General features: G+C 42.1%; 58 protein-coding genes, 1 tRNA gene and 1 pseudogene (1 of these 60 running past the window's edge). 16 read left to right on the plus strand and 44 right to left on the minus strand.

Going from position 1 to position 57,671, the window contains the following annotated elements; translation table 11 throughout:
* Positions 1-109: 109 nt before the first annotated feature.
* From WC788_04625 to rpsB, 5 genes are all read right to left on the minus strand, one after another.
* Positions 110-184 (minus strand) — tRNA-Thr (locus tag WC788_04625).
* Positions 175-1,146 (minus strand): tetratricopeptide repeat protein, encoded by a 972-nt coding sequence (locus WC788_04630; GenBank protein MFA6096882.1) that lies wholly within the window; start codon positions 1,144-1,146, stop codon positions 175-177. Before WC788_04630 ends, WC788_04625 begins: the two co-directional genes overlap by 10 nt.
* Positions 1,147-1,168: 22 nt before the next feature.
* Positions 1,169-1,954, minus strand: coding sequence for a regulatory iron-sulfur-containing complex subunit RicT (gene ricT, locus WC788_04635; GenBank protein MFA6096883.1), 786 nt, complete (start codon positions 1,952-1,954; stop codon positions 1,169-1,171).
* 33 nt (positions 1,955-1,987) lie between these two features.
* Positions 1,988-2,572 (minus strand): translation elongation factor Ts, encoded by a 585-nt coding sequence (tsf, locus tag WC788_04640; GenBank protein MFA6096884.1) that lies wholly within the window; start codon positions 2,570-2,572, stop codon positions 1,988-1,990.
* A gap of 25 nt (positions 2,573-2,597) precedes the next feature.
* Positions 2,598-3,308 carry a 30S ribosomal protein S2 gene (gene rpsB, locus WC788_04645; GenBank protein ID MFA6096885.1) on the minus strand — a complete coding sequence of 237 codons (711 nt, stop codon included), beginning with the start codon at positions 3,306-3,308 and terminating at the stop codon, positions 2,598-2,600.
* A 318-nt stretch (positions 3,309-3,626) separates the two neighbouring features.
* Here rpsB and rpmE point away from each other — a divergent pair, with 318 nt between their 5' ends.
* Entirely contained in the window at positions 3,627-3,926 is a 300-nt protein-coding gene (rpmE, locus tag WC788_04650) for a 50S ribosomal protein L31 (protein MFA6096886.1), read from the plus strand.
* Between the two features lie 75 nt (positions 3,927-4,001).
* On the plus strand, positions 4,002-5,063 hold the full coding sequence (gene prfA, locus WC788_04655) for a peptide chain release factor 1 (GenBank protein ID MFA6096887.1): 1,062 nt from the start codon (positions 4,002-4,004) through the stop codon (positions 5,061-5,063).
* 603 nt (positions 5,064-5,666) lie between these two features.
* On the opposite strand, the gene WC788_04660 is transcribed toward prfA, so the two are convergent.
* From WC788_04660 to WC788_04690, 7 genes and pseudogenes are all read right to left on the minus strand, one after another.
* Positions 5,667-6,026 carry a hypothetical protein gene (locus WC788_04660; GenBank protein ID MFA6096888.1) on the minus strand — a complete coding sequence of 120 codons (360 nt, stop codon included), beginning with the start codon at positions 6,024-6,026 and terminating at the stop codon, positions 5,667-5,669.
* 109 nt (positions 6,027-6,135) lie between these two features.
* Positions 6,136-6,696 carry a GNAT family N-acetyltransferase gene (locus tag WC788_04665; GenBank protein ID MFA6096889.1) on the minus strand — a complete coding sequence of 187 codons (561 nt, stop codon included), beginning with the start codon at positions 6,694-6,696 and terminating at the stop codon, positions 6,136-6,138.
* 50 nt (positions 6,697-6,746) lie between these two features.
* Positions 6,747-6,941: pseudogene (locus WC788_04670) on the minus strand (hypothetical protein).
* Between the two features lie 53 nt (positions 6,942-6,994).
* A complete protein-coding gene (locus WC788_04675; protein ID MFA6096890.1) occupies positions 6,995-10,558 on the minus strand; it encodes a GNAT family N-acetyltransferase in 3,564 nt (1,187 codons plus the stop codon).
* Positions 10,559-10,640: 82 nt separating this feature from the next.
* On the minus strand, positions 10,641-13,454 hold the full coding sequence (uvrA, locus tag WC788_04680; protein MFA6096891.1) for an excinuclease ABC subunit UvrA: 2,814 nt from the start codon (positions 13,452-13,454) through the stop codon (positions 10,641-10,643).
* A 163-nt stretch (positions 13,455-13,617) separates the two neighbouring features.
* On the minus strand, positions 13,618-13,899 hold the full coding sequence (locus WC788_04685; GenBank protein MFA6096892.1) for a hypothetical protein: 282 nt from the start codon (positions 13,897-13,899) through the stop codon (positions 13,618-13,620).
* Positions 13,900-13,926: 27 nt separating this feature from the next.
* Complete coding sequence (locus tag WC788_04690) at positions 13,927-14,058, minus strand: hypothetical protein (GenBank protein MFA6096893.1); 132 nt, start codon at positions 14,056-14,058, stop codon at positions 13,927-13,929.
* Between WC788_04690 and WC788_04695 the strand changes: the two genes are divergently transcribed.
* Positions 14,057-14,407, plus strand: a complete 351-nt coding sequence (locus tag WC788_04695) for a hypothetical protein (protein ID MFA6096894.1) — start codon at positions 14,057-14,059, stop codon at positions 14,405-14,407. The two genes, WC788_04690 and WC788_04695, sit on opposite strands and share 2 nt — an antisense overlap.
* A 27-nt stretch (positions 14,408-14,434) precedes the next feature.
* Entirely contained in the window at positions 14,435-15,019 is a 585-nt protein-coding gene (locus WC788_04700; protein MFA6096895.1) for a hypothetical protein, read from the plus strand.
* A gap of 255 nt (positions 15,020-15,274) precedes the next feature.
* Here WC788_04700 and WC788_04705 read toward each other — a convergent pair whose 3' ends face one another.
* The 8 genes from WC788_04705 to WC788_04740 form a co-directional block, all read right to left on the minus strand.
* Positions 15,275-17,677 carry a hypothetical protein gene (locus WC788_04705; GenBank protein ID MFA6096896.1) on the minus strand — a complete coding sequence of 801 codons (2,403 nt, stop codon included), beginning with the start codon at positions 17,675-17,677 and terminating at the stop codon, positions 15,275-15,277.
* A gap of 303 nt (positions 17,678-17,980) precedes the next feature.
* Positions 17,981-18,184, minus strand: a complete 204-nt coding sequence (locus tag WC788_04710; GenBank protein MFA6096897.1) for a hypothetical protein — start codon at positions 18,182-18,184, stop codon at positions 17,981-17,983.
* Between the two features lie 31 nt (positions 18,185-18,215).
* Entirely contained in the window at positions 18,216-18,650 is a 435-nt protein-coding gene (locus WC788_04715; protein MFA6096898.1) for a hypothetical protein, read from the minus strand.
* 15 nt (positions 18,651-18,665) lie between these two features.
* Positions 18,666-19,577, minus strand: coding sequence for a presenilin family intramembrane aspartyl protease (locus WC788_04720; protein MFA6096899.1), 912 nt, complete (start codon positions 19,575-19,577; stop codon positions 18,666-18,668).
* A gap of 397 nt (positions 19,578-19,974) precedes the next feature.
* Positions 19,975-20,946 carry a CvpA family protein gene (locus tag WC788_04725; GenBank protein ID MFA6096900.1) on the minus strand — a complete coding sequence of 324 codons (972 nt, stop codon included), beginning with the start codon at positions 20,944-20,946 and terminating at the stop codon, positions 19,975-19,977.
* Between the two features lie 87 nt (positions 20,947-21,033).
* Entirely contained in the window at positions 21,034-22,653 is a 1,620-nt protein-coding gene (locus WC788_04730) for a Na/Pi cotransporter family protein (GenBank protein MFA6096901.1), read from the minus strand.
* 81 nt (positions 22,654-22,734) lie between these two features.
* Positions 22,735-23,889, minus strand: a complete 1,155-nt coding sequence (tgt, locus tag WC788_04735) for a tRNA guanosine(34) transglycosylase Tgt (GenBank protein MFA6096902.1) — start codon at positions 23,887-23,889, stop codon at positions 22,735-22,737.
* A 15-nt stretch (positions 23,890-23,904) separates the two neighbouring features.
* Positions 23,905-26,196 carry a hypothetical protein gene (locus WC788_04740; GenBank protein MFA6096903.1) on the minus strand — a complete coding sequence of 764 codons (2,292 nt, stop codon included), beginning with the start codon at positions 26,194-26,196 and terminating at the stop codon, positions 23,905-23,907.
* A 301-nt stretch (positions 26,197-26,497) separates the two neighbouring features.
* On the opposite strand from WC788_04740, the gene atpB reads away from it, so the two are divergent.
* The 7 genes from atpB (at position 26,498) to atpD (ending at position 32,828) form a co-directional block, all read left to right on the plus strand.
* Positions 26,498-27,214: a F0F1 ATP synthase subunit A gene (gene atpB / locus WC788_04745; protein MFA6096904.1), complete on the plus strand. Its 717-nt coding sequence runs from the start codon at positions 26,498-26,500 to the stop codon at positions 27,212-27,214.
* Positions 27,215-27,254: 40 nt separating this feature from the next.
* On the plus strand, positions 27,255-27,482 hold the full coding sequence (gene atpE / locus WC788_04750; protein MFA6096905.1) for an ATP synthase F0 subunit C: 228 nt from the start codon (positions 27,255-27,257) through the stop codon (positions 27,480-27,482).
* A 320-nt stretch (positions 27,483-27,802) separates the two neighbouring features.
* The gene (gene atpF, locus WC788_04755; protein MFA6096906.1) at positions 27,803-28,300 is read left to right on the plus strand and encodes a F0F1 ATP synthase subunit B; all 498 of its coding nucleotides are present in this window, start codon (positions 27,803-27,805) and stop codon (positions 28,298-28,300) included.
* A gap of 18 nt (positions 28,301-28,318) precedes the next feature.
* Positions 28,319-28,705, plus strand: coding sequence for an ATP synthase F1 subunit delta (gene atpH, locus WC788_04760; protein MFA6096907.1), 387 nt, complete (start codon positions 28,319-28,321; stop codon positions 28,703-28,705).
* 33 nt (positions 28,706-28,738) lie between these two features.
* Entirely contained in the window at positions 28,739-30,235 is a 1,497-nt protein-coding gene (gene atpA, locus WC788_04765; GenBank protein ID MFA6096908.1) for a F0F1 ATP synthase subunit alpha, read from the plus strand.
* Between the two features lie 49 nt (positions 30,236-30,284).
* The gene (atpG, locus tag WC788_04770; protein MFA6096909.1) at positions 30,285-31,193 is read left to right on the plus strand and encodes an ATP synthase F1 subunit gamma; all 909 of its coding nucleotides are present in this window, start codon (positions 30,285-30,287) and stop codon (positions 31,191-31,193) included.
* A gap of 261 nt (positions 31,194-31,454) precedes the next feature.
* Positions 31,455-32,828, plus strand: a complete 1,374-nt coding sequence (gene atpD / locus WC788_04775; GenBank protein MFA6096910.1) for a F0F1 ATP synthase subunit beta — start codon at positions 31,455-31,457, stop codon at positions 32,826-32,828.
* 16 nt (positions 32,829-32,844) lie between these two features.
* Here the strand turns inward: atpD and WC788_04780 are convergent, their stop codons facing one another.
* Positions 32,845-33,264 (minus strand): hypothetical protein, encoded by a 420-nt coding sequence (locus tag WC788_04780; GenBank protein MFA6096911.1) that lies wholly within the window; start codon positions 33,262-33,264, stop codon positions 32,845-32,847.
* Between the two features lie 90 nt (positions 33,265-33,354).
* On the opposite strand from WC788_04780, the gene atpC reads away from it, so the two are divergent.
* Together atpC and prmC are read left to right on the plus strand one after the other, a co-directional pair.
* Positions 33,355-33,765 carry an ATP synthase F1 subunit epsilon gene (gene atpC, locus WC788_04785; protein MFA6096912.1) on the plus strand — a complete coding sequence of 137 codons (411 nt, stop codon included), beginning with the start codon at positions 33,355-33,357 and terminating at the stop codon, positions 33,763-33,765.
* A gap of 19 nt (positions 33,766-33,784) precedes the next feature.
* Complete coding sequence (prmC, locus tag WC788_04790) at positions 33,785-34,723, plus strand: peptide chain release factor N(5)-glutamine methyltransferase (protein MFA6096913.1); 939 nt, start codon at positions 33,785-33,787, stop codon at positions 34,721-34,723.
* A 56-nt stretch (positions 34,724-34,779) separates the two neighbouring features.
* Here prmC and WC788_04795 read toward each other — a convergent pair whose 3' ends face one another.
* Positions 34,780-34,920 carry a hypothetical protein gene (locus WC788_04795; protein MFA6096914.1) on the minus strand — a complete coding sequence of 47 codons (141 nt, stop codon included), beginning with the start codon at positions 34,918-34,920 and terminating at the stop codon, positions 34,780-34,782.
* A 359-nt stretch (positions 34,921-35,279) separates the two neighbouring features.
* Here WC788_04795 and WC788_04800 point away from each other — a divergent pair, with 359 nt between their 5' ends.
* Complete coding sequence (locus WC788_04800) at positions 35,280-35,954, plus strand: hypothetical protein (protein ID MFA6096915.1); 675 nt, start codon at positions 35,280-35,282, stop codon at positions 35,952-35,954.
* A gap of 126 nt (positions 35,955-36,080) precedes the next feature.
* Here the strand turns inward: WC788_04800 and WC788_04805 are convergent, their stop codons facing one another.
* The 6 genes from WC788_04805 to WC788_04830 all read right to left on the minus strand — a co-directional run bounded on the left by WC788_04805 (position 36,081) and on the right by WC788_04830 (position 43,781).
* Positions 36,081-37,658 (minus strand): lytic murein transglycosylase, encoded by a 1,578-nt coding sequence (locus WC788_04805; GenBank protein MFA6096916.1) that lies wholly within the window; start codon positions 37,656-37,658, stop codon positions 36,081-36,083.
* On the minus strand, positions 37,552-38,256 hold the full coding sequence (locus tag WC788_04810) for a 50S ribosomal protein L25 (protein ID MFA6096917.1): 705 nt from the start codon (positions 38,254-38,256) through the stop codon (positions 37,552-37,554). Before WC788_04810 ends, WC788_04805 begins: the two co-directional genes overlap by 107 nt.
* 32 nt (positions 38,257-38,288) lie before the next feature.
* Positions 38,289-38,591, minus strand: a complete 303-nt coding sequence (locus WC788_04815) for a hypothetical protein (protein ID MFA6096918.1) — start codon at positions 38,589-38,591, stop codon at positions 38,289-38,291.
* Between the two features lie 374 nt (positions 38,592-38,965).
* Positions 38,966-39,751 carry a hypothetical protein gene (locus WC788_04820; GenBank protein MFA6096919.1) on the minus strand — a complete coding sequence of 262 codons (786 nt, stop codon included), beginning with the start codon at positions 39,749-39,751 and terminating at the stop codon, positions 38,966-38,968.
* A gap of 20 nt (positions 39,752-39,771) precedes the next feature.
* Entirely contained in the window at positions 39,772-41,070 is a 1,299-nt protein-coding gene (locus WC788_04825) for a UDP-N-acetylmuramoyl-L-alanyl-D-glutamate--2,6-diaminopimelate ligase (GenBank protein MFA6096920.1), read from the minus strand.
* A complete protein-coding gene (locus tag WC788_04830) occupies positions 41,070-43,781 on the minus strand; it encodes an HAD-IC family P-type ATPase (protein ID MFA6096921.1) in 2,712 nt (903 codons plus the stop codon). The genes WC788_04825 and WC788_04830 overlap by 1 nt, the downstream gene beginning before the upstream one ends.
* 173 nt (positions 43,782-43,954) lie before the next feature.
* On the opposite strand from WC788_04830, the gene WC788_04835 reads away from it, so the two are divergent.
* A complete protein-coding gene (locus tag WC788_04835) occupies positions 43,955-44,746 on the plus strand; it encodes a class I SAM-dependent methyltransferase (protein MFA6096922.1) in 792 nt (263 codons plus the stop codon).
* A 42-nt stretch (positions 44,747-44,788) separates the two neighbouring features.
* On the opposite strand, the gene WC788_04840 is transcribed toward WC788_04835, so the two are convergent.
* The 8 genes from WC788_04840 to WC788_04875 form a co-directional block, all read right to left on the minus strand.
* The gene (locus WC788_04840) at positions 44,789-45,409 is read right to left on the minus strand and encodes a hypothetical protein (GenBank protein MFA6096923.1); all 621 of its coding nucleotides are present in this window, start codon (positions 45,407-45,409) and stop codon (positions 44,789-44,791) included.
* A 138-nt stretch (positions 45,410-45,547) separates the two neighbouring features.
* Positions 45,548-46,339, minus strand: coding sequence for a class I SAM-dependent methyltransferase (locus WC788_04845; protein MFA6096924.1), 792 nt, complete (start codon positions 46,337-46,339; stop codon positions 45,548-45,550).
* 17 nt (positions 46,340-46,356) lie between these two features.
* Positions 46,357-47,088, minus strand: a complete 732-nt coding sequence (locus WC788_04850; protein MFA6096925.1) for a glycosyltransferase — start codon at positions 47,086-47,088, stop codon at positions 46,357-46,359.
* A 16-nt stretch (positions 47,089-47,104) separates the two neighbouring features.
* On the minus strand, positions 47,105-48,256 hold the full coding sequence (locus WC788_04855) for a glycosyltransferase (protein MFA6096926.1): 1,152 nt from the start codon (positions 48,254-48,256) through the stop codon (positions 47,105-47,107).
* 9 nt (positions 48,257-48,265) lie between these two features.
* Positions 48,266-48,625 (minus strand): hypothetical protein, encoded by a 360-nt coding sequence (locus WC788_04860; protein MFA6096927.1) that lies wholly within the window; start codon positions 48,623-48,625, stop codon positions 48,266-48,268.
* Positions 48,626-48,779: 154 nt separating this feature from the next.
* Positions 48,780-49,703, minus strand: coding sequence for a toast rack family protein (locus WC788_04865; protein ID MFA6096928.1), 924 nt, complete (start codon positions 49,701-49,703; stop codon positions 48,780-48,782).
* 91 nt (positions 49,704-49,794) lie between these two features.
* A complete protein-coding gene (locus WC788_04870) occupies positions 49,795-50,439 on the minus strand; it encodes a thioredoxin domain-containing protein (GenBank protein ID MFA6096929.1) in 645 nt (214 codons plus the stop codon).
* Entirely contained in the window at positions 50,436-51,197 is a 762-nt protein-coding gene (locus WC788_04875) for a prolipoprotein diacylglyceryl transferase family protein (protein ID MFA6096930.1), read from the minus strand. Before WC788_04875 ends, WC788_04870 begins: the two co-directional genes overlap by 4 nt.
* Positions 51,198-51,339: 142 nt before the next feature.
* On the opposite strand from WC788_04875, the gene WC788_04880 reads away from it, so the two are divergent.
* Positions 51,340-51,558 (plus strand): hypothetical protein, encoded by a 219-nt coding sequence (locus tag WC788_04880; protein ID MFA6096931.1) that lies wholly within the window; start codon positions 51,340-51,342, stop codon positions 51,556-51,558.
* 18 nt (positions 51,559-51,576) lie between these two features.
* Here the strand turns inward: WC788_04880 and WC788_04885 are convergent, their stop codons facing one another.
* The 8 genes from WC788_04885 to WC788_04920 form a co-directional block, all read right to left on the minus strand.
* Positions 51,577-52,821: a UvrB/UvrC motif-containing protein gene (locus tag WC788_04885; GenBank protein MFA6096932.1), complete on the minus strand. Its 1,245-nt coding sequence runs from the start codon at positions 52,819-52,821 to the stop codon at positions 51,577-51,579.
* Between the two features lie 205 nt (positions 52,822-53,026).
* Positions 53,027-53,332, minus strand: coding sequence for a 4Fe-4S binding protein (locus WC788_04890; protein MFA6096933.1), 306 nt, complete (start codon positions 53,330-53,332; stop codon positions 53,027-53,029).
* A gap of 64 nt (positions 53,333-53,396) precedes the next feature.
* A complete protein-coding gene (locus WC788_04895; protein MFA6096934.1) occupies positions 53,397-53,975 on the minus strand; it encodes a 2-oxoacid:acceptor oxidoreductase family protein in 579 nt (192 codons plus the stop codon).
* A 67-nt stretch (positions 53,976-54,042) separates the two neighbouring features.
* A complete protein-coding gene (locus WC788_04900) occupies positions 54,043-54,390 on the minus strand; it encodes a hypothetical protein (GenBank protein MFA6096935.1) in 348 nt (115 codons plus the stop codon).
* Positions 54,391-54,413: 23 nt separating this feature from the next.
* A complete protein-coding gene (locus WC788_04905) occupies positions 54,414-55,502 on the minus strand; it encodes an acetate/propionate family kinase (protein ID MFA6096936.1) in 1,089 nt (362 codons plus the stop codon).
* Positions 55,503-55,568: 66 nt separating this feature from the next.
* Positions 55,569-56,450 (minus strand): hypothetical protein, encoded by an 882-nt coding sequence (locus tag WC788_04910; protein ID MFA6096937.1) that lies wholly within the window; start codon positions 56,448-56,450, stop codon positions 55,569-55,571.
* Positions 56,451-56,588: 138 nt separating this feature from the next.
* Positions 56,589-57,164, minus strand: coding sequence for a phosphate propanoyltransferase (gene pduL, locus WC788_04915; GenBank protein MFA6096938.1), 576 nt, complete (start codon positions 57,162-57,164; stop codon positions 56,589-56,591).
* Between the two features lie 96 nt (positions 57,165-57,260).
* Positions 57,261-57,671, minus strand: the end of a protein-coding gene (locus WC788_04920) for a glycosyltransferase family 4 protein (GenBank protein ID MFA6096939.1). It continues 669 nt past the right edge of the window; 411 of the gene's 1,080 nt are visible here — the last part of the coding sequence; the start codon falls outside the window, past its right edge; the stop codon is at positions 57,261-57,263.

Consider the following 57,671-nt stretch of genomic DNA (forward strand, 5'->3'; position numbering starts at 1 on the left):
ACTGAGCTACAACGGCATAGTTAACTAACAACTCATGACTGATAACTATTATAACTATAATGTGTCTTCCTTTTCGTTATAAGTTATGGGTCATGAGTTATTGGTTATTTGGAGCCGACTGTCAGAGTCGAACTGACAACCTACTGTTTACAAAACAGTTGCTCTGCCATTGAGCTAAGTCGGCATGCTTGGGTCGATCCCTTTTTCTTCATCCTGATCCTCGCTATCTTCTTTTCCCCTTCTTACGCCTTTTTTCATTTTTCCCAATATTTCAGTGAGTTTGTGCTTCGCCTTCTCATACGTCGGATCGATCTTGGTTATCTGGCGGAAGCACTCAATGGCGTCCTTGTAGTTCCTTCTCCGCGCATAGATTGTTCCAAGATGCCAATAGGCCTTCACATCGATCGGATTCTTCATGATCATCTTTATATATTCTTTTTCCTTGTTCGTCTTCCGCTCATCTCCCAAATTCTCAACAATATCTTCCGCATCCGCGTTTTTTTCATTGATCTCATTCACAGCCTCTGCAGTTTCAGGAACGATAGCAGTTCCGGGAACAATATCGGAAATTTTTTCAGAAACAATATTTGCCGATCCTTCCCGGATCTCCGGCTCTGCGCTGAAGACAGGCTCCTCCGGCTCGACCGCTTTCTTTTCCGGAACCTGCATGTCTGCATGCTTGTTTATATTCTTCCAATCGAATTTTCTCACTTTTCCAAAAGCCTTGTTCACACCGGCGGAAACGGCATTGCTTCCGGTTTTCACGTCATGCTCATCTTTCTCTTCATTATCATTGAACAGTTTTTCGATCTTCTCGACATTTTTCTCCCGAAGCTTATTAATGAGTGCAACGATCGTGTTGTCGAATTTCAAAAAATTAATTCTGGCCTTCCTTAACAGTTTTTCGAACCAGATCCAGAAAAGATCCATTTTTTTCTTGTATTCTTCCTTGCTGATCTTTTTCACCAGTCTTTCATAAAGATATTGGAACTTTTCCCTTTCCCTTTTTTCGACTTCATTATAATTCCCTGACCAAAAACCATCGCTTGCATCGTCTTTCAGCTTGGGAATATTCCTTCCCAGTATAACGATGATCACTCCGGACGCTATCATTATAATGACCTGTGGAATCAAGTCAAATTCCATATTTTTGTATTAGGTGATAGAACTATTTTTTTTGCTTTATTTTGCCGAGAGGAACTCTTTTTGCGCTTTTATCATCAAACATCGCCGTAACCTCTTCCTCGAGGATATGCCTGTCTTTCACGATCGCCTTCTTGCCTTCAACAATGATCTCCGTTCCGAGATCAGGCATCTTTGCCAGCGCTTTCCTGTATACATCGGATTCAAAACCGAGGCAGCATTTCAGCCTTCCACAAAGACCGGAAAGCCTTTCGCTTCCCCTCTGTCCCATCTGCTGGACCCTTGCGTCGTCGGTTGTCACGCTTTTCAGGCTTCCCGAAAATTTTATACAGCAAAGCTCTCTTCCGCATGCGCCGAATCCGCCCTTTCCCCTGGCTTCATCCCTGGATCCGATCTGCTGCAATCTGATCGATCTCTGGAAATTCTTTGAAAGTATCTTCACAAGATCGCGAAAATCCACTCTTTTTTCGGCTATGAAAGAAAAAACGATCTTTCCTCCGTCAAAACTGAAATGAGCATCCACGATCTTCATCGGAAGCGCTTTCTCTTTGACGAGATTCTTGCAGACGTTGATCGCTTCCTTGGCCTTTTCCCTGTTCCTGTTCAATGTTTCAACATCGACCGATGTCGCCTTTCTCACGATCTTCGGGATCTCAGGGGAATCGTCTTTAACATTCACCTCTTCGACCCTGCCCGCTTCGGAGCCCGATTCAAGGTTCAGGACAACGCTGTCGCCGACATCCAAACCCCAATTCCCGGAATCGCATACCATAGGACTTTCCCACGGAAATATTTTAACTTTTATCTTCATATTGAAAAAATCAGTTTTTGCTAATAATGGCTACTAGATCTCGAATTTTGTAAATCTTTTCACCTGGATATTCTCTCCGAACTTTGCGATCTTTTCGGTCACAAGCTCGCCCACCTTCTTCTCGGGATCCTTTACGAACGGCTGGGAAAGAAGGCACACCTCCTCGAGATATTTCTGCATCTTTCCTTCGATTATCCTTTCGATAACCTCTTTCGGCTTCTTCTCGTTCTTGGTCGCTTCTGCAAATTCCTCTCTCTTCTCCTTTACGAATGCGGGATCGACTTCTGCAGCGCTCACGTATTTCGGGCTTGCCGCAGCAATGTGCATAGCCAGGTCATGGACCAGGCTCCTGAACTCTTCGCCTCGCGCCACAAAATCACTCTCGCAATTGACTTCGATCAAAACGCCAAGTTTTCCGTTGCTGTGAATATATGACCCCACATACCCCTCGGCAGTTCCCCTTCCGACCTTCTTGTCGGCGATCTTGGAACCTCTTTTCCTGAGAACTTTTATGGCCGCGTCAAAATCGCCAGAGCTTTCCTCAAGGGCTTTTTTGCAATCAACCATGCCGGCGCCCGTGAAATCTCTCAGCTTTTTTACATCTTGTGCATTTATCATATATATTGATCTTAGGTTATTAGAACTATTTTTTTATCTTTGCTTTCCCTTCGATCACTGCCTCAGAGATGGCATTCACCACAAGTTCGATCGATCTCATGGCATCGTCATTCGAAGGAATGGGCTTTGCAATGAAAGTCGGATCGGTGTTCGTGTCGACAATTGCGACGATGGGAACCTTTCTCGCCTTCGCTTCGGCGACTGCCGTTTCTTCTTCTATGATATCCACAATGAAGATCGCCTCGGGGATCTTTTTCATATCCTTGATCCCGCCGTATTTGATGTCCATCCTTTTAATGTCTCTATTGATCTCAACGATCTCTTTTTTGGTGTATTTTTTCTCCAATTCTCCGGCCTGCTTCTGCTTGACAATGTCTTTATATCTTTCGACTCCCGGATAGATCTTGTCAAAGTTCGTGAATGTTCCGCCAAGCCATCTCTCATTTACATATGGCATGCCGCACTTTTCAGCAGCTTCTTTGACGATCTTCTTGGCCTGTCTCTTTGTACCCACAAACAAAATCACGCCTCCTTTTGCAGTAAGCTCTTTGACATATTCGACGCTCTCATCCAATTTCTGCTTCGTCTGCGCGAGGTCGATTATGTTTATCCCATTCCTTACGGTGTAGATGTATTCCGACATCTTCGGATGCCTCTTTGACTTTTTGTGGCCAAAGTGAACACCCGCTTTCAGCATATCCATCATGCTGATCTCTTCGTTCTTTTTAACGCTCATTGTGATTCCTTTCTTTTAGGCGGCGTATGATCCGGCTTTTTTTATTCCGGACAAAGCTATTCGCTTTTTCATCGTTCCGCCAGGTTTCGCCCTTCCGGGCATATTAGCTAATTAACAAACTATTCAAAGATTACACTTCGCTTTACGCTAGAAAACAGTATAACACAAAAATAAAATATGGCAATAGTTTGAAGAAAAAACAGCAGATCCGGGCCGCTCCCGGGAAAGGCCGCGAAAACTTGCCAAATATAAATTTCTCTGCTAGAATGTAAAAGCTTTAAAATATATTTAATTAAACATAAGAAGATCCAGAAAAATATGAAGAAAGATATTCATCCAAAATATGGCAAATGCATCGTGAAATGCGTATGCGGAAACACGTTCGAAACGAGATCATCTACGTCCGAGATCAATGTTGAAGTATGCGGCGCCTGCCATCCGACATATACGGGACAGAAAAAGATAGTCGATTCAACAGGGCGCGTCGACAGATTCAACAAGCTGCTCGGCCAGAAGAAAGGCAAGCTCCGATCGAAAAAGGAAAAGAGATCGGCAAAATCCATCAAAAAGATCGAAAAGAAAAGTATTGTGACCGATACCGCCACTGACAATAATTAGCGATTCATATCCAGACCTCATTTTTTTCTTCCGGCCCGGCCGGAGACGAAATGGGGTTTTTAGATAAAAACATTTATGATTGCAAAACTCGACGAACTGAAAAAAGAATATGAGGATATCACCGTGAAACTCAGCCAGAATGAGATCATTTCGGATACGCAAAAATTCAGAACCTTGAGCAAAAGACAGAACAAGCTTCGGACTGTCGTTGAGAAATACGACTACTATCTTATTCTGGAAAAGAATATCAAGGACAACAAGGGATTGATCGAAAGCGATGAAGACGAAGAAATGAGAGCAATGGCGCAGGAAGAGAATGAAAAGCTTGAAAAAGAGGCCGAAAAGCTGAAAAACGAACTTGAAGAAATGATCATTCCCAAAGATCCCAGGGATGAAAAAGATGTGATCGTCGAGATCCGCGCCGGAGCAGGCGGAGACGAAGCCGGGCTTTTTGCGGCGGAACTTTTCAAGATGTACGGAAAATTCGCGGAAAAGAACAAGTGGAAAACATATATCCTGAACTCGAATGTCTCATCCATCGGCGGATTCAAAGAGGTCATATTCGAAATAGACGGAGACGACGTTTTTGCGAAGATGAAGTATGAAAGCGGGGTCCATCGCGTACAGAGAGTTCCCGAAACCGAAAAGCAGGGACGCGTCCACACTTCGACCGCCACAGTGGCCGTGCTTCCGATCGCCGAAGAGGCCGACATCAAGATCAGGAATGAGGATCTGCGGATTGACACCTATTGTTCTTCCGGGCCGGGAGGACAAAGCGTGAATACGACCTATTCAGCCATCAGGATAACCCACGTTCCCACCGGACTTGTTGTCTGCTGCCAGGATGAAAAATCCCAGCTGAAAAACAGGGCGAAAGCGATGCAGATCCTGAGATCCAGGCTCCTGGCCGCAGAAGAAGAAAAACGGATGAAAGAAGAAAAAGATGCGAGAAAGAGCCAGATCGGCACCGGAGACCGGAGTGAAAAGATCAGGACCTATAATTATCCCCAAGACAGGATCACCGACCACAGGATCAAACAAAGCTGGCACGAGATCGGACATGTGCTCGAAGGAAATGTTGACGATATCATTGAAGCGCTGAAACAGGCCGATCTTGCCAAAAAAAGAGGAAAATGAGCCTTTTGAGATACACGCAGAAATGGCGCTAATTAGCGCTTTTTTGTTATACGGACCGAAATATACCGGCAGGTATTGACAAGTCTTACGTTTTGTGCTACAATGGCAAGTCAAAGCTGAAAAGCCGAGACCATAGACGTCAGCGATCAAAGCAGAATTTGGACATTGGTGTTCAAGATAAGCGCCGAAATTTAAGGCACTACGAGCTTAGCTCAGTGCAATGACAATAATTGTCACACCAGGCAAACTTTGTGAATGCCATCGCGAAAAAGGAAACTTTGATCATAGCTCACCACCTAAAAAAATAAAATCGTTTGTTCGAGAATTTGACATAGTTTGAGTTGAGAGAGAGAATAAAAAATCGTCCGATAGGGTCGGACGTCCGCCAAAAGGAGGAAAGATTTTAATGGAATTAAACAATTGAACACAAGGATAGGCTTCAGTCCCTGCTAAATAGCGGAGACAATCCGGGATAAGAACCTGGAGCAAAGAACCCTATCCTTTTCTCGTATCTAAAATTTTTTATCGATTTAAACAACAAGACATTTCAGTCTGTTTTTTTGTGCTTAATTTCTGGAACCATAAATAAAAAAAGCGATTCAATTAAACCGCAATTATTTTATTATATTTTGCGACAACAACGTCATCCCTCATTATAAATATATGAATGGCTTTTATTATATGAGGATCGAGATAATCCAGATCTTCTGCTGTCTCATATTTCAGACATAACTCATGGATTTCTGATATATTATTTATTAACCAGTTTATTTTTGTTTGTTTTAACCCATCTGACCATTTTGTTATTGAGATTACTCTTGCCGGACCTGCAGAATATTCGAGTCCAAAGCCCATAGAAATTTCTTTGACCAGTTTGACCAGTTCTTTTTTCATCCTAACAACTTCAGACTCTTTTCCTGCGTTTATTGATTTTATTTCCGCTATTCTTTCGTCTATATCCAATTTTTATGCCTCCATTTTTATATGGTAATGCAAGCGCGGTATTGCGTCAACTGATATTATGCCGCCCCATCGTCTCCCCCGGCGCAATACTGGAAATATCGTTTCGTTTTCAGCTCTGCAGAGGAGTGTTCCATCTCCTGATCGTTTCATAGATGCGATATAGAGCATTCTCATTTTTACTGTAATATCCCGGCACAAGCACTTCATCGATCCGCCTCAGGCCCAATGCCTCCAGGTCTTCTTTGTGTTTATCCAAAAGCCTTTTGGAACTTTCTCTCAAATGCATGCTGAGCAGCAACGACTCTCCGTCTTCCTTCAGCTTGACTTTTATTTTTCCGATCATTTCTTTCATTATCACCCAGCCCAGCCCCCGGCCCCGGACTTTTTGAGAGACGGCAATGTCCTCAAGATAGATGCACGGTTCGCCTTTATCCGTTTTATCTTCGACTCCGATCGCATATCCCAGCAATTCTTTCTCTCCGCCGTCCCCTTTTCCGACAAGAACAACAGAGTAATCAAAACCGTTCCCGCTCTCGATGTCATCTATCAGTCTTTTCCCCTGGATGAGTTCATCCTTCGCATATATCTCTTCTTCGAGCCTGATGATTTCGCCGAGATCTCCCCTGTCCAAAGACCTGGTCTCATGATCACTGAAATTATTATCTTTCATACTGAATCTGTAAAATTAATATTTAATTCCCGGCCATACGACCTTCATGGTCAGAGCACATCCTTCAACGCCACTCCCGTATATGATTCTTTGTATTTTGCGATTTGCTCGGGAGTTCCGGTCGCAACAACCCTTCCTCCCTCGTCGCCTCCCTCAGGCCCGAGATCGATGACATAGTCAGCGGATTTTATTACATCAAGATTGTGCTCTATGACAATGACCGTGTTTCCGCCGTTCACCAGGCGGTTCAGGTGCTTATTCAACATTCAATCAAATCTGCCATCAGAATCTAGAAATGCTATTGCTTATCGGTTATCTCATATATTTGATACAAAGCATCTTCACCTTCATTATAATAATCCGGAACCAGCGCTTCATCAACGAGCCTCAAACCCAATGTTTTTAAGTCTTCCTTATGCTTCTCAATCAATCGTTGGGAGCTTTCCCTCAAATGCATATCGAACAGTAATGGTTTTCCGCTTTTAGCAGCTTTATCTTTCAATTTTTCAATCATGTTTTTCATTATCTCCCAGCCAAAACCCTGACCTTGGGCCTTTGGAGAGACAACAATATCTTCAAGATAAACACAAGACTTCCCCTCATCGGTTTCATCTTCCACTCCGACTATATAACCCAGTACTTCTTTCTTGCCGCTACTTTCTTCGCCAGTGAGAATTAAAGAATAATCAAAACCATTACCATTTTCTATATCTACAATCAATTCCTCTCCCTGATTAAGATCTTCATTTCCATAAACTTCTTCTTCAAGTTTTAAAACATTATCTAGATCTTCCCTGGATAGAGACCTTGTTTTACAATTATTGAATCCAATCTTTGATTTGCTATTCCGTTTCTTTTTTTGCTCTTTCTCGTTTTGATTTTCCCAAATAATTTTTACTCCCGCCTCTTCAGCTTCAAGATAATAGCCACCCGGACGATTGTACTCACCAGTTTTTTTATAAGTCTTATCATCGGAGTCCATTTTTACAATCCCACTGGCAGAGGGAAGGTCATTATTCGCCTTGCCCATGACCAGCTTCTTGACACCTATGGATCTGGCATAATTCATCAAATATTCAAATAGTTTATCCGACAACTGCTCCGAATAATTCGTACTATAAAGAGTGTTTGATTCTATATTATCCACGACCAGAGCTGAATTGCCATCTTCGTCTGTGCCTATCCAGCACCATGCGGCCGTAACCGGTTCATTCTTAGCCTCATCCCAGATATTTACTATCTGTATACCCAGATCAGTCCCATAATCAGAAATAGTAGATTCTTTGGAATCGCCATAAAAGCCAGATTCAATCGAGATACAGCATGGAGAATAGTTTCCCTGATATAGGTCAACATCGGGATTTCTGGCCCAAGCAAATATGCTCATCGGACGACTTTCGAGCTTCTCCCTTTCCCTATCAGACCTCTCGGAAAAAAGATTGGCCAATGTGGAACTATCCGAATCGTAATGGTTGAATTGTTCGCCCAAACCTTCTTTTATTTCCTGCACCAGAGAAGAAGATCTCGCTTCCCCAAGGGCCACAGAAAGAATAGATCCGATATTTTCCCGAAAATCTTCTATCCTTTTTTCCAACAAACCGAATTTTTCCTTGAGATCATTTTTCGCCCTGGATAAAATTCGCTTTGCCTCCAGAAGGTCTCTGGCCGCAACAGTTTTATCCGAGGAGTATTCTTTGAATTTTTCTTCGGCTTTGATCACATTATCATGACTTTTGAATACGTCATTTTTTAATCTATCGAATGCATTAATATCCCCCATGATCTTGTCCCAAAGAGGAATTTCTTTTCGTTTTTTCATTTTTTCCTTGAGATTAGCAATCCCGGTTTCCATGCCTTTGGCCTTAACCTCATTGCCTTCTTTTATCGCTCTTGAAAGTTCGTTCTCCATTTTTTCCATAACTTCATTCATTTCATCATTGCCGCTATCCTGAAGTTTATGACCCATGAGATCCTCTTGATATTCCTTTATCACTTCCTTGACCCTATATGTATAGGTTGATATCGTTTCTTTTATTCTGTTAATGGGAGTGGCAACGGTCTCTGAAAAAGACAATTTACTGTTTCCTGAGTCCAGAGAAAAATATTCCGTTTCGGAATAGTTAAGCCACTTTTCAACATCGATACCGTTACTGGCTATTTTTTCCACTATTTTTCCATTGTTTTTGTAAGTCTTGAGGTTTTTTTGCATTGCGATCCTGAATTCGTTTGATTCAGGATCCATTTCGGGATTCTCAGACAATATTTCTTTTTTTGCCTCAAACATGAATTTGATATTGTCCTTTGAATCTTCGTCAAATTCAGGATATTTTACTAAAAGCTTAGAACCAAACCTAGGGTTTTCCGACACCGCTTCAATCAAAAAGGGATTATTTTTGATAGCATCGAGAGCCTGCTCGGGATTTTTTGCCAGAGAAAAAAGAGAAAAAGCGATATCCATTGACTTTAAAGCCTGCTCATAAAAAACGGGCGTGGTATCTTTAATTCTGTTAAGCATTTTTTTCACAACGGGATCTCTGTCGACCAGTTCACTGGGAGTAATATTGATTTTAAATTTATCCATCGCAAGATAGGCATTGTCAGTCTCTCCGTTATACAAATACTCCACCAATGCCTCCTTCAACACATTCTGGATATTGGGCTTAGAAAATAATTCCGCCGACAAATGGAACCGTTCGACAATATCGACAGCGCTTTCAATGAAACAGAAATAATCCCGTCCGTTATTATTTTCATCTGACCGATATTCAAGCAATTCGTTCAGCGCGAACTCCGCAGCGCGCTTTTGAATTTCCGGATCATTGATAGTATCTTCCAAAACTGGATAATTATCAATTAAGTTTATGATTCGGGATGTATCTCTGTCATCTATAAATGAATCAATAACTTTCTTAAACATATCCTGCATCGCTTTCGGCGGTATCGGAAATTTGTCATCAATTTCTTTGGCAAATTGTTCATGGTCACGATCCAACAGACAATCGCCTAAAGCTTTTCTGACAGAGTATTGGATCTCGTCCGGCGCAAGAGAGAAAGTGTGTTTAACTTTTTCAGCATCATCGAACCTGCCATCGCACAAACACATACACAAGGCTTCTTTGGCAGACGATTTCACTTCCGAACTGTAAATTGTCTCTGGCTTTACTGAAAATTTTTCTATGATTTGTGAAATGTGACTAACACATCCGTATTCCAGGTCGCTTGTTATCACATTTTTAACCTGGTTTTGTAACTTGGCGTTTGAAATCATCTCGTTTGAGATGTTGAACCTTTCTATTATTTCATCCGCATAGTTTAAATATTCCTCATCTTTCTGCGGATTATAATAGGAAGATAAACAGGCAATTATCGCTTTCATGCCAACCTCCTGAACGGTTTGTGCGGATAATGAAAAATCCTCCTGTATTTTTAGAGCATATTCGATGTAGTGGCCATATTCTCCGGAATCGTAATAACTAAGAAGACATTCTGTAAATGCGTCTTTTGCAGATTTGGCAACTTGCTCAGCGGTCAAAATAAATTTGTTTTGGAATTCTAAAGCATTTTTAAATAACCCTCTCGACAACTCCAAAGACATCCCTTCACAGGCAGCTTCTCGTTCTTCAAGGCCTGATAATATTTCATCGGGCAAAGAAAATTCTTCCTTTATGGCCAATGCATCCTGCAAATCTCCAGACCGAAGACTTTGGATTATCTTTTGCTGCGCGTCCCGCTGCTCCGGAGTGAAATTAAGCTCTTCTTTCAACATTTTAACATCGATAGGATTTCCGGCCTTTTCTTGTTCCGTCCTCTTGTCTGTCACTGCAATCCTCCCAATTTGACTTTCAAAATTTTGTTCTTTCATATTACTTTGAATAATTAGAACTTGTCCCTGGCTACTGCCTTATTTTATCAAAAAAAACGGTTATTTGCTATTACTATGCCGATTATGCGTCTAGAATCCCTTTCAACGCCACTCCCGTATATGATTCTTTGTATTTTGCGATTTGCTCGGGAGTTCCGGTCGCAACAACCCTTCCTCCCTCGTCGCCTCCCTCAGGCCCGAGATCGATGACATAGTCAGCGGATTTTATTACATCAAGATTGTGCTCTATGACAATGACCGTGTTTCCGCCGTTCACCAGGCGGTTCAGGACGTCGAGCAATTTTTTTATGTCGTCAAAATGCAGTCCCGTCGTCGGTTCATCCAAAATATACAGAGTTTTTCCCGTTGCGCGCCTCGCGAGTTCGGTGGCAAGCTTTATCCTTTGCGCTTCACCGCCGGATAGGGTTGTCGCCGCCTGTCCGAGATGGATATATCCGAGACCCACGTCTTTCAGAACTTCGAGCGCGTCGGAGATCTGCGGAATATCCTTGAAAAAAACTGAAGCGTCGGCGACCGTCATATCCAGAACTTCAGCGATGTTCTTGCCTTTATATTTCACTTTCAGGGTTTCCTGATTGTATCTGGTTCCGTCGCAAACCTCGCACGGAAGATATACATCCGGCAGAAATTGCATTTCAACCTGGATCAGCCCCTCGCCCTTGCAAACCTCGCAACGCCCTCCCGGCACATTGAAGCTGAACCTTCCCGGCTGATAGCCGCGGGCCCTGGCATCCTGAGTAAGCGTGAATATCTCCCTGATGGGCGTGAAAAGTCCCGTATATGTCGCAGGGTTGCTCCTGGGCGTACGCCCGATCGGAGACTGGTCGATCTGGATGATCTTGTCTATATTGTCGATGCCCTCGATCTTCCCGTGCTTTCCGGGCTTCTGCATAAGGTGATGCAGCTTCCTTGCAACGGATTTATAAAGAACCTCATTGACCAGGCTCGACTTTCCCGACCCGGAAACTCCGGTCACGCAAGTGAGGACCTTCATTGGAAAGCTGACATCAATGTTCTTGAGATTGTTTTCCGTCGCCTTGTATACCGTAATGAAATTCTTTCCGATCTTCCTTCTTGATGTTGGAGCCTCGATCTTCTTCCTGCCCGAAAGATAGTCTCCGGTTATCGACTCCTTGTTCTTCAGGATCCCTTCATATGATCCCGAATAAACGATCCTCCCGCCGTTCTTTCCTGCGCCGGGCCCGATATCCACAAGATGATCCGCCTCCCTCATCGTTTCCTCGTCGTGCTCGATGACGATCAGAGTGTTCCCGAGATCGCGAAGATGCTTCAGTGTTGCCAGAAGTTTTTTGTTGTCCCTCGCATGAAGGCCGATCGACGGTTCATCAAGAACATAAAGGACTCCTACAAGAGCGGACCCTATCTGGGAAGCAAGCCTTATCCTTTGCGCCTCTCCGCCGGCAAGGGTCATTCCGCTCCGGTCCAGCGTGAGATAGTTCAAACCGACATCAACCAAAAAACCAAGCCTGTTCTTTATTTCCGTGACCACTTTCCCGACCGTCATCTGCTCCCGCTTTGAAAGATCGAGATTGCCGAAATATGAAAGAGATTCAGTGATGGACATCGCCGAAACTTGCGCAATGTTCTTTCCTTTGACCTTCACCGAAAGAGCTTCTTTTTTCAGCCTGGCCCCGCCGCATTTTTTGCACGGGCTGGTGTTCATATATTTTTCTATTTCCTTCCGCCACGATTGGGATTCCGTCTTAAAATATCTTCTTTCCAGGTCTTTTATAAGACCCCCAAAGCGCAGATTAAAGGCACGGGTTCCCTGTTTCGTATAATACATGACTTCGATCGTTTCTTCTTCCTTGCCGCCGAAAAGTATCGTATCCAACTTCTCTTTCGGAAGATCTTTCAGCCTCGTGTTCTGCGATATCCTCAATTTCTGCGCCACTGAATTCAAAAGAGATCCATAGAAATTATTCTCTTTGTAGCTCCACGGCAGGATCCCTCCTTCGCTTATTGTTTTTTCAAGATCAGGCATGACGAGCTTGGGATCGATCTCCATCTTGCTTCCGATCCCGTTGCATTCTTCGCAGGCGCCATATGGGCTGTTGAACGAAAAAAGACGCGGCGCGATCTCGCAAAAAGCGATCCCGCAATCAACACAAGAAAGATCCTTGTTCATCGTCAGCTCCTCTTTGTCATATGCAACCCTGACCAGGCCCTCTGAAAGGCCCACGGCCTGCTCTGTGGCTTCGAATATCCTGCTTATATTCTTCTCGCTTATCTTCAATTCATCCACAAGAACTTCAATATCATGCATCTTATATCTTTCCAGATTCGTTTTTTCATCCAGCTTTACGAGCTTCCCGTCGATCCTGGCCTTTGAATATCCCCTTTTATACATCTCATTCAAAAGCTGGAGATATTCCCCTTTCTTCCCGCGCACGATCGGCGAAAATATTCTGATATTTTTTCCTTCTCCTATCTCCAGGATCCTGTCCGCCATCTGCTCGATTGAAAGCGCCGTTATCGGCTTGCCGCAATTGATACAATGAGGAACGCCGATCTTCGCAAAGAAAAGGCGCATATAATCATATATTTCGGTTATGGTCCCGACAGTGGACCTCGGGTTGTGGGATGCGGCCTTCTGGCTTATAGAGATCGTCGGAGAAAGCCCTTCAATATAATCAACATCGGGTTTTTCCATCTGCCCCAGAAATTGCCGCGCATAGCTGGAAAGGCTCTCGAGATACCTCCTCTGTCCTTCCGCAAAGATCGTATCAAAAGCCAGCGTGGATTTTCCGGATCCCGATATGCCTGTAAAAACTATGAATTTGTCCCGCGGAAGTTCAAGGTCTATGTTCTTGAGATTATGTTCCCGGGCGCCTTTTATGATTATCTTTTTCATATATGGATTATAGCAGATTTTTTTGATAGCTCCACCATCTTACTCCGGATGAAGGCCTATGTCCAGGCATAGAGCCGGTCCGCCCGATGAAAAACGGATAAATGGTTCTGGCTTTCCGAGGTTTTCCTCAAGAAAAAAACCCACTTATATTGAAATGGGCTTATCAGTAGGACTTATATACACTCAGAAGCTCTGAACCGGCAAGCGAATCCATAATGCCTTTTACTTCCGGAATATTATGCGATTCGGGCAATATGTCCAAGGACCCCACTTCAAATTCAGGGCCGAGATATTCAGGAACATTTTCCTTGCTTATCACCAGTATCCTGTCGCCCGAAAATTCGCATGTTATGGTTTCCTGGTTCATGAGAGCTCTTATTTCGTGCAATCTCGCTACCAGTTGTTTGAATGTCTTTTTTTCTTCTGTCTTTTGTTCATTTTCCATTTACAGAAAACCTCCATACGCTAAATATTATCCATATCCGGCAAAAAAGTCAAACGACATCCGGAGTTCTTTGCTTTTTCCCCCGGATGTAATATAGTTACTGTATGTCACGATAACAAATTCACCCAAAACCATGGCTTTCAGTCCTGAAATCAACATGAGTGCAAATCCCGCAGAAAACAAGCCGCCTACCGACCCCTTGGCTGCATATAAAAAAGATTTTGAAAATAGAGCGAAAGAAACAGAAAAAAAGAAATCTGATTTTCTCGCATCCAAAGGATACGAACTTATGAATACGGATCTTACAAAGATCGAGATCCCGGATCTTGGAAAACGGCTGCTTGATGAGATCGAAAATGTAAAGAAAAGATTCCAGGAAAGAGAAACTAGCCGTGGAAATTACGGAAAGCTCAAGGAGATAAGCATGCATGATTCCAGATGGCTCAGCAATATGGTCGATTTTATCAAGGAAAATAGCGATAAATCCGAGATCATAAAAAAATTCTGATGCGAATACGAAATAAAATTCAAAGGAATGCCCGACGAAAAGGGGCATAATTATGGCAATGAATGCAGAAATTCTATAATAGGAACCGTTGCAACAGAAAAAGTCCTAGAAAAAGAGTTTGGGTTCAAGATCGACCCCGGAGATCCCGAAAAAGATATCAACTATAAGATCGATGCGGTAACCGAGACGAAAGACAAGAATGGCAGGAAAGTTTTTATCGCCATACAATATTTTTCAAAAAACTGGGAAAACCTGCTTCCGATAGACAAGGTTTTCCTTTCCGAAAACGGCATGGTGCAGCTGTTCAGCGAGGAAGACCTGAATAAAGAATGGCGGGGCTATGCGCAAACCGAATTTGCAAAAGATATGGAAGAAAAAATACAAAAAACAAAGAACGGATGCATTAATTTCATCAGAGATCACGAGAAAAAACTTGGTGATGCAAAATTCATGCTAATGCTCGCAACTATGCCGGTCGGCTCTGAGCACAAACGGCCCATTGTGGACGAAACCGGCGAGCTCGTCAACAAGAATAAAAAAGAGCATTTTTGCAGGCAGTTCAAAGACGAATTCGACGGAAAGGTAAACGGAAAGAAATTTCTGGACAATTGATATGAAATTTTATACGCGTTTTGAATGAACATACACCAGGATTTGCAGGAATGACACAAATATATCAAAACAAGAAAACGGCTATTTGTCACATTTCTATCACACAAAAACCATCGCTATCTACCCGCCCGACTATCCGCCTCCGGCGAAACTTGCAGACAGGCGCACACACCGGCTGACGCCGGTGGTTTTTTGTTATAAAAAAATCCTTACAGCGATATTGTTGATAGTAATATCACCGTAAGGAGCAAATAGTTAAGGCATTGTCTTAACTATTTCAGTAAATTCACTGAGTTGTTTATCGATTTGGATAAGATATGGCCTGGCAGAATCCTCCCCAAACGTGTTTTCTAACTGTGCATATTGTAAATATGTAGTTTTGAACTCACTTGATAATCTCTTTCCATCTTCTTTGGATTTTATTCCACTTTTAAGATATTCATCGATTTTAGCCATATGCCCCCTTAATTCAAATTCATTTTGGGACATCGGAATGCCGCTTTTCAGATTATTTATATGCTCTCCCTCGTGAGCAATGGTGCCTCGGATCGTATCGGGATATTCCATGGCTTTGGAGCTTATTCTCATCCCATCAAGCGAACCGGCTCTCCAATCAATAAAATACCATTTTAACCATTTTGGAATAGGCAGGGAGATTTTTAATTTAGACTCGGTCTTACCAAAAACCACATTACCATACTCGTCTGCTCCAAGATCTTGCGCATATTTGACGAAACCGTTCTCATAACCATACTCTTTTCCTATAGTATTCAAAAGGTTTTGTCCTGATTCGTCTGTTTGTTTCTCCTTCCATATCTTGAAGAGATTTTCAACCTCAGTATCATGCGCTCCGCCCAGTATTTTTCTTTCAATTCCAGGCATGGGCAGCTTGCCGACAGCCATGCCGGTGGCCAATTTACTCATAAGACGAGCTGCGGCCTTACGCAAGTCTTTTATGGAAATTTTCCTAGAAGACTTTGCGGCAACCGCTTCTAAAACTTTTTCTCCGGCCTTCTCAAATGATATTACATTGACATCCGGCATAGTGTATATCATTCCCTCCAAAACGGTTATTCCCAATCCGGGAATAGTTTTGGACAGGAAAGTCTCATTTGCAACCATAACTTCTATGCTCTCCAGATCGAGAATTGCTTCTTTTCCCGTTTCCGGACTGAATCCTTTGGCGTAGTTATACTTTGTCCATGATTCTCCAATTTCAAATTTGGACAAATGCCACTGGATAACCTTGCCATCTTGCATCAATCTGGAGTCGGAATTCTCTCCGAAATAATACACATCAGGGTAGGCTTCGAATAATGTCCAGGTACCGTCTTTATATTCCTTTGACACTTTCCAGGAGCCTTCTGCCAAATCTCTGGTTATTTCCAGTTTAACCTTAACCTCTCCAAAGCATTCTTTGGTGTGCCATCCTGAATTATCGCGGGCAATAATACAACTTATCCCCGGAAGTATTAAATTATAATCACTCCCGTTAGAGTAAATCCGATAAGCCGGAGGAGTTTTGAATAACTCGCTTTCATCCATCATTGGTTCTGGTGTTGATTCCGGCGTTGGTGTCGGTGTTAATATGGAAACCAACCTTACATTCGTTGGTATGTTATTGTACTCCCATCTGCCGGTATAAAAATTGTTATGGCCGTATGGAGTATCCTTGGTCGGACCATCGCACGTATTCACTCCGGTATTATAGTCATTCCAGCATTTTGTTCCTGCAAGATTGTCACCGACTAAAATCGGAGTTGGTGTTAATGTTGGTTTTGGTGTTAATACGGAAACCAACCTTACATTCGTTGGTATGTTATTATACTCCCATCTGCCGTTATAGAAGTTGTTGTGGCCGTATGGAGTATCCTTGGTCGGACCATCGCACGTATTCACTCCGGTATTATAGTCATTCCAGCATTTTGTTCTTGCAAGATTGTCGTTAACTGAGATCGGAGTTGATGTTGATGTTGGTGTTTGTGATAATTCCGGCATTGGTGTTGATACAGGAACTATTATTACCATGGAAGTTGGTTCTGGTACTGGTATTTGCGTCACTGTCGGCGTTGGTGTCAGTTCCGGAGTTGGTGTTATCGCTTGTATTGGTTCTGGTGTAGGCACTGCCTTCAACCACACTATCGCTGGAGACAATGTGTCATAATCTATTGTCCGTGATTCTGAAATATACCCAGGTTTATCAAAAAACAAAGTTCTGCTTTCACCTGGATTTAATGTTATTTCATTACACGGCGCCAAACACATACTACCTTCGGAATAACTAACTATTGCATCCGTCGGATATATTTTTAGCTTTATAATTCCCGATGACCCCGATGATGGAGTATCGGCTGCCACTGGAGTGACAAAAATATCTGCGCTGTGCTCAGTTATACTTCCAACTCCAACATAAGCATTTATCGGCTCAGCAAATTTCGTATCTCCTTCTGAAATGACATAAGAAACAGTATAAGCTTCTCCAATCACTTCCAGTATTACGCTATGCGGCATATTCACAAAATCAACACTTGTTAATTTTATATTATATCCGTCTGGATATCCGTCTCCAATATTTACAAAAGTTGCTTCTGCGCTTGGCACGAACACCAAGGCTAACACGAATATGGCTAAAAATGCCATTCCTAATTTTTTATTCATACTTACTACCTCACTGTATTTTCTTCTCCTATGATTGCAAAAGAATGCCTTCAAAACATGCTTCTGCATTTTCTTCATCATCGATTCCGGCACACGCCTGTATGCATACCATTTTATTTCTATTTTTTATCTATAAATATTTTCACTCTTCCCACCTATTTTAAGGTACATTCCATCTCCATTGACCTGGTGTCAGGCCAACGAAACATATTAGCACAAGTTTCAATTCCGTCAATAACTCCGGATTTATAAAAAAAACACCTGGCTTAACACCGGGAGTATATGTTTGGCAGGATGCGCCCGCTACTCCAGAAGAGATGGCTGATTAGAATCAGTCCCGGGCGCTTCTTGGTTTCCGATGTGATTCCTGACCTGTTCTTTGTTTGTGTCTATGGGACTGCGTGTTTGTTTGTCATTCCGAACTTGCTTGCCTCGCCGAAGCTTTAGCGAAGGACGGGCTTGCCTCTGCCGGCAGTCGCTCAAGGAGAGATCCGGAATCTTCGACATTTATCGTTCTTGCTTAACTATATCGCTCGCTTTATGAGTTGACCTTGATTATCAGATATCCCGCAAAAAAAAGAAACACCTGTATTATCAGAGCATTGAATTGCAGAAAATACGAAGCTAATTTTTCTCTTGAATATGCATAATAACCCAGCGATGTATTGAAAATAAATACGATCATCCCGACCGTCGGCAGGAGAAAGATCTTCGAGTAATTTCCCATGTAATCGGGCCCGAACAAGAGATCGTAGTGCAGCGTGATGGGATAATCACCCTTGATCCTGCTGTTCAGAAGAAATATCCATATGGCGAGATTGGAAATAGCGCTGAAGAAAATGATCGTCGTGATAACGCCGTCTTTCCAATATGGTTTCAGAAGCAATAATTTTATGCCGCTAAAAACGAGCTTACTGAATATAAGCGCTCTTCTTTGATATATTTTCAAAAAACTTTCCTTTGGTTCCTGCATTTTTTTTATTAATATTTAACCCTGGACCGCATTCAATGAAACAAAAGCCAGAAGATATCCGATTATGGAAAATAACGCGATAAACGGAAGAGCCGGAATGGGCTTTCTTTCTTTCTGCATAGTGAAATAAAGATGATCCGCCAAAAAACCCGCCGAGGCTCCCAAAATTATCGAAAAAAAGAAAATATCTCCAAGCTTCATAGATGAAACAGCAAAGAAGACCGGAAGCGCCAGATCTCCCGTTCCGAGAAATATGAAATCATTATGATTCTCGCGCTTTATCGCGCTGAATTTTTCAAGCCAGACATTGAGGCCCCTTGGAATGACCAAGGCAAGTATCGCTCCCCTTTCAGCCATGCCCTTGAAAAGCTTTACCATGTGGCGAGTCTTATAGACAGCGATTATATCATATGCGGAGAGAATTACCAGCAACACCGCCGCCATAAGCGGTTCTATGCTCATGCCGAGGCTCGCCGATATTCCGGAAATTCCGAGTATTATGGCGAAATTCTGCGTCCATATCCGGGGATATTTGAATCTTAAAATGACAATTCCCACGGCAATGGCAAATGCCTCCAGCTTCCCGAACAGGATCCCAAGCGGACCCTGCGCGCCAAAAATTATCGCCGCAGAAAAAAACACCTCGAAAAGAAGCCTGCCCTTGAAAAACTCAAGAAAAGCAAGCATCATAGCCGTTGCGATCAAAAATGAGACCAGGAACTGGAATATGTCGATCTCGGCAGCCTTATAGGGCGGCACTTCATTCTCTGCAGGCGGCATATATACGGACTGGACCGGATCCGGCGTGTAGGCCACTCTTCCGGTCGTCATGCTCGTTGCCGTCGAGAAAGAAAGCAGCGCTATGATCCAGAAAGAAACTACGGCCTGAAAAAAATAGTTCAGTTTTAAGTTTTTTATATTTGCCATTCGGTTTTTTATTTTTTTATTTCGATATCTTGAATTTGGACCTAAAACCGCGATTTCGCATTGCAGCAAGAGCCCGAAAACTGCTCGAGGTCCTGAATCCGGTCTTTCCCCTTGAACATCTTTTTGATGAATGATTCTTCATAAAAGTTCCTGCATTTATCTTCTCCAGACCGATCTTTCCAGAGAGCGGCAAGTAGAAAAACAAATGTGTTTTGAATTAAAAAATTAAAATTAAAAATGCAAAATGACAATGTAAAATGCAAAATATCCCATTCATTTTAAATTTTGATCTGTCATTTTTATTTTTGATATTTTCATTTTGCATTAATTTCGATGTTGCTCATCCGGCTGAATTCCGCGAAATCCTATTGCGATAAAAATACCATATTTTTCAGATTCAGTCCGCAAAGTTCTGCACAAAAATCATCCCGCGCGAACCCGCATCCAGAACTCCGATCCCTATGCGATGGAACAACGGATGCAATATGTTTTTTCTGTGACCCTCGCTGTTCATCAGACCCTGATGCGCGGAAAGAAGGTCTTTGGAATAAGCAAGATTCTCGCCGGAAAAATTGAACTGAACCCCTCCTTCTTTCATTCTGTCAGCCGGCTTTTCACCCGAAAGGTTCGTGTGCGAAAAGTATCCGTTCTCAAACATATCCCCGGCATGGTCTCTTGCGACATCGCTCAGCTTTTCGTCGACCACATATTCATCCAGGCCATTGGCCTTCCTTTCATTGTTGACGAGATTGAACATGCCGCTTTCGTCCGTTTTGCTTATTTTATAATCCGAGGTGGAAAATCCCAGATCCACTTTTTTGTCAGTCTCGTTCTCCTCGATCGTCAGAAAGCTCAGAACATCCATCGTAGAGCTCAGAACCCCTCCGAATATCCTCTTAACACTTTCATTTACGCCGAGAGGATTCATGCTCACGATCTTTCCCGTGTCTGAATTACGAAATTCCTTGTCGATAAAATACGGTAAAGAAAAAGAAAAAGCTATTGAAAACATGAGTATGACCACGACAATTCCATATGCCAGCGACGTGATGCCTCCGGCGGCCTTATTCAGCGAAGAATCTCCCGCCTTGATGATCCTTCCCGACATCAACATCTTTATGATCAATATCAGCAATATCTTGAAAATAAACATATTCGAAAAAAAGCCGGAGACATTCGCGTATGTTTCATCGATCCCGAAATTGCTCACAAGATAATTTGCGCTATATTCATAGGTATAAAAAGCAAGCGCCAAAGAAAGCAGGAAACAAATCAAATTGACGAGGATCAGAAACAATCCTTTTCTCACTCCCCTTACAAAATGCATTACAAGATAGACAAGCACTATGTAATCTATCCAAACCATCATCTGTATCCGGTTATGGTTAATCTTCAGTATTATTTTAGCACAAAAAAACGACCTTATGAAGCCCGCTTTTATTATATTCGCATAATTTTATTTGTATCTGAACCTGTCTATGACGGAATAGGCCACATTATCCGAATGGTCGCCTATCCTTTCCAAATTTCCAAGGATCTCCGCGAAATAATTCCCGCCTTCCACGGAACAGATCCCGTTCTTTACTCTTTCAATGTGATTGCTCAAGGACCTCTTAACGATCTCATCGACCTTATTCTCATGTTTCATGATCTCATTCGCAAGCTCAAGATTATTTTCTTCCAGAGATTTTATGATCAAGTTCTGCATCATTTTCAATTTTCCGAAGATGGCCATCAGTTCGTTCATCGCTTTTTCAGAAAAAACCATATTCCTCTCCTTGAGCCTGGCGATAGTTTCACAAAGCACGAGTATGTGATCAGACATGTGCTCTATGTCCGTCAGGATGTGCATTAAACTATAAAGCTTCAGAGAGTCTATCTTTGTAAGATTCTGTTCCGACACCCTCATGGTATATTCCGATATATTTCCGGTCAGTTCATCTATTTCATCCTCTTCGGTCCGGACCTTATTCAAAAGCTCGATTCTTTCTTCAAAAAGCATCGATTTTGCGCTTTCCAGCATTTCGTAGGTTATTTTTGCCATATTTACCACGGCCTTATTGACTTGCTCCAGAGCTATGGACGGAGTATATATCAGCCTCTTGTCCAGGATCGAAACCCCGGTCTTGGCCGCCGTGTCGTGTGGCATATATTTTTCCGCTATCTTCACGGCTAATGGAACGAGCGGCATGAACAGCAACGTGCTAATGATATTATAGATAGTATGCGCATTGGCGATCTCCATTCCGACATTCTGCGACGTCATTGTCACCAAGAGATAATAATATTTGAAGAACAGGATAAAAATAGTAAGTCCGAAAAAATTAAATATGAGATGGATGAAGGAAAGCGTCGGCGAGAACCTTTTTCCCTTCAGGGCAAGAAAAACTATCTTCAAGCTCGCTCCAAGGTTTACCCCCAAGATCAGAAACAGTCCCGTTCTGACGTCTATGATATCCGCACTTGCAAGAGAAAGGACAAGCACCGAAGAAGCGCTCGCGCTTTGTATGATAAAAGTGAATAAGGCGGCCACGAAAACCGCGAACGGATCGTTGAAATTCAGAGAGTTATATATCACCTGAGAATACGGGCTTCGAAGAAGCAGTTCTGTTCCGTTCAATATGAAATCCATTCCCAAGAACAAAAGCCCCAGTCCGATCGAAGCCTTGCCCAGGCTCCTGTAAACGCGGTTCGTGAAATATGAGAAAAAGATGAATCCGACGGATAGCACCGGCATTGCAAATATTCCGACCCTGAGAGCCGCCAGCTGTACGGTTATGGTTCCTCCTATATTCGATCCGAGCATGACAGGAACGGCATTTCCAAGACTCATTACGCCGGCACCTATGAAGCCGATCAGCATCATGGCAATAGTGCCGCTGCTCTGGATGATCGCTGTCACGCCGGTACCCGCGATGACTCCGGAAACCGGATTCTTCCCGTAACCCTTCACTATCCGCTCAAGCCTGGAACCGAGAACTCTCTGCAGATTGGCGCCAAGAAGATGAATTCCATAAAGAAGGATCGATAATCCCCCCAATATTTCTATGAATATTCTATAGTCGCTTGCAAGCATATTTTATCATTATAGATACTTCATAATAATAATTCTTTTGGATTTTATGTAAAGTGCACAATAGGTGCATAAAATCCGCGCTTATTTGATCGAATTTCTTATCTTTCTCATGAGCTCGAGATAGAAATTCAAGTTATGTATCGTGGCAAGCCTATAGGCCAAGAGCTCTTTTGAAACGAAAAGATGCCTCAAATACGCCCTTGAATAATTCTTGCACGTAAAACATCCGCAATTTTTATCGATCGGACTGTTATCAACTTTGAATTTGCTGTTTGTTATTCTTAATATCTCATAAAATTCTCCCGGGGACCGAGAAATTTTGATTTTTGATTTTTGATTTTTAAATTTATATAATGTTCCGTGCCTGGCGTTCCTTGACGGAATAACGCAATCGAACATATCTATGCCTCTTGCGACCGAACCGATTATTTCCTCGGGTTTTCCGACACCCATAAGATAGCGCGGCCTGTCTTCGGGCAAAAGGTGGGCTGTCCAATCGACAACGCCAAACATTTTTTCGCTCGGTTCTCCGACCGAAACTCCGCCGATCGCATATCCGTCGAAATTCAGTTCTAGCAATTGCTTTGCCGATTTTTCACGTAAATCCTTATATGTGCCACCTTGAACTATGCAGAATAGCAACGGTGACAGTTTTTTATTTTTTAATTTTAAGTTGTGATTTTGATCTTTGATCTTTGATCTTTGATCTTCAAAGTAATTTAAGCATCTTTTCGCCCAACGCGTGGTCATTTCCAAAGACTTCTCAATATATTCTTTCGTAGCCGGATATGGCGCGCATTCGTCGAGCACCATAATAATATCGCTTCCGAGATTCAGCTGGATATCGACCGATTTTTCCGGGGTCAGCATATGGTAGGATCCGTCTATATGCGATCGGAACCTGACCCCCTTTTCGGTTATTTCCCTTATATCCGAAAGAGAGAACACTTGATAGCCGCCGCTATCCGTCAATATCGGTTTTTGCCAATTCATAAATCCATGCAAACCCCCGAGCTTTTTTATTATCTTGTCGCCCGGCCTGAGATAGAGATGATAAGTGTTCCCGAGGATAATATCGGCGTCCAATTTTTCCATCTCAATACTGTCGAGCGATTTTATGCTGGCGCATGTCGCGATCGGCATAAAACACGGGGTCTGGATCGTTCCGTGCCCCGTTCTCAATTTTCCCAATCTTGCAAAAGAATTCTTGTCTTTTTTTATAAGCTTGAATGCCATCAGTATTGATCTTAATTATTCAGCCAAAGGCGCCGGTCCATCGACTACATCAAGACTTCCATCGACTGCAGCCACAACTCCTTCCTCAAGGCCTATGCTGTCATCGTCGGGAAGGTCCGAAGCTATTTCTCCTTCGACATTCGAAATACCACTCAAAGTGAAATCATCATATCCTGAAACAGTAACTTTGTCCACAACCATAATAGTATTGCCTGTATCTGCTGCTTCCGGTGTCACGCCGACCTGGAAAACGACTTCTTTTGCAGGAGACGATATGCCCATATTGGCTTCGATCTTCGGGATCACCCAGACAACCTCCCTTGTTGTCGGATCATAATAGAAATCCTCTTTCTCAATTTTTGACATTGCCCTGCTTATCCTATATCGGCTTGCTTCTCCATAATAAGGCAATGCTGCGTTCCAGGGAACCTGGCAAAAATAATCATGCCCCTTGTATTGCTCGTTCTCCGTGATAATACATTTTCCCTTCTCGTTCATGGCGCCATCGCCATAGCTGAATTCCAGTTCATCGCCAACAACAAAACCTGCAGGAAGTCCGACAGCTTTCTCATTTATATTTATATGAACGGTGTTATCATACCAGGAATAGGACACTCCGAGACGATTCTCCAGCAGGCCTCCGTTTATCGCGCTTATAGTCTCAGGATCAATGCTTTGCGCCGAACTCGAACCGTTGCTCCCGTCTCCCAGGGAAATTTTTCCGTCGGATGCTATGTAATTCCCCGTCCACCTCGCCTTGACGGGAAGAACTGTCGAAACTTTGACATTGGACACATCATTGAAAAGATTGCTCAGATTCCAATGGACCGTATAGGTCGTTTCTTCGCCGGCCTCCGGCGGGATCAATCCGGAATTGGGGATCCTCTGGTCGTCATTAAAGAATGCGGTCTGTTTCAGGACAGGGAACGCTTTTATTTTCACTTCGGACATATTCGTTGCGATCGTTTTTCCGATCTCGCTCGAACCGGAATTGAAATTGAAATTCTTAATGGAAACCGTGTTCCTTATCATGAAATTCTTATCGCCGGAATTTCCGATCTTGAAAATATCATTAACCTTGACCTTGAAACTGACCTCATCCTCTTCTCCCGCACCGAGCGCAGCCAGCTTCGGAACATTGAATGCGCTCCATGTGATCTTGCTCTTTCCATCGAATGATCCCAATTTGACGCTCATGGAGGCAAGATCCACATTTCCCTGAAGTTCTCCGTTTATTATCAGGCCCTTGATCTCCGCGTCGCTTATATTCTTGAATTTTATCTTATATTCAAGCTCACTGTTCTTGTTTGCCGAATAATTGCTCTCGCCGTTAACGGTCTGAGAGATCACGATGGGTATTTCGCCTATTTTCACCGACGCTTCCGCGCTGCCATAATCAAACATGACATTGTTCTCAGAAACGGAAAGAAGCGCTTCGATCTTTTTTTCTTCGTCTTTTTCGCCCTTGAGATTTCCCTTTATAACGATATTCCCCTCGGAATTCGCGTCAATATTGTTTATGTCCCAAATGAGAGTGTTGCCCTTAATTTCGCTCGTTCCCGGTTCGGACGTTTTGTATTCAAATCCGTCAGGAAGAAGGGCCTTGATCTTTATGGCGGAAAATTTTCTCGCGCTGACGTTCTTATATTGCATGGCATATTCGATCTCGTCTCCGCTGTTTATCGATTCTTTTGATTTCACGGAAAAGTCGAAAGGTATCGACGTTATCCTGACGGAGGCTTCCGCACGCGATCTGTATTCATAATTAATATTTGAAGGTTTGTATGTCATTTCCAGAACAAATTTGTGTTCGCTGTCTTTTTTCCCTATAAGCTTGCCGAAAAGTTTGATCTTTCCGGATCCCTGTTCGGAAACTTTTCCTAAATTCCAGGAAAGAACGGATTTTTTTTCTGCTGAACCGGGATCGCTTGATCCCAGAACGAATCCCGGTGGAATGGAAAGGTCTATGTTGGCTCCGGCGAGATCCACCTCATTAAGATTTTCATAATTGATTTCCATGCTTAATTCTTCTCCGCTGGAAATTTCTCCGGAAGATTTCATTGATACGACCACCTGCTTTTCATCGAAGGAATTCTGGCCTTTATTATAGGAATAGTATGCCAATGCAATAAGACCGACAAAAAAAATAAAAGCAACTATCGCGGCAATTTTTTTTGTGTTGCGGTTTTTCTTCGGGCTTTCCGGAAATATATCTTCAACGTCGCGAGATGCTCCCCTTTTTCCGGTATTCCCCAGATAGTTTTTGATATTTTCTTCCGTCTGTTTGTTTATTATGCTTTCCGGCATACTGCTTTGTTTCTTATTTATACATTTACTATACAATAACCACAGTCGAAAGTCAAAATATGCGCCGTAAGCAAAATCAACCCCATTAATAAGCTTTATACGGCAGGTCTATCCGGTTTTTTCGCATAATACTTTTCCGTGATCCGACTTTGAAAAAAAATTGGAATCTATTGACATTTCCCATGAAATAGATTAAAATTGCCGTGTTGAAGATGGAGATTGCAAATGGAAAATATTAAGCTCTAAGGGGAAAATAATGCATGTTTCGATCACGCCAGAAATAATAGGACACATCGGGGGGATGCCAATTACAAACACACTCATCACGTCGGTCATCGTAACGCTGGTTTTGGCCATTATTTTTTTTCTTGCGACAAGGAACATAAAAGATGTTCCCAGGGGACTGCAAAATCTCGTTGAACTCATCATCGAATCCCTTTTCAACATGATAGACGGCGTAACCGGAAACAGGAAACAGACCTATCAGTTCTTTCCGCTGGTCGCCACTATTTTTATTTTCATCATCACTTCCAATTGGCTGGGGCTGCTTCCGGGTTTTGGATCATTGGGATTTTATGAAGCGGCAAAAGAAGGCGCGTCGGAAGAAGGGCGTGCTGTTTTTGTTCCGCTGCTCAGATCTGCGAACAGCGATCTCAATACGACCCTTGCAATTGCAATAACGTCGGTTGTCGCAGTGCAGATCGCAGGAATTGCCGCATTGGGAGTTTTCAAATATGGAAAAAAATTCATAAATTTCAGCTCTCCGATCAATTTTTTCGTAGGCATATTGGAACTCGTAAGCGAAATATCGAAAATGATCTCCTTCTCTTTCCGACTTTTCGGAAATGTATTCGCGGGAGAGATTCTTCTGGTTGTTATCATGACACTTGCACCGTTCATCGCTCCGCTTCCTTTTTTCGCACTCGAACTTTTCGTAGGATTCATCCAGGCTCTGGTCTTTTCAATGCTTACTCTTGTATTCCTTAAAACGGCAGTGACGGCTCACGTGGAACACTAAATAAATTTATATATAATTAATTCAATTAATAAAGAAAAACATGGAAGTAGATTCAGCAAAACTAATAGCAGCAGCTCTCGCGATCGGACTTGGAGCACTGGGCCCCGGTCTTGGCATCGGTATTCTGGGCGGAAAAGCCATGGAAGCCATCGGAAGAAATCCTGAAGCTTCGGGAAAGATCCAGAGCGCAATGATCCTGGCGATCGCATTTGCGGAAGCAATCGCGATCTATGCTCTAGTCGTTGCCCTTATCATCAAATTCGTTTAATGAGCTCGAGGGGGAGGAATACTCCCCCTCTTAGCTTGTTTTGGCCCTTTGTATAATTATATGGCGAAGAATTGTTGATGCACGCGGAATAGGATGAGTTTTAGAATGCCGATTATAATTTCCAATTGTCAATGATCAATTATCAATAAATTTCCAATGTTCAATTGTTCCAATAGCAAACCTTATATAATTGAATATTGTAAATTGAGATTTGATTGAAAATTGTGAATTGAAAATTGATAATTTCGTGTTCTGAATGTTTGTTTTGATTTTTTATTTTAAAATGAAATAGTGCTTAATAACAGTAATAATAAATATATATGTCCGAAATATTCGAAAAATTGGGAATAGACGCAAAGCTCCTTATCTCGCAGATCGTAAATTTCATGCTACTTCTCATTATCCTGCAATATGTGGCCTATAAACCCATACTGAAAATGCTCAGGGAAAGAACCGAAAAGATAGACAAGAGCCTGAAGCAGGCGCTGAAGATCGAAGAGGAACTGAAAAATACGGAAGAAACAAAGCTTTCCGAGATCAAGAAAGCAAAAGAAGATGCCCAGAAGATCATCAAAGAAGCGCACGAAACAGCGGAGAAAAAATCCCTTGAGGCTATAGAAAAAACGAAAGAAAAAACGAAAGAAATAGTCGAAAAGGCAAAACTCGAGATCAAGGCGGAAAAAGACAATACCATAAGAGAAGCGAAAAAAGAGATCGTACAGCTTTCCATCGAGATCGCGAAAAAAGTCATCGGAGACAGTATTGACGAAGAGAACGAAAAAAAATCCATCAACGAAACATTGTCCAAGATAAAATAACCGAAATAGCCCAATAATATGAAAATCACGCCAAAACAATATGCACTGAGCCTTTATGAATCTACGCAGAATTGCGATAAGGATGAGATCTCGAAAAGGATCTTGAGCTTCATAGATGTCTTAAGAAAGAACAATGATCTGTCGCAGACAAACAAGATCATACAATACTACTACCAGCACTATAGGCAGGTGAAAAATATAACCAAGATCGAGATAAAAAGCAGCGAAAAGCTCGGGCCCAATATCATAAGCAAGATCCTGGAGAAATTCAATAAGCAGGTGGAGATCGAGGAAAAGATAGACCCCGCGCTTATCGGAGGAGTTGTCATCAGGATTAATGACAATATTCTCATAGACGGAAGCATAAAGAGAAAGCTTGAAGATATCAAAGAAAAATTGGCATAAATAATGATAATTTTATTTTTTAAACGCAAATAAATGAACAGCCATATAATTGAAACGCTGAAAAAGGAAATCGCAAAAACAAAGCTCGATACTCAGCTTGAGAAAGTCGGCCAGGTCATAAAGATCAGCGACGGAGTAGCGACGCTCAGCGGGCTCACCGACGCCATGAGCGGAGAACTTCTCGAATTCCCGGGAAAGATCTTCGGAGTTGCATTGAATCTCGAAGAAGATTCTGTCGGCGCCATGATCCTCGGAGACTATCTCAAGATAAAAGAAGGAGACACAGTGAAAAGCACGGGAAGGATACTCGAGGTGCCGGTCGGGAAAAATATGATCGGCAGGGTCGTCAACGCACTCGGCCAGGCCATCGACGGAAAAGGCGAAATAAAATCCGACAAGTTCTATCCGGTTGAAAAAACAGCTCCCGGAGTCATCAAGAGAAAATCAGTCAACACTCCGCTTCAAACAGGCATAAAAGCCATCGATTCCATGATCCCGATCGGAAGAGGCCAGAGAGAACTGATCATCGGAGACAGACAGACGGGAAAAACCGCCATTGCGATCGACACTATAATCAATCAGAAAGGCAAGGATGTTATCTGTATCTATGTTGCCATCGGACAGAAAGGATCCAAGATCGCCAAGATCGTAGCAAAACTGGAAGAAAGCGGCGCAATGGATCACACAGTTGTCGTTCTTGCGAGCGCTTCAGATCCGGCATCGATGTCATTCATCGCTCCCTATGCGGGATGCGCGATCGGAGAATATTTCATGGACCAGGGAAAAGACGCGATGATCATTTATGACGACCTGAGCAAACACGCATGGGCGTACAGGCAAGTGTCGCTGATCCTCCGCAGGCCCCCGGGAAGAGAAGCATATCCGGGAGATATATTCTATCTGCATTCAAGGCTCCTTGAGAGAGCTTCAAAATTGGATGAAAAATATGGCGGCGGTTCGCTTACGGCACTTCCGATAATCGAAACACAGGCGGGAGACGTCAGCGCCTACATTCCGACCAACGTCATCTCCATCACCGACGGACAGATATTCCTTGAGACCGATCTCTTTTATCAGGGAATAAGGCCCGCCATAAATCCGGGAATATCCGTTTCCAGGGTGGGATCCAGCGCGCAGACCAAAGCCATGAAGAAAGTTGCCGGAAAGCTCAGGCTGGAACTGGCTCAGTTCAGAGAACTGGCGGCATTCGCTCAATTCTCCAGCGATCTGGACAAGGAAACAAAGGACAAGATCGAAAGAGGAAAAAGGCTTACTGAAGTTCTGAAACAGACGCAATACAGTCCCCTTTCCATGGAACAGCAGGTTGCGATCATTTTTGCGACGATCAATGGCTATCTCGATGACGTCGAAGTTGAGAAAGTGAAAGAATTCGAAAGATCCCTGCTCGAATATCTGAATGAGAAGAACAGCGATATCATCAAAAAGATCGCAGCCGATAAAGATCTCAGCGAAGAAACCGTGGGCAAGCTGAAAAGCGCCATTGAGGAATTCAAGAAGAAATTCATCTGAACCCCATTCTTTGTTAAAATGTCAGTATGCTAAAATGTTAAAATGATTTATGCAGTCAACCCGACAGATCAGAAGACAAATACAATCGATAAAAAGCACTTCACAGATCACGAAAGCGATGCAGATGGTGGCTGCGTCCAAGATGAGAAAAAGCCAGGAAACGGCGCTTATGGCAAGACCGTATGCGCAAGCTGCACTGAAACTGCTTGAGAATGTCAGTGAATCGGTCGAGCCCAAACAGCATAGCCTCCTGGAGAATAGGGACGTCAAAAATGTGTGCATACTTGTCGTCTCTTCGGACAAAGGTCTTTGTGGCGGACTGAACAGCAATGTCATCAGAGAGACGCTAAAGATCATGGAGCAGCATAAGAGCAAAAACATCTCGCTGATCACTGTTGGAAAAAAAGCTGAGAACTATTTCAGAAAAACCAAGAAAATTTCCGCTTCTTTTTCCGGCTTCGGGGATACGATCGAACTCAAGGAGACTCTCCCGCTTTCAAGGGTATTATTGGATGATTTCACAAGCAATAAATATGACAAGATCGTTGCCGTATATACCAATTTCGTTTCCACATTGAAACAGGAAGCGAAAGTAAAGAAGCTTCTCCCGATAACAAAAAGAAGCATAGAGGAAACGATCGAAGAAATCGAAGACATGGCCATTAAAAATAATAATGGAGAGAAAAATGGCGGAAACGGCATCGAATACAAATTCGAGCCTTCAGCCGATGAGGTGCTTTGCAGGCTCCTTCCTAATCTCGTTGAAACGCAAGTTTATCATATCGTGCTGGAATCGAATGCTTCGGAACACAGCGCAAGGATGGTGGCAATGAAAAGCGCGACCGATAACGCCCGGGAAATACTCGGCGACCTGAAACTTTCGTATAACTATATCAGGCAGCAGAAGATCACGCAGGAAATAAGCGAAATATCGGCAGGCGTGGCGGCGCAGGAATAAGCCACCGGATCTGCTTTGTGGCTCTAAGTCTGTTCTAATGAAACAACTCGCATTCCGACAATCGTTCAGATATAATTCAAAAATTAAAAATCAAAATGCAAAATTGCAATGTAAAATTAAAAATTATTAAAGTTTTGATTTTTGGAATGTAATTTTGATTTTTGATCTTTGAACTTTGATCTACCCGCAATAAATATGGTCAAATCCCAAAACAACTAGTGATAATTCTTATAAATCTTAATATGTTAATATAAATTTACCATGAACACAGGAAAAATAGTACAAGTGATCGGCGCAGTGGTTGATGTTGAATTCCAGAATCAGCTTCCTGCAATTTATAATGCGATCAAGACAAAGACATCCGACGGAAAGGAGCTCGTTCTTGAAACAGTCCAGCATCTCGGGGCAAACAGGGTCAGAACCGTATCCATGGGTTCCACGGACGGGCTTCAGAGAGGAACTGCCGTTGAAGATACGGGAGCTGCTATTTCCGTTCCGGTCGGAGAAGAAGTTCTTGGAAGAATGTATGATGTCCTCGGAAATCCGATCGATGAGATCATGGGCGGAAAAACCCCGAAAAAAAGATACTCTATCCACAGGAAAGCTCCGGATTTCGTGAGCCAATCTACTAAGACGGAAATATTCGAAACCGGAATCAAGGTGATCGATCTTATCGCTCCCTTCACTAAAGGCGGAAAAGTTGGATTGTTCGGAGGAGCAGGAGTCGGAAAAACCGTCCTCATCCAGGAGCTCATCAGGAACATCGCGACCGAACACGGAGGGTATTCCGTATTTGCGGGAGTCGGAGAAAGAACCAGGGAAGGAAACGATCTTTATCATGAAATGAAAAACAGCGGAGTGCTCGCAAAGACGGCTCTTGTTTTCGGACAGATGAACGAAGTTCCGGGCGCAAGACAAAGAGTAGGGCTTTCGGGACTGACGATCGCCGAATATTTCAGGGACGAAATGAAGAAAGACGTTCTTTTGTTCATAGATAATATCTTCCGTTTCACTCAGGCAGGATCTGAAGTCTCAGCCCTGCTCGGACGCATGCCTTCTGCCGTAGGATATCAGCCGACACTGGCCCAGGAAATGGGAGAATTACAGGAAAGGATCACATCGACCGACAAAGGTTCCATCACTTCCGTTCAGGCGGTCTATGTTCCGGCTGACGACCTCACTGATCCCGCTCCGGCAACGACATTCGCTCACCTCGATTCGACCGTCGTACTTTCAAGGGCGCTCGTTGAACTTGGAATATATCCCGCAGTAGATCCTCTGGAATCGACATCTACGGTCCTAGATCCGAATATTGTCAGCGAAGAACACTATAAGGTTGCGCGAGAAGTCCAGAAAGTCCTGCAAAGATATAAAGACCTCCAGGATATCATCGCCATTCTGGGAATGGAAGAGCTTTCAGCTGAAGACAAACTGACTGTTTCAAGAGCAAGAAAGATCCAGAAATTCCTTTCACAGCCGTTCTTCGTCGCCGAAGTGTTCACGGGAACTCCGGGAAAATACGTTCCGCTCTCCGAAACGATAAAAGGATTCAGGGAAATATTAGATGGCAAGCATGACGATAAGAGCGAAGGGGCTTTCTATATGAAAGGCGGGATTGACGAGGTTGGAAAATAAAAAAGAGTGATGTTGATCACTCAAGATAATATTTTTCATAGACATCCGCAGACCATCTGAAAGACTCCCCTATCGAATGCAAAGACAGCACCCTGCATATCTGTGTTTCATTGCTTTTAATGAATTCCAGAAGCTTGCTTATCTCATCTTTACTGAAATTGTCCAGATCCGGAGTGCTGCGTTTTGCCAATCTTGACATACCCGGAATAAAATTGCACATGATACCTATGTTTTCACGAAGACAGATGCCGCAATCTTTCACTATTATGAGCCACTGATTAATATTACCCTTCTTATACAGCACAGCCTCCTTCAGCTCAAACATGGCTATGAAATTTGCGAGTTCAGATCTCTCGTCTGCGATTTTTCTCCTTTCTTCACCCTTCTGTATCTTGAATCCATTATATTCTTCCTTTCTCGACGTTAAATCTGCCATATTTTTCCTCCACTCAAATATTAGATACTTTTACAGCCTGTGTCAAGCATCAAGAGATGCGCCATCAAGTTTAAATGCTAATATGATATTATGAAAATTAAATTGAAAATAATAACCCCGGAAAAGATCGCATATGAAGGAGAGGCTGATCAAGTTACGATACCGACGCATGACGGAGAAATAACCGTGCTTGCAAACCACATACCTCTCGTCAGTTCCATGAAACACGGCGAACTAATCGTTAGGAACGACGGAAAAGACATCTTTCTGGCAGTATATAACGGTTTTATCGAGATAAAGAAAAACGAGATGGTCATAATGACGGATATTGCGGACAGGATCGCAGAAATAGACGAGCAGAAAGCGGAAGAGGCAAGAAGGAAGGCTGAAGAACTCCTAAAGACGAAAGATATGCTCTCGGACGTTGCCTTTGCCGATGCGACTGCAGCACTGGAAAAATCATTGGCAAGACTCAAGGTTGCCAGAAGGAAAAAGCATTGATCGGAAAATAACAACAGTAATGACGATAAAAGAGGCGCTTAAGTCAGCGACAGATAGGCTGAGATCCAGTAATTCCCCTTCCGCATATCTTGATGCGGAAGTTTTACTTTTGCATGCGCTTAGAAGAAAGAAAGATGTTCGCGATAAAAGCTGGGTCTATATCAACAGTAATTACGATCTCTCAAGAAAAGAAGAGGCGTCGTTCTTCGGTTTTATAAGCAGAAGATGTCTTCATGAGCCGGTGGCTTATATCATCGAGAAAAAAGAATTCTATGGATATGACTTTTATGTGAACGAAAATGCCCTTATTCCGCGTCCTGAAACGGAAATGATAGTAAGCGAGGTATTGGAAACGATCAGATCGAAAAAGGAATGCGGTTGTAAATTCGACCTGTTGGATATCGGCACAGGATCCGGATGCATAATCATAAGCGTCTTGAATGAACTTGCCAAGACACATCGGCAAAAACTGGTCCATTCAGCGATCGCTAATGATATTTCAAAAAAAGCGATCGAGGTGGCGGAAAGAAACTCAAGAAAATACCGTTTAAATAAAAAAATAAGGTTCATTTGCGAAGACTTTTCCGATATGCTCAGGGATAAGGATCTTATCGACCGCTCAAGAAGATTAATAATCACAGCGAATCTCCCTTATATAAGAACCGACGGATATGATAGACTTCTCAGCAGCGTCAAATATGAACCCAGATCTGCCCTGGTTGGAGGGAAGGATGGCCTAAAATTCATAACAAAGCTCATAAATAATGTCGCGAAGCTTAAAAAGAATGCCAATAGCGACATAATCATGTTTATTGAATCGGATCCCGAACAGATAAACATCATCAAAAAACTAGCGCGCGGATCATTACCGGACAGTGAAAGTGTCATTCTGAAAGACCTGAGCAAGAAAAGAAGGTTTGTAAAGATCGAACTGAAAAATGATAGACAATGCAAATAACATAAAACACGACCCAATTCAAATGATCGTGTTTTATTTTTATATGCAACAAAAACTTAAACTATCTTTTTTTCTTCTTTGATGCTTTTCTCTTTACAGTTCTTCTCTTGGTAGTTTTTTTCTTTGCAGCTTTTTTCTTCTTCGTTGCCACTTGAAACCACCCCCTTCCTTTTTTGTTTAATGATAACCAATCTCATATGACGAGATCGATAGACATATTATTTTGTTTATATTTTTATTATACATGATATTATAATTAAATGCAATAATATGCAAGATCCATGCGCTGAATCGCAACATATCGATGCAGAAAACACTGTTATAAGAAAAACTTTCTGGGATATTTTTCCAACTGCCTCAGACTCAAGGCGTTGATCTTCGCATCGGATCATAATTGGCGATAGACCTGGTCTGGCTTGAAAAATTATTCCGCTTTCCCCTTTTTTACTCTTATCTTAGCTAAATTCTTGCCTCATAGCCCGAATTGTGATAGTATTTCAATATAACGAAAGGTGATCTTTAATAATTAAATTCCTTAAGAAAGGGGGTGAAATAAATGCAGGAAACAGAAATCGATATAATAAGCACTGATGAACCGGGAATGGTAGAAAAAATAAAGAATTGGGCTTACGACAACTGGCAGACCATACTTGTCGTGCTGATAGTCCTGATAGTAGGCATGAGCGCATATAATTACAATCAGAATGGAACCGCCTTGGAAGAGAAAAACAGCTCTGCAGTCGCCGGTAAAGATGATAGTTCATCGAATGGCAATGAAAACACAGTCGTGGCAGAAAACACCGACACTGCCGATAAAAACGAAGGCACGGAAGCTTCAGCGGAAACAAAGGACCAAAACAATGCATCCGCGGAAGATTCATCGGTTTTGACGAACAGCACGGAAAACGTAAATACCGAAAGTAATACAGTTACATCGGCTATAGACGATAGCGGTAAAAAATATACAGTAACGGCCGTCAAGGGAAATGGAATAACACACCTGGCAAGAAAGGCTCTCGGTGAATACTTGAAGGAAACGGGACAGGGATCGGATCTTACTCCTGAACACAAAATATACATAGAGGACTATATTCAGAACAGAACCGGCAATCAGAAAGTTTCAGTGGGACAGCAGCAATCCTTCTCTGAAAGCCTTATCACGGATGCAATTTCAAGTGCTAAAACTCTTTCGCCAAAATCGTTGGAAAATCTGCAAAAATACATAAAATGAAACGCACTTTAATTTAGAAAACAACGCATTAACATAAATAAACATAAACGCGCGCTAAGACAAAACAAAAAAGAAACCGGCAGTGATCAAAACTGCCGGTTTCTTCTTATATAAAAGCCATAAAGGCTAATCCAGCTCCTTTGAATACAGATCGGCATATAACATAACCCTGTCCGGATAGAAGAACAGATTCTTGCGTCTCCAGCTTCCTCCGCCAAGATATTGTCCGGCGGCTTCATATTCCGCATCATAGCTCCCGGTCGTAACTCCCGATACTTTTGAAAGCTTGGTCGCCATTGCAGCCATTGCGTCCGTAAGGTCCCATGGATTCGGCGGATAATGTCCGGATATTTCGCTCACCTCTTCTTCATGCGCCAGCCATGTGGTCGGTATGAATTGAGCAGGACCCATGGCGCCTCCGCACCCGTAGTTAGGCTCCTTTGAAACATTAACGGAATCAGGTTCTATGCCGAGTTTGTTTACGATCTCGAAATATGCATTCCTTTCGTCCTCCGCCCTTTTAATATAATATTTTTTTCGGGACGCGGTTTTCGCGATCTTCGAAATCCTCAAATAGCACTGATACATATCGTCATTCCAGTTCCCCGTACCGACATTGACACCCATATCGGATTCAACCTTGAGTATTCCCAGCAGAAACGCCGGGCGGACACCGATCCTGGCTCCGATATATTTTGCAGCCGCAAATGCATCGGAAAACTTTATTTTACTTCCCATGATCTGAAGATCATGCAGCTTTGCTTTCAGAGAAGGCAATATATTTTTGTTCTCTTCCAGGATCTGCTGGAATTTCTTTTCCTGTCCTTTTGTGACCTCGAGAAGTTCCGCTTTCTGTTTTTTCAACTCTTCAAAATTATTATTCTGTTTCGTCTTTATGCCTATGAGTTCCTGATGCTGCAATTGCTCTTCTTCCAGCTCCCCTTCTTTGATCCCCAGATCGTCTTTTTCTTTCTTCAGGGCGGTTATTGTGTCGTATATCTTGCTTTCCATGGCCTCTGTCGAATTGAATTCATTGAAAAAATCAGATATGTTTTCTCTGGTAAGAAGCGTTTCAAAAATTGAATCCTGGTCATAAACATATAAAAGCTTTATATACTCTTTCAGGATCTCCTTATTTCTGATTATCCTGCTCTCACTGTCCACTATTTTGTTTTTTGTATCTTCGATCCCAAGCTCTATCTCTTCTATCCTTAGTTTCGTTTCCTTCACCTCCAGCTCATTCTTTTTTATATTGTTCTCGTATATGGCCATATCCGTTTTGAGCGACCTTGCCTTTTTCTGTTGCGCTTTGATCTCGACGGTATAATTGCTGATCTTTGACTGAACATCCTTGATCTCCTGTCTAACCTTGTCCATAGATTCGTTTATTTCATCCAAATTCACCGATGCCGCATCCGAACCGCTTTCTTCCGCTTCCGCCTGCAAGACCGATGTTCTTCCGACAAGCAACGTTATAGACAGAATAAACACAAGAAAACCGCACAACAAAATAGTTCTGCGGCTTCCTGACAATATCAATACTTTGATTTTTAAACCTATTTTCATGGATATTTGGGATATGGGTATATCTCTTGAATTATCCTTTCTTCTCCTTTTTCTTTTCTTCAGGAGCAGGCGCTTCCGCTTCAGCTTCTTCGCCTTCCTTCTTCTCCTTAGCTTCCACCTTCTCAACAGCTTCAACATTCTCTTCAACTTTTCCTTCAAGTTCTTCCATTTCCTTGTCGCTTCTTGGCGGCATCACAGTCACAACCACATTATCGATACCGGTCAGAACCTCGATCTTATCGGAAATTCCAAGATCCTTTACCCTGATCGCATCATTCAGCTTTTCAAGCTTTGAGAGATCAACTATGATCTCATGCATAAGATCTCCGGGAAGACACTTTATTTCGATCTTGTCGTGCACCTTTGCGATTATTCCTCCCTCATTCTTCACCGCAAGAGATTCACCCACAAACTTGATCGGTATTTTTGCCGTGATCTTCTGATCCATCCTGACCTGATACAGATCAAAGTGAATTATAGCGCCCGAAAGAGGGTCCACTTGGAAATCGCTGATGACGATCTTTCCGACGTCCTTTCCTCCGACCTTAAGGTCGACAAGCGTGCTTTCTCCGGCTTTCCTAAAAGTACTTCTAAAATCTTTTTCTTTGATCTTAATAGCGACATTCTTTGACTTGGGTCCATAAACGATTCCGGGAATGTATCCGCTATTCCTGGTCTTGCTCGGTTTCTCATCCTTGAGATCCCTTACCTCCGCTGACATTGTTAAATTTTCCATACTATTATCCTTTTTAAATATTTAAATTAATTTTATTTGCATTCTTCCAAAAATCTATGCATCTCCAGAACATCGTCATAATCAATACTGTTTCCGCTGATCCTCTCGATATCATCCTCAACGATATCAGTCATGGTGCTTACGGAAGTTATCCCGAGAGCCCCCGTCATTATGACCATCATAAGCGAGCTTTTACATTGCGTGCAATTCATATATAAAGTTATCAGCCCCTCTTTCTTCTCTATGATCCTAATGTTGTCTTTCTCATACTTAAAATCGCACATCGGGCACTTGCTCATAATCTGCAAATTCGGCATTTGATTTGATTTTGACATTTGTTTGTATATGGTTTATTAGCTATCAATAGGGCTAATATATGCAACGAACTACGCAAAAAACAGCTTTATTTGCCTTATATTGCAACATATCTATATTAATATAGGATTCCAATAATGTCAATATTATGCGCCATTATCGGTTAATTTGATTTTAGCAAATATTACCGAAATATGCAATTCAATAACTATAGGTAAATTATACATTTATACGGCATAATTCTGAATTTAAGAGGCCTTGACAGACACATTCTAATCATTATAATTAATAATTATATCAGAAAGAGGAGAGAATCGGTATTAACAGAAAAAACAAAAATAAACACAGAAAGTACAAAAAACGGGTCAAGCCCGTGTTTTTGTTTATCCTGATCCTAATTCTTGTCATCTGCAAAAAATTCATAATACGACAGGATCCACACCGAGCCCAAAATGATCCAGAAAATAAGCTCTTCTATGGGAAATCGCAATCTTGAAATGCCCACCAAGCCCACAAATTTCCCCTCATTGAATTCCCATTGATTCGCGTACAGGCCTGACAATTCAAAAAACAGAAAAAGCGGTGAGAAGTAAGCAACTGTCGCAAAACACTTTTTCCGAAGCGCAGGAAAAAATGATAAGACAAGAACAAGCGGAATTAATGCGACTATGATGCCGCCTTTTAAATAGAAAAATTCAATATGAAGCATCTCCGGATCGATCTTTAGGATCAAAAAAAAGACAGCCAGCAAAGAATTGAACAGCAAAACCATATATACGATACTCTTTGGCAATCCATCCCCCTCTTTGCCATGATCCAAAAAATATTCGTAAAATATGACTATAAGATATACAAAAAAGAATGCCCAAATAAAATCCTCATAAGGCACCACTCCGAAAAGCCTTGAATCGAAAACCGTAACCGGTACGAACCAGGATTTGTCCAGTACGGCCATATAATCCAAGAATGTTGTCAGTGGTACAGTGAACAGCAATGAAAAAAGCGCGCTTTTTTTCACTAATCCCATTCTCCTGCAAGACAGATAGCAGGATGGCAATCCGAAAAACAACAATGTCGAAATCAAAAAATTAGTTCGCAGTAAAACAGTAGTGAAAGATGCAAGTACTGCAAAAAAGGCCAAGATTGTCAGGTCGAAACTATGCTTCCCGCTCCTTGCCATAATAGTATGGATGCTAATTTTTATATTTTATCCGCTTTCAATGCATTTCTGGCGATAACTCTGTCATCCCAGGGTATTTTCTTGTCCCCGACCACCATGAACTGCTCGGCTCCTTTGCCGGTAATAATAACCATATCTCCCATGGCCGCCATTTTTATCGCTCTTTCGATCGCTTCCGATCTATCATATATCCTGAACAGATCTTTGCCCGCCTTCTTATTCCTTATGCCGGACAGGACCTGATCCATTATCTTCTCGGGATCTTCACTGTACGGATCTTCGTTGGTAACGATCACAACGTCCGCATATTCATCGGCAAGCTTCCCAGCTTTTGCTCTATACGATGCATCCCTGTCGCCGGTCCCGCCAAGAACTGCAATAAGCCTGTTTCTGACGTATGGCTTAACTGCGGAATAAACGCTTTTCAGCGAATCCGGAGAATGAGCATAATCCACGATCACATCGAAGTTCTGTCCTTCCGCGATCTTTTCAAGGCGTCCGGGAACCTCTTTTACGGACTCAAGTCCGGATTTTATGTTATCGGGAGAGATCCCTTCTGCGAGCCCGGCGCAAAATGCCGCAAGAGAATTATATATATTGAACTCTCCGATAAGCGGAATATTGACCGATCTTTTATCTTCTCGATTGAATATGATTGTGAAGCCGGATCCGGTCTTTGAAAAAACTATCTCGCTCGCCCGGACCAGATTCGCATCCGGTATTTCACTGTAACCCTTAAGGCTGAAGACATATCTGTTGGCTTTCGTATCAGACAAAAAGCTTCGGAGGTCCTCGTCGTCATAGTTTATGATAAGATTCTTCAAATCTTTCGTTATCAGCGCATCATGAGAATTCTTATAATTCTCATAGGTCCTGTGATAATCGAGGTGGTCGCTCATCATATTCGTAAGAACGACCGTCTGATATTTTATCCCATAGTGCCTATATTGCACCAGGCCGTGCGAGGAAACCTCTATGATCGCATAATCGCATTTTTCCTTTGAAGCTTTCTTCAGGAAATTATGAAGATAGAAAGGAGATGGGGTTGTGAGTTTGACATTGTTCAGCCATTTTGTCTTTCCGATCTGGAAATTTGCCGTGGAAAGCATCGCCACTTTATATCCGCCCGCTTCCATCACTTTGGCTATCATGTTCGTGGTTGTTGTTTTTCCTTTTGTACCGGCAATTGCAATAACCTTCATTCTCCGAGCCGGAAAACCGTTAAGAACCATCGCCGCGACCGACCGGCATTTATGAAAATGCAGGATCATCCCATAGGGCACTAATTTTCTTAACACTTTTTTAACTCTATATAACATTATTTTTTCTCCTTTATTATAAATAAATACTTGACACTCTCCACTACGAACATTACGGAAATTATGGCAAAGAATATCAGCGACCAGTCATTCATGTCCAGCGGAACCGTTTTGAGGATCCTCTGGAAATATTCATTATAGATCGCAACGAGCTGGAGAGAAAATCCTACGACCGTCGCCAGAACAAGATATATATTCGAAAAGATATCTTTCTGAAATATCGTACGCCTTAATGATCGGATCGAGAAAGCATAAAAAAGAGAACCGACCGCAAGGATAGTAAAAGCGATCGTGCTTGCTTTCTGGAAATTACCCGTTGCTCCGATCACGTAGTAGAACAAGCCCAGAGCGATTAGGCCTTTTGTCATGCTAACAATGACTATCAGTACCTTCATTTCAAAATTCAAAAGCGGTTCGTTCTTTTTTCTTGGCGGTTCGTTCATTATCTCTTTTTCCCCCGGTTCAACAGAAAGAGCGGCATTGGAAAAACTGTCGGTAATAAGATTTATCCAAAGGATCTGTGCCGCCGCAAGAGGCAAGGTGTGGCTGTCCAACTTATAAGCAATGCTGATCAGCAGGCTTCCTCCGATAACGACAACCTCGCTGAAACTGTCAGAGACAAGATAAAGAGTCACTTTTCTCAGATTGTCGAAGATTAGCCTTCCCTGTTCGATCGCGGTTATGATCGTCTTGAAATTATTATCTAAAAGAACGATATCAGCCGTTTCCTTTGCAACTTCCGTTCCGCTTCCGAGGGCTATTCCGATGTCAGCCGACTTCAGAGCCGGAGCGTCATTAACACCATCACCGGTCATCGCAACCACTTCTCCTTTATTCTGAAGCGCATCCACGATCCTCGATTTGTGATGAGGAGAAACCCTCGCATAGACCTTGATCTTGCTCACAATATTATTGAAGTCTTTCGTGCTCATCTCATCAAGCTCATAGCCGTCCAGGATATTATTGTCTTCAACCTTCATTCCCAGCTCCAAGGCGATCGTCTTTGCCGTAGCGCGGTTGTCGCCGGTTATCATCACAACCTTCAATCCGGCCGCCCTGGCCATTTCTATCGTTTTTCTGGCTTCCGGCCTGATCGGATCCTTGATCGCAATAAGTCCGACAAACGTAAGATTATTTACGATCTCTTCCTCATTTTTTTCATCGAATTTTTCCGCAATTTCCGCTTCTGCGCGCTTGAATGCGACCGCAATGACCCTAAGACCCTTCTTGCTCAATTCGTTCTGATTTCTCTTGAAAAATCTGAGATCCTCCTCAGAGATCTTCCTGGTCTTGCCTTCCACTAAAACATGTTTTGATCTCGCTATTATCTCCTCGGGAGTTCCCTTTACATACACCTCATAATTATTTTCGCCGCTCCTGTTTAATGTTGCCATCAGCTTCCTTTCCGAGTTGAAAGGTATTTCATCTATTCTCCTGTATACATCTTTGATCTCCTGAAAGTCATAACCGACGACCAATCCGGAAAAAAGAAGGGCTTTTTCGGTATAATCGCCATGTATCTTCCAGTTTTCCAGCTCTTCGTTCTGATTTTCGACAATGGCATTGTTGCATATCATTCCGATCTTGATCGCTATCATATGATCCAGATTGTGCTTTTCCTCTTCAACTATTCTCTCTGTGGTATTTTTCGCCTTCGCCATTAAGAATACCGAACTCAATGTTATGACATGATCAACCTCCATCTCTCCCTTGGTTATCGTTCCGGTCTTGTCGGTGCAGATCACGGTCGTGCTCCCAAGCGTTTCGGCGGCGATCAGTTTTCGCACCAAAGATCCGTTTTTCAATATCCTCTGCATTCCTATCGCAAGAACTACGGTAAGCGCGACCAACAACCCTTCCGGAATGGCAGCTACGGCAACTGCAACCGAAACAGTGAATATCTCCACAAACTTAATGCCAGCCATAAGACCTATGACCAGAATAACGACTATGATGGCAAAGGTCATTATTCCGAACGATTTGCTGAATTTGGCCAGCTGTACCTGAAGAGGAGTATCTTCCTCCTTGGTTTCCTTCAGAAGAACTGCTATTTGGCCAAATTTCGTACCGATGCCGGTCAAACTCACAATCATTTGACCCCTCCCGCTTGCAACAGATGTTCCCATGTAGACCATATTGTCTTTATTTTCAAGATTTCCCTTCCGGTCTTTTATATCGACGACTTTTCCCACAGGAATGGATTCTCCCGTCAAACTGGATTCGTCCACCTCAAGCTCATGAACCTCTATCAACCTTCCATCCGCCGGGATCCTATCTCCCCCCCTTAGCACAACAACATCGCCCGGAACAATATCCATGGAATTGATATCCATCTCTATATCGTTTCTTATAACATGCGACCGATGTTCAACCATCTCTTTCAATCTCGCCAGTCCGTTCTCCGCCTTCGCTTCCTGGATGAATCCCACGATCGTATTGAGAAAAACGGCAAAAAGTATGACCACGGCGTCATTCAACTCATTCAGAAAAAATGAAATGATGGCGGCGATGAATAATATATAGACCAAAGGGCTCTTGAATTGATTTATGGCAATACTGAAATATGTGAACCTTTTTTTGTCGGGAAGCTTGTTGTTTCCATACTTTTTAAGCCTTTTTTGCACCTCTTCCCCGCTAAGTCCGGTTCGGGACGTTTTTAGGGCATCAAGAACTTCTTTTATGCTAAGATCGAAAAGATTTTCTGTTCTCATTTTTATATTGAATATTTATGGCTTTATACTATTAAAATAGCATAATTCCGGCTTTCGGGCAAAAGCGAACGCCGCAAACAAAGCTCAGAGGTATAGTATTATTTGTATAATATCCGCGAGTATACTAAAATTAGTGTAACAGGATATTATGCCGAATAATCAGACAACCAGCCATGATAATAAACAATAAATACGCATACTTTTTCGATGACATAAAGAAATGCGCGAGAATTTCCATCGAACTTTCCGCAAATGACCGAAGATATATTCCCGGGATAAAATATCTTGAAGATCATTTCCTGTTTGACCTTCCGATTTACCGGAATTTCCGGATATCAAGGTTCCTGGCGGATAATATCCCGGAAAACTCAAAAGTGCTTGACTGGGGATGCGGGTATGGGGATGCAAGTTTCATGCTGAGATCGCTCAGGCCGGATCTTGATATAATTTCCTACGACGTGCTATCTTCGCCGCCATGGGAAACCTTGGCTGGAAAAGAAAACCTCAACAAGATCGTTGACAACAATGAAGACAGGTTACCCTTTGAAGCGGGATGTTTTGATGCAATCTTCGGGATCGGCGTACTTGAACATGTCAAAGACCAGGAGAACTCCCTGAAAGAAATATATCGCATCCTGAAGCCGGGAGGCCTGTTCTATATATTTCTCTACCCCAACAGGTTTTCATATACGGAAAGATTCCAAAAAACCATCGGACATCCATGCCACGACAAGCCCCTCAGCATGGAAGAGCTGGAAAAAAGAGTGACGGATCCGGGATTTACCGTAGAAGCAAAAGGATATCAATTAACCCTTCCGATCATACTCAGCAGATTTCCCTTTTTCGTCAGATATCTTTATAATTTATTCGGAAATGCAATAATGGCCATGAATGACATATTTGAAAAAATACCCGTGCTGAACAAACTGAGCAGCAATCTGATGGTCATTTGCCGAAAAAAATAAGCATTGATATCGGCAAAAAAAATAAAGAGGGTTTTCCTCTTTTTATGTTGCTTTTTCCTGACTCAGGTCATATTTATATCTTGCTCTCGCTATCACCAGGGTTATTGCCAGCATCGTGGCAAATATCACCAGCCACTCGGCAATCATCCCTGCAAATAATGCCAATATGAGCGATAACGTTGTCATTATGACAAAGTCTATGGGCATCGGCGTATGCGGGATGTACCATGTTTTCCCGACTTGGGGATATTTTTTCTTGAAATCCTTGACACCGAACCTTGGATCGGGGTTTATGACATTCCATAAAAAATCTTCATGGAGCACGATGGCCAGCAGCAAGCTCAACGAGATCAGTATTGTTTTCGAAAACAAGCTGATCAAATTCATGCCGCCCAAGTTTTTCAGATAATTAACGATAGGTTCTATGCCTATTACCAGCGAAACGATCACGAGCGGAAACAACAGTACGAGCAATCCCAGTGCTCCAAGCGATACATGGTAGCCGGTTATAGGCTTCGAAAACCAGCTCACGTCTTTTTTCCAGGAATAGGGCAATCCGCTTGCCCATGAATTGGGGCCCTCGATCTGGATCTCGAAGTATGCCCACGCGATCGAAATTGCTTCAAGAAGCATTCCGATGAACATTAACCATATTTCCATCATAATCAAACACCTCCAAATGCCTGACGATACATATTACAGCGGAATGGCGCATTTGTCAATAGCATTTAGCTGAAATCAGGCTTATTTTAAACAAAAAAGGGCGGTTTAAAGACCGTCCTTTCCATGCAAACAGAGAAATTAATTCTCAATTTTCTTCTCGGCTTTCTCGACTATATACGAGAAAAACTGAGCGGGATTCTTTTCATCCACTTCCTTGCCATCCTCTCTGAATTCCTTCTTATCAACTATCTTTAATCCTTTTTTTTCGAAAAGATCTCTCCATTCTTCGCCGCTATGCACATTATATTCCGAAACATTCACATTCCTCAGTATATTTTTTGCCCTGGCAAAAATTCCCTCTTCGGTCATGCCCTGTGGCGGTTCATCTACAATTATTATTTTGCCGTCATCTTTAATTATCCTGATCATCTCATCCAGCATTTTCTCCTGATCCTCATGACTCAGCTCCTGAAAAGTGAAAAAAGATGTTGCAACATCAACTGACTTTTCTTTAATGGGCAATTCTTGTCCGCTTCCAAAAACTGTATTTATTTTTTTTCCTTCCCCTGATCCAGAAATTGCTCCCGAAGCATAGTCCTTAAGGTCTATTCCAACCGTACTTACGTTTTTGCCGGGATTATTTTTTATTATTTCTTTTTCAATATGTTGCGTCCCGCCTCCGATGTCCGCAATTCTGATCTTTTCTTCAGCGTCATATCCTTCGATCACTTCATTTACTCCGGATTCTTTTACCATATTCTCCGCCCTTTTTTCGAGCCAATCCTGAACCGGCGCGGCCTCCTGGATACTGTGCTTAATTTTGTCCATAAAAGACCTCGGATCCGGATGTTTTTTCTTCGCCAAATTGAACTTTTCCTCGCTTGTCAGTTCAGTCTCCCGGTCCTGCGCAATCTCAAACGAATTTTTCATGTTTTTGTCGCTAATGTTTACTTTTTTTCTTTATCGTAGATATCGAATTCATATTTGAACTTATTCTTTCTGTCCTTTCCAAGAAGCACCCAGTGCAAACCTGTTCCGAGACTCTGGATCGCAACCTTCAAATGTCCTTCTTTTTCCAGACGGCGGGTTGAAACATCTATCTTAACGCTTTTTATCACCCTGAATTTAACCTTGAAAAGTTTATATTGAACAGCCCTTTGCACATAATCAGAATCCTCTCCCAGAGTTATTCTCTCGTCAAATCCCTTGATCTTTCTATGAAGGTCTTTCTTTATGAATATACACCACCCCCCGCCAAAAGGCGTCAGGGAAAATTGGAAAAGATTTGTCAGTTTGTTCCAAAAATCAAAATATAGTTTATCAAGTTTGACTCCCTGAAGGGCCATAAGAGGAACCCCGATGTCTATTTTTCTTTTTTTAAATTCTTCCAAGGCCTTTTCCAAAAAATCAGCGCTCTTAAGCTCAGTATCGGAATCCAAAAAAAGAAGCACTGTTCCGGTTGCGACTTTTGCGCCCATATTCCTTGCCCTTCCGGGAAGCCCCCCCTTGACCACCTTGCATCCAAAACTGCCTGCTATTTCCTTGGTTCTGTCCTTTGAGCCATTATCCGAAACAATAATCTCATAATCCCTGAAAGTTTGTTTTTTTATGCTTTCGAGAAGCCTTGGAAGAAATTTCTCTTCATTCTTCGTAGGAATAACGATTGATAAAGTTGGCATATTTCTATATTAATTATTATTTCTTGATGAGACTATCATATAACTTTACGATCTTTTCGGTCCACAATTCTATAGTAAACTTCTTGGAATTGATCTTGGCTTGATCCGATAGCCTCTTCCTCAGATCTCTGTCATTTATGACTTTTATCACAGAAGATGAAAATTCATCGACATTATTATCGGTTAATATCCCGTCTTCTCCACTTATGATCATATCCTCGATCCCGCTTGCTCTGACCGCAACGGCAGGAATTCCGGCAGACATCGCCTCAACCGCGACAAGCCCTTGCGTCTCGGTCAGCGACGCAAAAACGAATATATCGCTTGCCTGATAAAGGCTGATGATCTCCTCCTTATTCACCAGTCCCGTAAAAACCACATCATTTTCTATTCCAAAATCCTTCACCATCGCCTCCAGATCCTTTTTCACCGCTCCGTCCCCGACTATGATGAATTTCGCATTCACACAGGTCTTCTTTATCTTATTGAAAGCCTCGACAAGGAATTTCACATTCTTTTCCTCGGTGATCCTGCATGCGGTTATAAGGGCGACGTCATTCGGGCTGATCTTATATTTGGCGCGGAGCTCTTCCCTTCTGCCGGTTCCTTTTGCAAACTCGTCGATATTTATCCCGCTCGGAATGATCTCTATTCTGGAGGATACGCCACCGTCAAGCAGTAACTTTTTTATGGCGCCGGACGGAGCTATGACCGCATCGCTCTTATTGCTATAACCGGTCGTGATCTTTCTTATCAAGCCTTTTGCGATAGAACTTGGGAGAAGCGGAATATAATGGGAATAATCCTCATATTTGATATGATAAGTAAAAACAAGCGGTATCTTGAGCATCCTTGCATATTTCATCGCCTCATCCCCGAGAGAATAAGGCTGATGGGAATGGATTATATCCAGATTCAGTTTTTTTACTGTTTCTTCCATGTGAGACATGAAAGGCAGCGGAATAACATAATAATACCCGCCGTAATTGAAACGAAAACTTTCATATCTGAATATGTTCTTTTCCTTGTCGGTATAGCCGGGATATTTCGGAGCAAAGACAAACGGTTCGTGGCCGGCCCGAACAAGACCCTTGCAGAGATTTATTACGGACGTTTCCATACCGCCCTTGGAAGGTATGTAATAGTTGATGAACATTCCTACTTTCATGCGTTTTAATTAGTGTTTAATTTTATTTTTTATTTTCACAAACCCATTAGCCCAACTTTGAATATGTTCGATTAGCTTGTACCAAAAAGACGGCATATATACCATACTTGCGAAGACGATCGTGATGATGATCATTGCGTCATAGCTCAGCCTGGACCAATAATCGTCCTCCAGTTTCAGCCACATTCCGAATTCATCAAAGGTCAAAGCAAGACCGACTCCATACAAAGCGCCTATCCTCAGCCTGTTCTTCGTATTAAGAAAGAAAAGGGCGAGGAGACCTGCGATCGCAAGAATAAATATCCCATAATTCAGATGATGGATGTGATATCCCCTGATATACAAATTCGGATCTTCAATAATTCCCATGCGCCCCAATCTTACATAAGTCCTAACGAAAATAAAAGTAAATAAAAAAGAAGTAAGAATAGCAAAGCTCATCCTCCTCTTGTGTTTAGATATAAGTCTATAATAGAAACCGCCCACCGTTTACATGATAATGATTAATATTGCCAGAGCCTGTTTAATAAAATCTTATCTCGATCTGCGATAGTTTCAGATTCAAATATATATCCACTTTCTTTTCGGATTCGCCATAATTCATGCTTGTGTATTCTTTAAATCCCTGAGTAAGCCCAAGCTCGGCAAAATTATCCACTATGAACATTTTCTCGAGTTTCAATTTTACGCCGACTTTTTTCGGTATCTCAAGGGTTACGTACGAACTGTTCGCATTAATGCTCATCCTGCCCGACTTTGGCGCAACTATTATTCTGCTTGAACTGAAATTGGATTCAAGATTAAAATCTGCAACCGATAGTTTTGAAAGATCTATCTCGTTTATAGTGGTATAGGTTTTCAGATTCAGCTTGATAGGGGCTTCCTTATTCAATCTGAAATCCCAATTATGATCGCCATCCCACGGACTATAAATATAATTGCTGACACTGCTGTCGGCTATCTGATAAAGATCTTCTTTTTCGAAGGTCTTGGATACCAAATTCGGCTCCTCTCCTTGCGGCATAGACATATCAACGCTGAACAATTCAGCTCCTCCATCGCTTATTTGAAGTTTTCCGGAATAGAAATCAAGGCTCAGATCTGCTGTTTTTTCCGGCGATAAATTATCACGGCTGATCTTCTGTTTTTCAATTATTCTGGGCTGAAAGATGTTCCCATCCTGCGCAACATTTATCAGACCGAAAGTAACCCCCATCACGACAAGCGGCGCCAAGACTCGCAAAAAAGAAAGACGGGTTCTCCTTAAAATAAGGTCAATTCCGACAATAATAAAAAGCAGCGGCCAAAGCCTCAATAATTGAAAAACCATATTCCATTTTACAAAACCCAACGACATCCACAAGAAAATAAAACCCAAAAACAGGATATATAATCCGTTGGATACCCTGTCTACATTAAACTTTATATCCATAGATATATCTGACATTTAATATAACTATTATAGCACAGATTCGCCGATACAACAAAACAAGAATGAGTGGTTACATTCTTGTTCCGGCCCGATTCCGATATTCGATCTATTTACCGAGTTCTGCATCGATCTCTCTCTTGAAATCCTCCAATCTCGGCAAATATCTGTCGTTTTCGGAATTCACAAGAAGCCTTCCGTTAATATAGAAAGTCGGGGTTCCGACTATCCCGTCTTTATTTCCTTGCTCCGTATCTTTTTCTATCTTATCTTTGTGACTATCACTGTCAAGACAAGGATTAAAAATATCCACGTTAAGACCGATTTCCCCGGCATATTTTCTTAAGCTATCAACTCCCAGATTTCCCCGGCTTTCATAAAGAGCATTATGCATCTCTGTAAATTTTCCCTGGTCTCTTGCACATTCCGAGGCAACCGCAGCTTTCATGGCATACTCATGGAATGGCAAGGGAAAATGCCTGTATTCCAGAAAAACCTTATCCCCGTACTCGCTTAATATCCGTTCAACAACAAAATGTTCATTGATACAGGCCGGACATTGATAGTCGCCATATTCGATTATTGCCACTTTTCCGTCCTTTTTTTCATAATCAATATTGGCATGGGAATTTGCGTCACCGCCTGTCGAGTTAAAAAAATAGAATAATGCCGCCAGGACGGATATGAACGCCAGAAGCAAGAAAATCGGATTGGAAAATAAGTTATTGAATGAATTTGCCTGTTTGTTATTCATTTTTGTATTTTATTTGATAATAATCTATAAAGATAATATACGGAAACCGGAAATACTGCAAGCAATGACAGTTGCGTGTAAGTGAGATCGAAATAGCGGCTTTCACAGATCCCGAGATCCGCGCAACGCGTAAAATCAAATATGAATCTGAAAACTGAATACAGTACAAGGAAAACAAAAAAGATCGCTCCGGCCCTAAAATACGACTTTCTTTTTTCAAGATACCAGATAATGCAAAAAATAACAACATTTCCGAGAAGAAGATAAAGAGAAGCCGGATGCCTCCAGGATCCGTCCGAATATGCGATGCTCCATGGAAGATCCGTTATGCTCCCAACATGGTCATAGACAAGAAAACAGCCGGTCCTGATGAATATAAGCGCAACGGCAAGTCCCGGCGTCAGAATGTCCGCAACTTTCAGAACATCCAGCTTTTTATATTTGAGATACGAATAAATTGTGACTGCTGAAAATATCGCCCCTCCGAAAAAAGAAAATCCTCCGCCATAAATCAAGCTGTCGATGGAAATATCACGTGCTGCTGAAAATATAATATAAAATATTTTTGCGCCGGCTATCATTACAATAAGTGCGATAAGAAATGAATTGTAAATCACTTCCTCATCGATCCCGGCTTTTTTCGCCCTAACCAAAGAAATAAACAGCGAAAACAATACTCCGAGAGATGCAAAAAATCCCCACATTTGCAATGTTATCGGTCCGACTTGTATCGAACTAAGCGGGAAATAAGGGATCATGGAATGGATTTAATTAATTATGATATCATTTTATTATCACATAGGTCCGTTTATCGTATTTTATGGGTCTTGATTTTTATGTTTTTTTATGCTATACTATAAGAGCAATTGGGTGAACTTTAATCAATTATAAGACAAAAAAATGCCAAAATTCGAAGAAGCAGGAGTCGTATATGGACCAGATGTTAACAAACCTACAGTAGAAGATCTCGAGAAAGAAGGCGTGGATGTTAAGATTAAAAATAGACCTGACGGAAATATGGTTATTGCGACAGAAAAACCTTCCGATGATACTGAAAAGAAAGACAAAGAAAACATGGAAGAAACCCTGAAAAAGCATGGCGTTGACTCGATACAGTAATAATACCAACATCGGTTTTCAAAGGACGGCAGAAATGCCGTTCCTTTTTATTCTTTTCAGCTTTCGCAGGCTCCTGTGATAATTTATCGCAAATCTGTGCGCCTCATCGCGTATTTTTTTTATAAAGCTGACGTCTGGGAACATGAAACCCCGGCTTGCCGAAAAAAACAGTTTCTCCCCTTTCCGGGAAGGACCCTTGGCGATAGAAACGATGGGAATCTTGTAACCATAGCTTTCAATAACGGCCTGTGCCATATTCTTTTGGCCCAGCCCGCCATCAATAACAACAAGATCAGGCATTGACCAATCAGAACGCCTGAATCTTCTTTCGAGCACCTCCTTCAGCATTGCAACGTCATTCGATCCAGAAACTTTCTTTATTCTGAATTTCCTGTATTCGCCTTTATCCGGCTTTCCGTCAGTGAATACCGCCATACTGCCGACAGAAAGCTCGCCCGAGATATTTGATATATCATAGCACTCCGCGCGATGAGGATATTTCCGGAAGGACTCCGCCAGAACATCTTCTCTTTTGATGAAAGCAATATCCCTGATGTGTTCCAGCGCAAAGATCGTATTTCTGATCTTTCCGGCATTTTCAAAATTCATTTTTTTCGACTCTTCTTTCATTTCTCTCTTCAATTTCTTCAATATCCTTTCTCTCCTGCCCTCCAGAAAAAGTCGTATATTACTTATTATTTTGGCATACTGTGAAAGCGAAACATCTTCTATTCTTCCCGAAGAATATCCTTTCATGTAATATCTTCGATAAAGACCGGAAGTCCCCCTCCCCTTTTCGGGCGGATCAAATGTCCTGATCAGAAAGTCAACGACCTGCAGAGCGCTATCCTTGCTGAGATACGGACCGAAAACATACTTGGCTTTGGGTTTTTTCCTGTCGGTTGGCCTTGCCACGATGATCCTCGGATATTTTTCATCAGTTATCAGGATATTCGCGAATGATTTGTCATCCTTGAGTTTAATATTGTATTTCGGCATATATCGCATGACAAGATTCGCCTCAAGGATCAACGCCTCGACCGCGCTTGCAGTATTTCTGTAACCGATATCCGCCACTTCACCTATGAGCTTTTCGGTCTTATTGTCCAGCGCTTTTGAAAAATAAGAATACACCCTTTTTTTCAAAGATGTCGCTTTCCCGATATAGATAATTTCCCCCGATGCACCCTTCATTATATATACACCCGGAGAATCCGGAAAATTTCTTATTTTTTTCTTTAATTTGTTTGAATTATCTGACATGTATATTACATTTTATATAAATATGCGTGCTGACAGTTCTTAATTTACTAAACTAATGCAACCATGCTTTAAGCATTCTGTCATTAAAAATTTAATAGAAATTTAAAATTAGAAATTAGAAATTATCTGCAAGCTAAAGACTGCCATAATAATACCATAGGTCTAACTATGGTATAAATCAATACGCTATGTTATGCAATAGCCATTAGCACACATTCTCCATCCGTATAGCCTTAACGGGGCATTCTACATCGCAGATCCCGCAGCCTTTGCAAAAATCCATATCGGTTTCCCCGACTTCCATCTTTTCTCTTCCATCCTCAAGCTTGATCTTTTTTACTTTTATCGCCATGTCAGGACAGAAAACAGCACACCGCATGCAGTGGATGCACCTGTCTTTGTCGCGAATGGGCATTTTTGCTTTCCAGCTTCCCGTTTTGAACTGCTTCGAGTTTCCGGCCTCGATTATTTTTCCGCCTATTGGTATTTCTTTTGAAGTTTTTAGCGCCATAGTGAAGTTATTTTAATATTTTAACAAACAGGCATTTAAACGCTTTTAATTTGATCTTAAATTTCTATTTGGCATTTGAAATTACTCTGTATCCCTCTTTCAGCGCCTCGACATTCTTGTTCACAATATCTTCCGAAACCTTCTTCCCGAACATCTCTTTCGTTTCTTCGATGGCGTGTTCATACGGGATCAGCGGAACAAGCTTGATCATCGCTCCCATTATCGCGGTATTCGGAAGATCTCTTCCGATTATCCGCATTGCTATCCCCTTGGCATCGATTATATAGATCTTGCAATTCTTTTTACTCAGCTTGCTCCTGACATTTTCAGCCGTATCGCAAGTGTTTACTATGACAATGCCATCATCAATGAGTCCGCCTGCAACGTCAACGCTCGGAAGAAGCGACGGATCAAGAACCACGACCATGTCCGGCGACTCGACATCGCTGTATATCCTTATGGGCTTCTCACTCACACGAAGAAATGTCTTCATCGGGGCCCCCGACCTCTCCGGTCCGTATTCGGAAAAAGCCTGCGCAAAAATATCCTCTTCAATTGCCGCCTCGGCGATGACCTGAGCAGCCGTCTTTGCGCCTTGTCCTCCCCTTGAATGAATCCTTATTTGATATATTTCTCCAATCATTTTTTTAGGTTACATTTTATCTTTATGAGTATATTATACGTTTTTTTCCGTAATTTGTAAAAGCCGGCTAATAAATGGGATCACCTATAACAACTACCGTCAACGAATACGTCAGCGTGGCAAAAAACAAAACGATCAAACCGAACTTCAGCATTTTCTTGAACATTTGTTCTTTTTCTTTATTATCGGTAAGGCGATAAATAATATATCCAGCTCCTCCGCATATAACAGTTAAGACTGAAAATGTTGCGATAATTCCCAACAGCCAGTCATTTACATTCATTAATAATATTTTTATGTCTTGAGGCAAAATACTCTTTTCGGAAACAATATACGATGGCGATATGAAAATATTGAATAAATAAATATAAACAACCCACACGATCAACGCAATAATTACTTTTACTATTTTCATATTTTTCCTGTCATATTTTTCCATTATTTTGACATTTTAATAATCTCCTTTGCGATCATCAGTTCCTCATCGGTTTTGATCACGAGTTTTTTTATGTCTTTTATATCTTTATATCCCACCAGAATCATCTTTTTTATCTGAGTACTTCTGAATCCCACAGTTCCGGAAAAAACAATGGCATCCACATCTCCCAATATCGCTTTATATGCTCCGATGTATTTCCTGATCCTGTACGCATAGATCTGAAGAGTGCTTATCATTTTTTCATTCCCCAGCTTTGCGTTGTGGGATATTTCATAAATGCTGTCATTTTCGGTCTCGGCAAGGCCTTTCAGTCCGCTTTCCCGGTTCAGAAGATAGTCCACATCGAATGCCCTTCCTTTCCCGGTATAATCCTTTATTTCTATATCGGTATTTTTGATCAGCTCGAGGATGACTCCAGGATCCAGATCGCCGCATCTTGAGGCCATCGGAAGCCCTTCCATAGGAGTGAAACCCATGGATGTATCGATCGCCCGTCCCTTCCTTATCGCGGTTATGCTGGCTCCTCCCCCGAGATGGCATGTGATAAGATTCAGCCTCTTTGCCGGCTTCCCGAGCTGCTTTGCCGCTTCAAGCATAATATAGTTATGCGAGATCCCATGAAAACCATATCGCCTGATGCCATATTTTTCAAACATCCGGCGCGGTATGGCATAAAGATATGCGTATTCCGGAAGATCCCTATAGAATGCCGTGTCGAACACCGCAACATTTTGCGCACCCCCTATGATCTCCATTGATGCCCTTATCCCTTCCAGATTGGCGGGATTATGAAGCGGAGCGAGATGACTGACTTTTTCGATCTCTTTCAAAATTTCAGGATTAACCAAAATAGGCTCGGAATATTTTCCACCCCCATGAACCACTCTGTGTCCGACATATTTGATATTCTCGACATTCCCGATCTTGCCTATGGCCTCTTTCAGCGCCTCAGTGTGATTCTTTATTTCTCCCTTGCCTATGTCTTCGATAAATCCCGAATTTAATTCTTTCAACTTGAAATCAAAAAGCTTGTACTTCAGAGAAGTGCTGCCGGAATTGAGAACCAGGATTTGATCATTGATATTCATAATTAAATAATTTATTTCTTAGCGCCAACAAGGATATTTCAGAAAATATATAACTAAACTGTAAGATTATTGATATTTAGGAACAATTTTCGACCAAGTATCAGGGTTTCCATCATAACACTCATAAATATGCACATATATTAAATCGTATTCACAATTATCCTCATTATTCAAGGTGTATTCTTTTGTCTCTCCCGCCTTTATTCCATCATCGTTTCTCAAAAAATCCTTATAATTCAACGCGGTCCCGCCCCAAACAACTCCTCCGCGCTTGCATCTTCCCGCGTAAAATTCAACATTATCAACATCCCGAGTTCCTGTATTCTTAATTTTTAAATAAATATTCTTGCTTAGGTCTGAGCTTTGCTTGATAATTTCAATTCTTTTCTCCATACACGATGTTGGCTCTTCTATTGTTATCGTGGCTGAATCTCTAATATTATAACCACCCCCAAGTCCGCCAGGTCCGCTTCTGACACTACAAAATATTAAAACCCTATAGTCATCGGGATAAATTGACCATTTAAAATATTTATAGTTATTTGCTTTTATGTCCCATTCAAATTCACGAGACTGCTGATCCCAAATAAATGGATTTTTAGAAACGCTGTCCATTTTAAATTCTGTTCGCGTTTGTGAATATACTACATCGGGTCTTGTTCCAGCAATATCCATTCTACAAACTCCGCCAATACCATCAAGAACAGTTATTTCAACCGGTTCTCCATAGGCATAAGTACGTTTATTGGTTTTAATATATTGAGATATATTAGGCTTCTCCGGCTCTGATTTTAGAGAATCGGCCTCAGGCTTCTCCGGCTCTGATTTTAGAGAATCGGCCTCAGACTTCTCCGGCTCTGATTTTAAGATACTGATAAATAACAGAGTTATTATCCCAAAAATGACAAACAACAATGCAATTGTTTTAATAACATGTTTATATATCATATTATTTTATATTATTCAATTGGATAATCCCTGAACAATATCATCTTTTGTAAAAATATATTTATTCTGGGAATACATCGACTCATCGCAATTATCTTGATCTTTTTTCCGTCATTTTTCACTTTTCAATTTCAATTTTTAGCTTAATATCACTTCCCCATCCCCGCAGCCCGCCATCCCCGCAGCATTTCCTTCGTCAGTGTCTATATGGCAAGCCCATGCATAAGTCTTGTCGACCCGCGCAATGACATTGTCAAAAATCAGCCCTCTCTCTCCCCCCACCTTAACTTTCATCACATCACCGTCTTTGATGCTTATTCCGGCCGCATCCTTAGGAGTCATATGGACATGCCTCTTGGCGACGATCACGCCTTCTTTTATATCAATGCTCCCTTTGGGTCCCGTGACAGTTATTCCCGGAGTATCTTTTATATTTCCCGAAAGGCGGAGGGGCGGATTTATCCTGAAATTCCTCGCTTCAGTCTCCGTTATTTCAACCTGTGTGTAATTCCTTATGGGTCCCACTATGCGCACCCTTTTCATCTCAAATTCATCGTCTTTGATATCTACGGTCTCATTTGCCGCAAACATACCGGGCTGAGACAGCTCTTTCTTGACCGTCAGTTCGGCCCCGGCGCCAAACAGCTTCTCAAAATCATCTTTATTGAGATGTATGTGATGAGCAGAGATCTCAACTTTAACTATTTTGTTCATATTTTTGCTTTGTTAATCAATAAACCTAACTTATTATAACATAAAAATCTCTAATAAGAACAGCTCTTTTCCATAGGGACTGTCCTTTGAATGCCGCTATTTTCCACATATGATCTTTCTATATACCTCTTCATATCCATCGACCATTTTCTCAATGTTAAAATTTTCCCGGACACGCTTCCGGCAATCAGACCGCTTGATCTTGCCTATGTTTTTTATGGCCTCTATCATTCCCTCTTCGTTTTCGACGATAAAGCCGGTTTTTCCATGTTCCACGACCTCCGGAACCGAACCGTTCCCAAAGGCTATAACGGGCGTCCCGCAAGCCATCGCTTCGATCATCACGAGCCCGAAAGGTTCCTGCCAGCGGACGGGAAAAAGGAATGCCTTGGCTCCGCCCAAAAAATCGGACAGCCTGCTCCTGTCCAAAAAACCCAGATCTTCGATCTCTCCCTGCTTGATATATGGCTTCACCTTCTCGGCATAAAAACCATTGCCCCACGCGCT

It is taken from the genome of Candidatus Paceibacterota bacterium (assembly GCA_041661265.1).
GTDB lineage: Bacteria > Patescibacteriota > Minisyncoccia > JAHIHE01 > JAGLIN01 > JBAZUT01.

What these genes read in the sequence shown, in the direction of transcription:
- WC788_04630 (MFA6096882.1), bottom strand. Translation starts at nt 1,146, where the DNA reads ATGGAATTTGACTTGATTCCACAGGTCATTATAATGATAGCGTCCGGA.
- ricT (MFA6096883.1), bottom strand. Translation starts at nt 1,954, where the DNA reads ATGAAGATAAAAGTTAAAATATTTCCGTGGGAAAGTCCTATGGTATGC.
- tsf (MFA6096884.1), bottom strand. Translation starts at nt 2,572, where the DNA reads ATGATAAATGCACAAGATGTAAAAAAGCTGAGAGATTTCACGGGCGCC.
- rpsB (MFA6096885.1), bottom strand. Translation starts at nt 3,308, where the DNA reads ATGAGCGTTAAAAAGAACGAAGAGATCAGCATGATGGATATGCTGAAA.
- rpmE (MFA6096886.1), top strand. Translation starts at nt 3,627, where the DNA reads ATGAAGAAAGATATTCATCCAAAATATGGCAAATGCATCGTGAAATGC.
- prfA (MFA6096887.1), top strand. Translation starts at nt 4,002, where the DNA reads ATGATTGCAAAACTCGACGAACTGAAAAAAGAATATGAGGATATCACC.
- WC788_04665 (MFA6096889.1), bottom strand. Translation starts at nt 6,696, where the DNA reads ATGAAAGATAATAATTTCAGTGATCATGAGACCAGGTCTTTGGACAGG.
- WC788_04675 (MFA6096890.1), bottom strand. Translation starts at nt 10,558, where the DNA reads ATGAAAGAACAAAATTTTGAAAGTCAAATTGGGAGGATTGCAGTGACA.
- uvrA (MFA6096891.1), bottom strand. Translation starts at nt 13,454, where the DNA reads ATGAAAAAGATAATCATAAAAGGCGCCCGGGAACATAATCTCAAGAAC.
- WC788_04685 (MFA6096892.1), bottom strand. Translation starts at nt 13,899, where the DNA reads ATGGAAAATGAACAAAAGACAGAAGAAAAAAAGACATTCAAACAACTG.
- WC788_04695 (MFA6096894.1), top strand. Translation starts at nt 14,057, where the DNA reads ATGAGTGCAAATCCCGCAGAAAACAAGCCGCCTACCGACCCCTTGGCT.
- WC788_04690 (MFA6096893.1), bottom strand. Translation starts at nt 14,058, where the DNA reads ATGTTGATTTCAGGACTGAAAGCCATGGTTTTGGGTGAATTTGTTATC.
- WC788_04700 (MFA6096895.1), top strand. Translation starts at nt 14,435, where the DNA reads ATGCCCGACGAAAAGGGGCATAATTATGGCAATGAATGCAGAAATTCT.
- WC788_04705 (MFA6096896.1), bottom strand. Translation starts at nt 17,677, where the DNA reads ATGAATAAAAAATTAGGAATGGCATTTTTAGCCATATTCGTGTTAGCC.
- WC788_04710 (MFA6096897.1), bottom strand. Translation starts at nt 18,184, where the DNA reads ATGTCGAAGATTCCGGATCTCTCCTTGAGCGACTGCCGGCAGAGGCAA.
- WC788_04715 (MFA6096898.1), bottom strand. Translation starts at nt 18,650, where the DNA reads ATGCAGGAACCAAAGGAAAGTTTTTTGAAAATATATCAAAGAAGAGCG.
- WC788_04720 (MFA6096899.1), bottom strand. Translation starts at nt 19,577, where the DNA reads ATGGCAAATATAAAAAACTTAAAACTGAACTATTTTTTTCAGGCCGTA.
- WC788_04725 (MFA6096900.1), bottom strand. Translation starts at nt 20,946, where the DNA reads ATGATGGTTTGGATAGATTACATAGTGCTTGTCTATCTTGTAATGCAT.
- WC788_04730 (MFA6096901.1), bottom strand. Translation starts at nt 22,653, where the DNA reads ATGCTTGCAAGCGACTATAGAATATTCATAGAAATATTGGGGGGATTA.
- tgt (MFA6096902.1), bottom strand. Translation starts at nt 23,889, where the DNA reads ATGGCATTCAAGCTTATAAAAAAAGACAAGAATTCTTTTGCAAGATTG.
- WC788_04740 (MFA6096903.1), bottom strand. Translation starts at nt 26,196, where the DNA reads ATGCCGGAAAGCATAATAAACAAACAGACGGAAGAAAATATCAAAAAC.
- atpB (MFA6096904.1), top strand. Translation starts at nt 26,498, where the DNA reads ATGCCAATTACAAACACACTCATCACGTCGGTCATCGTAACGCTGGTT.
- atpE (MFA6096905.1), top strand. Translation starts at nt 27,255, where the DNA reads ATGGAAGTAGATTCAGCAAAACTAATAGCAGCAGCTCTCGCGATCGGA.
- atpF (MFA6096906.1), top strand. Translation starts at nt 27,803, where the DNA reads ATGTCCGAAATATTCGAAAAATTGGGAATAGACGCAAAGCTCCTTATC.
- atpH (MFA6096907.1), top strand. Translation starts at nt 28,319, where the DNA reads ATGAAAATCACGCCAAAACAATATGCACTGAGCCTTTATGAATCTACG.
- atpA (MFA6096908.1), top strand. Translation starts at nt 28,739, where the DNA reads ATGAACAGCCATATAATTGAAACGCTGAAAAAGGAAATCGCAAAAACA.
- atpG (MFA6096909.1), top strand. Translation starts at nt 30,285, where the DNA reads ATGCAGTCAACCCGACAGATCAGAAGACAAATACAATCGATAAAAAGC.
- atpD (MFA6096910.1), top strand. Translation starts at nt 31,455, where the DNA reads ATGAACACAGGAAAAATAGTACAAGTGATCGGCGCAGTGGTTGATGTT.
- WC788_04780 (MFA6096911.1), bottom strand. Translation starts at nt 33,264, where the DNA reads ATGGCAGATTTAACGTCGAGAAAGGAAGAATATAATGGATTCAAGATA.
- atpC (MFA6096912.1), top strand. Translation starts at nt 33,355, where the DNA reads ATGAAAATTAAATTGAAAATAATAACCCCGGAAAAGATCGCATATGAA.
- prmC (MFA6096913.1), top strand. Translation starts at nt 33,785, where the DNA reads ATGACGATAAAAGAGGCGCTTAAGTCAGCGACAGATAGGCTGAGATCC.
- WC788_04795 (MFA6096914.1), bottom strand. Translation starts at nt 34,920, where the DNA reads ATGAGATTGGTTATCATTAAACAAAAAAGGAAGGGGGTGGTTTCAAGT.
- WC788_04800 (MFA6096915.1), top strand. Translation starts at nt 35,280, where the DNA reads ATGCAGGAAACAGAAATCGATATAATAAGCACTGATGAACCGGGAATG.
- WC788_04805 (MFA6096916.1), bottom strand. Translation starts at nt 37,658, where the DNA reads ATGTTGAAGCTGTTGAGAAGGTGGAAGCTAAGGAGAAGAAGGAAGGCG.
- WC788_04810 (MFA6096917.1), bottom strand. Translation starts at nt 38,256, where the DNA reads ATGGAAAATTTAACAATGTCAGCGGAGGTAAGGGATCTCAAGGATGAG.
- WC788_04815 (MFA6096918.1), bottom strand. Translation starts at nt 38,591, where the DNA reads ATGTCAAAATCAAATCAAATGCCGAATTTGCAGATTATGAGCAAGTGC.
- WC788_04820 (MFA6096919.1), bottom strand. Translation starts at nt 39,751, where the DNA reads ATGGCAAGGAGCGGGAAGCATAGTTTCGACCTGACAATCTTGGCCTTT.
- WC788_04825 (MFA6096920.1), bottom strand. Translation starts at nt 41,070, where the DNA reads ATGTTATATAGAGTTAAAAAAGTGTTAAGAAAATTAGTGCCCTATGGG.
- WC788_04830 (MFA6096921.1), bottom strand. Translation starts at nt 43,781, where the DNA reads ATGAGAACAGAAAATCTTTTCGATCTTAGCATAAAAGAAGTTCTTGAT.
- WC788_04835 (MFA6096922.1), top strand. Translation starts at nt 43,955, where the DNA reads ATGATAATAAACAATAAATACGCATACTTTTTCGATGACATAAAGAAA.
- WC788_04840 (MFA6096923.1), bottom strand. Translation starts at nt 45,409, where the DNA reads ATGATGGAAATATGGTTAATGTTCATCGGAATGCTTCTTGAAGCAATT.
- WC788_04845 (MFA6096924.1), bottom strand. Translation starts at nt 46,339, where the DNA reads ATGAAAAATTCGTTTGAGATTGCGCAGGACCGGGAGACTGAACTGACA.
- WC788_04850 (MFA6096925.1), bottom strand. Translation starts at nt 47,088, where the DNA reads ATGCCAACTTTATCAATCGTTATTCCTACGAAGAATGAAGAGAAATTT.
- WC788_04855 (MFA6096926.1), bottom strand. Translation starts at nt 48,256, where the DNA reads ATGAAAGTAGGAATGTTCATCAACTATTACATACCTTCCAAGGGCGGT.
- WC788_04860 (MFA6096927.1), bottom strand. Translation starts at nt 48,625, where the DNA reads ATGGGAATTATTGAAGATCCGAATTTGTATATCAGGGGATATCACATC.
- WC788_04865 (MFA6096928.1), bottom strand. Translation starts at nt 49,703, where the DNA reads ATGTCAGATATATCTATGGATATAAAGTTTAATGTAGACAGGGTATCC.
- WC788_04870 (MFA6096929.1), bottom strand. Translation starts at nt 50,439, where the DNA reads ATGAATAACAAACAGGCAAATTCATTCAATAACTTATTTTCCAATCCG.
- WC788_04875 (MFA6096930.1), bottom strand. Translation starts at nt 51,197, where the DNA reads ATGATCCCTTATTTCCCGCTTAGTTCGATACAAGTCGGACCGATAACA.
- WC788_04880 (MFA6096931.1), top strand. Translation starts at nt 51,340, where the DNA reads ATGCCAAAATTCGAAGAAGCAGGAGTCGTATATGGACCAGATGTTAAC.
- WC788_04885 (MFA6096932.1), bottom strand. Translation starts at nt 52,821, where the DNA reads ATGTCAGATAATTCAAACAAATTAAAGAAAAAAATAAGAAATTTTCCG.
- WC788_04890 (MFA6096933.1), bottom strand. Translation starts at nt 53,332, where the DNA reads ATGGCGCTAAAAACTTCAAAAGAAATACCAATAGGCGGAAAAATAATC.
- WC788_04895 (MFA6096934.1), bottom strand. Translation starts at nt 53,975, where the DNA reads ATGATTGGAGAAATATATCAAATAAGGATTCATTCAAGGGGAGGACAA.
- WC788_04900 (MFA6096935.1), bottom strand. Translation starts at nt 54,390, where the DNA reads ATGAAAATAGTAAAAGTAATTATTGCGTTGATCGTGTGGGTTGTTTAT.
- WC788_04905 (MFA6096936.1), bottom strand. Translation starts at nt 55,502, where the DNA reads ATGAATATCAATGATCAAATCCTGGTTCTCAATTCCGGCAGCACTTCT.
- WC788_04910 (MFA6096937.1), bottom strand. Translation starts at nt 56,450, where the DNA reads ATGATATATAAACATGTTATTAAAACAATTGCATTGTTGTTTGTCATT.
- pduL (MFA6096938.1), bottom strand. Translation starts at nt 57,164, where the DNA reads ATGAACAAAATAGTTAAAGTTGAGATCTCTGCTCATCACATACATCTC.